Source organism: Streptomyces regalis (genome assembly GCF_001509475.1).
In the GTDB taxonomy this organism is placed as follows: Bacteria; Actinomycetota; Actinomycetes; order Streptomycetales; family Streptomycetaceae; genus Streptomyces; species Streptomyces regalis.
Window position 1 is genome coordinate 56,466 of the sequence record NZ_LLZG01000231.1, and the last position, 57,373, is coordinate 113,838.

The 57,373-nt window shown below is 68.8% G+C and carries 48 protein-coding genes and 7 pseudogenes (2 of these 55 only partly in view); 27 read left to right on the forward strand and 28 right to left on the reverse strand.

Going from position 1 to position 57,373, the window contains the following annotated elements; genetic code table 11:
- The 11 genes and pseudogenes from ADL12_RS23315 to ADL12_RS23365 all read left to right on the forward strand — a co-directional run.
- Positions 1 to 213, forward strand: partial view of an enolase C-terminal domain-like protein gene (locus ADL12_RS23315; protein ID WP_062704966.1) — the 3' portion only. 903 nt of this gene lie to the left of the window's left edge; the window shows 213 of its 1,116 coding nt (coding positions 904-1,116); its start codon lies off the left edge, out of view; the stop codon is at positions 211 to 213.
- A gap of 94 nt (positions 214 to 307) precedes the next feature.
- A complete protein-coding gene (locus ADL12_RS23320; protein WP_062704749.1) occupies positions 308 to 1,672 on the forward strand; it encodes an ABC transporter substrate-binding protein in 1,365 nt (454 codons plus the stop codon).
- A gap of 12 nt (positions 1,673 to 1,684) precedes the next feature.
- Complete coding sequence (locus ADL12_RS23325) at positions 1,685 to 2,602, forward strand: carbohydrate ABC transporter permease (RefSeq protein WP_062704750.1); 918 nt, start codon at positions 1,685 to 1,687, stop codon at positions 2,600 to 2,602.
- Positions 2,603 to 2,679: 77 nt separating this feature from the next.
- Complete coding sequence (locus ADL12_RS23330) at positions 2,680 to 3,564, forward strand: carbohydrate ABC transporter permease (protein WP_062704752.1); 885 nt, start codon at positions 2,680 to 2,682, stop codon at positions 3,562 to 3,564.
- Between the two features lie 90 nt (positions 3,565 to 3,654).
- The gene (locus ADL12_RS23335; RefSeq protein ID WP_062704754.1) at positions 3,655 to 3,993 is read left to right on the forward strand and encodes an L-rhamnose mutarotase; all 339 of its coding nucleotides are present in this window, start codon (positions 3,655 to 3,657) and stop codon (positions 3,991 to 3,993) included.
- A 59-nt stretch (positions 3,994 to 4,052) separates the two neighbouring features.
- A complete protein-coding gene (locus ADL12_RS23340) occupies positions 4,053 to 4,904 on the forward strand; it encodes a fumarylacetoacetate hydrolase family protein (protein ID WP_062704756.1) in 852 nt (283 codons plus the stop codon).
- Between the two features lie 29 nt (positions 4,905 to 4,933).
- On the forward strand, positions 4,934 to 5,689 hold the full coding sequence (locus ADL12_RS23345) for an SDR family NAD(P)-dependent oxidoreductase (protein WP_062704968.1): 756 nt from the start codon (positions 4,934 to 4,936) through the stop codon (positions 5,687 to 5,689).
- Positions 5,686 to 6,753: an aldo/keto reductase gene (locus ADL12_RS23350; RefSeq protein WP_062704758.1), complete on the forward strand. Its 1,068-nt coding sequence runs from the start codon at positions 5,686 to 5,688 to the stop codon at positions 6,751 to 6,753. The genes ADL12_RS23345 and ADL12_RS23350 overlap by 4 nt, the downstream gene beginning before the upstream one ends.
- Positions 6,725 to 7,635, forward strand: a pseudogene (locus tag ADL12_RS23355) (amidohydrolase family protein). The gene ADL12_RS23350 and the pseudogene ADL12_RS23355 overlap by 29 nt, the downstream one beginning before the upstream one ends.
- A pseudogene (locus ADL12_RS23360) lies at positions 7,626 to 8,012 on the forward strand (heterodisulfide reductase-related iron-sulfur binding cluster); the annotation flags it as partial. The pseudogenes ADL12_RS23355 and ADL12_RS23360, both read left to right, overlap by 10 nt.
- Positions 8,013 to 8,436: 424 nt before the next feature.
- Positions 8,437 to 10,383 carry an alpha-L-fucosidase gene (locus ADL12_RS23365; RefSeq protein ID WP_079052227.1) on the forward strand — a complete coding sequence of 649 codons (1,947 nt, stop codon included), beginning with the start codon at positions 8,437 to 8,439 and terminating at the stop codon, positions 10,381 to 10,383.
- Between the two features lie 297 nt (positions 10,384 to 10,680).
- Here the strand turns inward: ADL12_RS23365 and ADL12_RS23370 are convergent, their stop codons facing one another.
- Positions 10,681 to 11,133: a carbohydrate binding domain-containing protein gene (locus ADL12_RS23370; RefSeq protein WP_062704764.1), complete on the reverse strand. Its 453-nt coding sequence runs from the start codon at positions 11,131 to 11,133 to the stop codon at positions 10,681 to 10,683.
- Between the two features lie 499 nt (positions 11,134 to 11,632).
- Positions 11,633 to 12,457 (reverse strand): ISL3 family transposase, encoded by an 825-nt coding sequence (locus ADL12_RS23375; protein ID WP_062704766.1) that lies wholly within the window; start codon positions 12,455 to 12,457, stop codon positions 11,633 to 11,635.
- 65 nt (positions 12,458 to 12,522) lie between these two features.
- On the opposite strand from ADL12_RS23375, the gene ADL12_RS56695 reads away from it, so the two are divergent.
- The 3 genes from ADL12_RS56695 (at position 12,523) to ADL12_RS54170 (ending at position 13,291) form a co-directional block, all read left to right on the forward strand.
- Positions 12,523 to 12,780, forward strand: coding sequence for an HAD family hydrolase (locus ADL12_RS56695; RefSeq protein ID WP_062704768.1), 258 nt, complete (start codon positions 12,523 to 12,525; stop codon positions 12,778 to 12,780).
- Complete coding sequence (locus tag ADL12_RS56700) at positions 12,777 to 13,037, forward strand: HAD hydrolase-like protein (RefSeq protein WP_062704770.1); 261 nt, start codon at positions 12,777 to 12,779, stop codon at positions 13,035 to 13,037. Before ADL12_RS56695 ends, ADL12_RS56700 begins: the two co-directional genes overlap by 4 nt.
- 68 nt (positions 13,038 to 13,105) lie before the next feature.
- Positions 13,106 to 13,291, forward strand: a complete 186-nt coding sequence (locus tag ADL12_RS54170; RefSeq protein WP_159053255.1) for a hypothetical protein — start codon at positions 13,106 to 13,108, stop codon at positions 13,289 to 13,291.
- 151 nt (positions 13,292 to 13,442) lie between these two features.
- Here ADL12_RS54170 and ADL12_RS23390 read toward each other — a convergent pair whose 3' ends face one another.
- The 7 genes and pseudogenes from ADL12_RS23390 to ADL12_RS23420 form a co-directional block, all read right to left on the reverse strand.
- Positions 13,443 to 14,285 carry a carbohydrate ABC transporter permease gene (locus ADL12_RS23390; RefSeq protein WP_062704772.1) on the reverse strand — a complete coding sequence of 281 codons (843 nt, stop codon included), beginning with the start codon at positions 14,283 to 14,285 and terminating at the stop codon, positions 13,443 to 13,445.
- Positions 14,282 to 15,193, reverse strand: coding sequence for a carbohydrate ABC transporter permease (locus ADL12_RS23395; RefSeq protein WP_062704774.1), 912 nt, complete (start codon positions 15,191 to 15,193; stop codon positions 14,282 to 14,284). Before ADL12_RS23395 ends, ADL12_RS23390 begins: the two co-directional genes overlap by 4 nt.
- Before the next feature lie 2 nt (positions 15,194 to 15,195).
- Positions 15,196 to 16,452 carry an ABC transporter substrate-binding protein gene (locus tag ADL12_RS23400; RefSeq protein ID WP_244188020.1) on the reverse strand — a complete coding sequence of 419 codons (1,257 nt, stop codon included), beginning with the start codon at positions 16,450 to 16,452 and terminating at the stop codon, positions 15,196 to 15,198.
- A 58-nt stretch (positions 16,453 to 16,510) separates the two neighbouring features.
- The gene (locus ADL12_RS23405) at positions 16,511 to 17,974 is read right to left on the reverse strand and encodes a hypothetical protein (RefSeq protein ID WP_062704778.1); all 1,464 of its coding nucleotides are present in this window, start codon (positions 17,972 to 17,974) and stop codon (positions 16,511 to 16,513) included.
- A gap of 89 nt (positions 17,975 to 18,063) precedes the next feature.
- Positions 18,064 to 18,375 (reverse strand): annotated as a pseudogene (locus ADL12_RS23410) (aldo/keto reductase); the annotation flags it as partial.
- Positions 18,372 to 19,370 carry a hydroxyacid dehydrogenase gene (locus tag ADL12_RS23415; protein WP_062704782.1) on the reverse strand — a complete coding sequence of 333 codons (999 nt, stop codon included), beginning with the start codon at positions 19,368 to 19,370 and terminating at the stop codon, positions 18,372 to 18,374. The pseudogene ADL12_RS23410 and the gene ADL12_RS23415, both read right to left, overlap by 4 nt.
- On the reverse strand, positions 19,367 to 19,573 hold the full coding sequence (locus ADL12_RS23420; protein WP_062704784.1) for a hypothetical protein: 207 nt from the start codon (positions 19,571 to 19,573) through the stop codon (positions 19,367 to 19,369). The genes ADL12_RS23415 and ADL12_RS23420 overlap by 4 nt, the downstream gene beginning before the upstream one ends.
- 168 nt (positions 19,574 to 19,741) lie before the next feature.
- On the opposite strand from ADL12_RS23420, the gene ADL12_RS23425 reads away from it, so the two are divergent.
- Complete coding sequence (locus tag ADL12_RS23425; protein WP_062704786.1) at positions 19,742 to 22,150, forward strand: right-handed parallel beta-helix repeat-containing protein; 2,409 nt, start codon at positions 19,742 to 19,744, stop codon at positions 22,148 to 22,150.
- Here the strand turns inward: ADL12_RS23425 and ADL12_RS23430 are convergent.
- The 4 genes and pseudogenes from ADL12_RS23430 to ADL12_RS23440 form a co-directional block, all read right to left on the reverse strand.
- Positions 22,068 to 22,664: a FadR/GntR family transcriptional regulator gene (locus ADL12_RS23430; RefSeq protein WP_062704788.1), complete on the reverse strand. Its 597-nt coding sequence runs from the start codon at positions 22,662 to 22,664 to the stop codon at positions 22,068 to 22,070. The genes ADL12_RS23425 and ADL12_RS23430 overlap by 83 nt on opposite strands.
- Before the next feature lie 31 nt (positions 22,665 to 22,695).
- Positions 22,696 to 22,893 (reverse strand): annotated as a pseudogene (locus ADL12_RS57770) (FadR/GntR family transcriptional regulator); the annotation flags it as partial.
- A gap of 944 nt (positions 22,894 to 23,837) precedes the next feature.
- Positions 23,838 to 25,304, reverse strand: coding sequence for a polysaccharide deacetylase family protein (locus tag ADL12_RS49260; protein WP_063806718.1), 1,467 nt, complete (start codon positions 25,302 to 25,304; stop codon positions 23,838 to 23,840).
- A gap of 283 nt (positions 25,305 to 25,587) precedes the next feature.
- Positions 25,588 to 26,994, reverse strand: coding sequence for an RICIN domain-containing protein (locus ADL12_RS23440; protein ID WP_062704790.1), 1,407 nt, complete (start codon positions 26,992 to 26,994; stop codon positions 25,588 to 25,590).
- Between the two features lie 250 nt (positions 26,995 to 27,244).
- Between ADL12_RS23440 and ADL12_RS56710 the strand changes: the two genes are divergently transcribed.
- The gene (locus ADL12_RS56710) at positions 27,245 to 27,691 is read left to right on the forward strand and encodes a hypothetical protein (RefSeq protein ID WP_244188021.1); all 447 of its coding nucleotides are present in this window, start codon (positions 27,245 to 27,247) and stop codon (positions 27,689 to 27,691) included.
- A gap of 32 nt (positions 27,692 to 27,723) precedes the next feature.
- Positions 27,724 to 28,563, forward strand: coding sequence for a transposase family protein (locus ADL12_RS23450; protein WP_062704792.1), 840 nt, complete (start codon positions 27,724 to 27,726; stop codon positions 28,561 to 28,563).
- A 286-nt stretch (positions 28,564 to 28,849) separates the two neighbouring features.
- Here the strand turns inward: ADL12_RS23450 and ADL12_RS23455 are convergent, their stop codons facing one another.
- From ADL12_RS23455 to ADL12_RS54185, 4 genes are all read right to left on the reverse strand, one after another.
- The gene (locus tag ADL12_RS23455; RefSeq protein ID WP_062704794.1) at positions 28,850 to 29,521 is read right to left on the reverse strand and encodes a DJ-1/PfpI family protein; all 672 of its coding nucleotides are present in this window, start codon (positions 29,519 to 29,521) and stop codon (positions 28,850 to 28,852) included.
- A gap of 31 nt (positions 29,522 to 29,552) precedes the next feature.
- Positions 29,553 to 30,521 (reverse strand): GlxA family transcriptional regulator, encoded by a 969-nt coding sequence (locus tag ADL12_RS23460; RefSeq protein ID WP_062704796.1) that lies wholly within the window; start codon positions 30,519 to 30,521, stop codon positions 29,553 to 29,555.
- Positions 30,522 to 31,380: 859 nt separating this feature from the next.
- Positions 31,381 to 32,499, reverse strand: coding sequence for an MBL fold metallo-hydrolase (locus ADL12_RS23465; RefSeq protein ID WP_244188022.1), 1,119 nt, complete (start codon positions 32,497 to 32,499; stop codon positions 31,381 to 31,383).
- A gap of 292 nt (positions 32,500 to 32,791) precedes the next feature.
- Positions 32,792 to 32,980 carry a hypothetical protein gene (locus ADL12_RS54185; protein WP_159053259.1) on the reverse strand — a complete coding sequence of 63 codons (189 nt, stop codon included), beginning with the start codon at positions 32,978 to 32,980 and terminating at the stop codon, positions 32,792 to 32,794.
- A gap of 571 nt (positions 32,981 to 33,551) precedes the next feature.
- Between ADL12_RS54185 and ADL12_RS58555 the strand changes: the two are divergent.
- The 3 genes and pseudogenes from ADL12_RS58555 to ADL12_RS23480 all read left to right on the forward strand — a co-directional run.
- A pseudogene (locus ADL12_RS58555) lies at positions 33,552 to 34,073 on the forward strand (alpha-L-rhamnosidase-related protein); the annotation flags it as partial.
- A 122-nt stretch (positions 34,074 to 34,195) separates the two neighbouring features.
- Positions 34,196 to 34,483, forward strand: coding sequence for a hypothetical protein (locus ADL12_RS58560; protein ID WP_062704799.1), 288 nt, complete (start codon positions 34,196 to 34,198; stop codon positions 34,481 to 34,483).
- A 332-nt stretch (positions 34,484 to 34,815) separates the two neighbouring features.
- Positions 34,816 to 35,076 (forward strand): alpha/beta hydrolase, encoded by a 261-nt coding sequence (locus ADL12_RS23480; protein ID WP_425265145.1) that lies wholly within the window; start codon positions 34,816 to 34,818, stop codon positions 35,074 to 35,076.
- Positions 35,077 to 35,214: 138 nt separating this feature from the next.
- Here the strand turns inward: ADL12_RS23480 and ADL12_RS23485 are convergent, their stop codons facing one another.
- From ADL12_RS23485 to ADL12_RS23505, 5 genes are all read right to left on the reverse strand, one after another.
- Positions 35,215 to 36,186: an ABC transporter substrate-binding protein gene (locus ADL12_RS23485; RefSeq protein WP_062704801.1), complete on the reverse strand. Its 972-nt coding sequence runs from the start codon at positions 36,184 to 36,186 to the stop codon at positions 35,215 to 35,217.
- Between the two features lie 61 nt (positions 36,187 to 36,247).
- On the reverse strand, positions 36,248 to 37,078 hold the full coding sequence (locus ADL12_RS23490) for a formylglycine-generating enzyme family protein (protein WP_244188023.1): 831 nt from the start codon (positions 37,076 to 37,078) through the stop codon (positions 36,248 to 36,250).
- A gap of 59 nt (positions 37,079 to 37,137) precedes the next feature.
- Entirely contained in the window at positions 37,138 to 39,498 is a 2,361-nt protein-coding gene (locus tag ADL12_RS23495) for an arylsulfatase (protein ID WP_062704803.1), read from the reverse strand.
- 206 nt (positions 39,499 to 39,704) lie between these two features.
- Positions 39,705 to 40,601, reverse strand: coding sequence for a LysR family transcriptional regulator (locus ADL12_RS23500; protein WP_062704805.1), 897 nt, complete (start codon positions 40,599 to 40,601; stop codon positions 39,705 to 39,707).
- A gap of 366 nt (positions 40,602 to 40,967) precedes the next feature.
- On the reverse strand, positions 40,968 to 41,975 hold the full coding sequence (locus ADL12_RS23505; protein ID WP_244188024.1) for a LacI family DNA-binding transcriptional regulator: 1,008 nt from the start codon (positions 41,973 to 41,975) through the stop codon (positions 40,968 to 40,970).
- Positions 41,976 to 42,208: 233 nt separating this feature from the next.
- Between ADL12_RS23505 and ADL12_RS23510 the strand changes: the two genes are divergently transcribed.
- Positions 42,209 to 43,513, forward strand: a complete 1,305-nt coding sequence (locus tag ADL12_RS23510; RefSeq protein ID WP_062704807.1) for an MFS transporter — start codon at positions 42,209 to 42,211, stop codon at positions 43,511 to 43,513.
- Between the two features lie 325 nt (positions 43,514 to 43,838).
- Here the strand turns inward: ADL12_RS23510 and ADL12_RS23515 are convergent, their stop codons facing one another.
- The 4 genes from ADL12_RS23515 to ADL12_RS23530 all read right to left on the reverse strand — a co-directional run bounded on the left by ADL12_RS23515 (position 43,839) and on the right by ADL12_RS23530 (position 48,253).
- Positions 43,839 to 44,486, reverse strand: a complete 648-nt coding sequence (locus ADL12_RS23515; protein WP_062704809.1) for a response regulator transcription factor — start codon at positions 44,484 to 44,486, stop codon at positions 43,839 to 43,841.
- Positions 44,483 to 45,409, reverse strand: coding sequence for a sensor histidine kinase (locus ADL12_RS23520; RefSeq protein WP_244188025.1), 927 nt, complete (start codon positions 45,407 to 45,409; stop codon positions 44,483 to 44,485). The genes ADL12_RS23515 and ADL12_RS23520 overlap by 4 nt, the downstream gene beginning before the upstream one ends.
- A 483-nt stretch (positions 45,410 to 45,892) precedes the next feature.
- On the reverse strand, positions 45,893 to 47,029 hold the full coding sequence (locus ADL12_RS23525; RefSeq protein ID WP_062704812.1) for an ABC transporter substrate-binding protein: 1,137 nt from the start codon (positions 47,027 to 47,029) through the stop codon (positions 45,893 to 45,895).
- Between the two features lie 183 nt (positions 47,030 to 47,212).
- The gene (locus tag ADL12_RS23530) at positions 47,213 to 48,253 is read right to left on the reverse strand and encodes a LacI family DNA-binding transcriptional regulator (protein ID WP_062704814.1); all 1,041 of its coding nucleotides are present in this window, start codon (positions 48,251 to 48,253) and stop codon (positions 47,213 to 47,215) included.
- A gap of 453 nt (positions 48,254 to 48,706) precedes the next feature.
- Here ADL12_RS23530 and ADL12_RS23535 point away from each other — a divergent pair, with 453 nt between their 5' ends.
- From ADL12_RS23535 to ADL12_RS23550, 4 genes are read left to right on the forward strand one after another with little or no spacing between them, the layout of a single operon-like run.
- On the forward strand, positions 48,707 to 49,549 hold the full coding sequence (locus tag ADL12_RS23535; RefSeq protein WP_244188026.1) for a carbohydrate ABC transporter permease: 843 nt from the start codon (positions 48,707 to 48,709) through the stop codon (positions 49,547 to 49,549).
- Positions 49,546 to 50,367, forward strand: coding sequence for a carbohydrate ABC transporter permease (locus tag ADL12_RS23540; protein WP_062704818.1), 822 nt, complete (start codon positions 49,546 to 49,548; stop codon positions 50,365 to 50,367). The genes ADL12_RS23535 and ADL12_RS23540 overlap by 4 nt, the downstream gene beginning before the upstream one ends.
- A 55-nt stretch (positions 50,368 to 50,422) precedes the next feature.
- Complete coding sequence (locus ADL12_RS23545; protein ID WP_062704820.1) at positions 50,423 to 51,688, forward strand: ABC transporter substrate-binding protein; 1,266 nt, start codon at positions 50,423 to 50,425, stop codon at positions 51,686 to 51,688.
- A 50-nt stretch (positions 51,689 to 51,738) separates the two neighbouring features.
- Positions 51,739 to 54,936, forward strand: a complete 3,198-nt coding sequence (locus ADL12_RS23550; protein WP_062704822.1) for an alpha-L-rhamnosidase — start codon at positions 51,739 to 51,741, stop codon at positions 54,934 to 54,936.
- Positions 54,937 to 55,153: 217 nt separating this feature from the next.
- On the opposite strand, the gene ADL12_RS57775 is transcribed toward ADL12_RS23550, so the two are convergent.
- Complete coding sequence (locus tag ADL12_RS57775) at positions 55,154 to 55,267, reverse strand: MHS family MFS transporter (protein WP_167364428.1); 114 nt, start codon at positions 55,265 to 55,267, stop codon at positions 55,154 to 55,156.
- A gap of 241 nt (positions 55,268 to 55,508) precedes the next feature.
- Here ADL12_RS57775 and ADL12_RS23555 point away from each other — a divergent pair.
- Positions 55,509 to 55,844, forward strand: a pseudogene (locus tag ADL12_RS23555) (ankyrin repeat domain-containing protein).
- Here the strand turns inward: ADL12_RS23555 and ADL12_RS52950 are convergent.
- A pseudogene (locus tag ADL12_RS52950) lies at positions 55,816 to 56,296 on the reverse strand (transposase). The pseudogenes ADL12_RS23555 and ADL12_RS52950 overlap by 29 nt on opposite strands.
- A gap of 204 nt (positions 56,297 to 56,500) precedes the next feature.
- Between ADL12_RS52950 and ADL12_RS23565 the strand changes: the two are divergent.
- Positions 56,501 to 57,373 carry the 5' portion of a vWA domain-containing protein gene (locus ADL12_RS23565; RefSeq protein ID WP_062704824.1) on the forward strand. 186 nt of this gene lie beyond the right edge of the window, so the window shows 873 of its 1,059 coding nt (coding positions 1-873); the start codon lies at positions 56,501 to 56,503; its stop codon lies off the right edge, out of view.

Below are 57,373 nucleotides of genomic sequence, written 5' to 3' on the forward strand. Positions count from 1 at the left end.
CCCAACCGGCACCTGTGCATGGCCATCTCGAACACCACCTACTACGAGTCGCTGGTCATGGGCAATCCCATCGGTCGCGAGAGTGGCATCGACGCCCGCGGCCTCGTTCATGCCCCCACCGGTCCGGGCGTCGCCCTTCCGGCGGGCCTGGATTACCCTCCCGCCGTTCAGGCTTTTGTCGACAAGGAGACCGTCACCCCGCCCCGGGCCTGATGACGGGAGCCCCAGGCCCGACGGCCTGTCCCGAACACCCCGAGCGCGGCGCCTCTCACCGCTGTGCGCCATTTCCCGAGATCTGAGGCCAGTCATGAACGACGACGTTCCGGTTTCCTCCCGCCGCCAGCTCAGGCACACGGCCGTCGCCGTCCTGGGCGCCGTCTCGCTGCTCGCGCTCGCTGCCTGCGGCAGCGCGGACCCCACACCCACGGCGACTTCCTCCCCGGCGGCCTTCAAGCCCGTGGCTCAGCAGCAGGGCAGTGAGATCACGGTCTGGGCGGACGCCGCCCGTGTGCCCGGCGTGCAGGCGTATCAGAAGACGCACCCGGACGTGAAGATCAAGATCGTCACGTACAGCGGGGACGCCAACGGCGCCAACGACCTGCAGACCAAGGTCCAGCTGTTCGACTGGGCCGGCAGCGGGTGGCCCGACGTCGCCTTCAGCGCCAATGTCAACGACGCCAGCTGGGCATCCCAGGGCAAGACTCCCTATGCCGCGCCCGTGAACCAGGGCGTGGTCTCCCAGTCCACGCTCAAGGGCTTCGCCGACGGCGCGCTGGGCCCTTGCACCTTCAACGGCGACACCTACTGCCTGCGCAACGACTTGGCGCAGAACGTGCTCTGGTACAACAAGAAGCTCATGGACGAGTTCGGGTACTCCGTCCCGACCACTTGGGAGGAGTACCAGGCACTCGGCGAGAAGGTCGCCAAGGAGCACCCCGGCTACCTGATCGGAACCGCCGGGGACGCCTGGAGCCCCGAGGTGTACTTCTGGGCGAGCCAGTGCCCTGCCGGCACGGCGACGGGCGACAAGAAGGTCAAGGTCGACCTGCAGGATTCCAAGTGCACCCGGATGGCCAAGCTGCTCGACAGCCTGATCGCCAAGGGCTCGGTCTCCAAGGACACCGTCTTCAGCGCCGGCTTCATCAAGAACAAGGCGAGCAGGGTCCTCATGCTCCCCGGCCCTTCCTGGTACGGCCAGGTGCTCTTCAACTCCACCTTCAAGATCCCCAAGGGGCAGATGGCCGCCGCCTCACCGCTGAAGTTCGAGGGCGACGCCAAGAACTACACCGGCAACGTCGGCGGCGGACTGTGGTTCGTCTCCTCCCACAGCAAGAACCTCAAGGCAGCTTCCGACCTGGTCACCTGGATGACGACCTCCAACGCCTACCAGGCCACTGCGGGCACGTATCCCGCGTACAAGAAGGCAGCCGTCGCCTGGCTGGCCGGCCAGAAGAAGACCGGCTACTTCGCCGAGGACGTCGGCCCGGTCTTCCAGGAGGCGGCGGAACTCATCTGGCCGGGCTGGTCTGCCACCCAGTACAGCCAGGAAGCGATCTACTCCTCCACCGTGATCCCGGCCCTGAACTCCGGCAAGACCCTCACCGACACCCTGGGCACCTGGCAGACGGCCATCACTGACAAGGCCAAGTCCCTCGGGTACACCGTCAACTAGCGAAGCGGACCGATGACCACCCACCTCGCGACGGAGCGGAGCGGCCGACGCGGCCGCTCCGCCCGCAACCCGGTCGGACGCGCCGGTTACGTCTTCGTCTCCGGCTATGTCCTCCTCCTGCTCGCCTTCGGCGTCCTGCCCACCGGTTATGCGGTGTGGCTGGCGCTGTCCAACTCCCGCAACCAGCTCGTCGGCATCGGCAACTTCACCCGGACGTTCACCGACTACCGCTTCGGACCGGCCTTCCTCCACATCGGCCTGTACCTGTTGGTCTGGCTGGCCAGCCTGATGATCCTGGTGGTCCTGCTCGCGCTGATGCTGCACGGCCGCATGCGCAGGGCCTCCACCAGCCTGCGGTTCCTGTTCTACCTGCCGGGTGCCCTCGCCGGGGTGGCGAGCGTACTGCTCTGGCTGATCCTGCTAGACCCGGCGGCCAGTCCCGTCGGCTGGCTGCTGAAGAGCTTTGGCTGGAACACCCTCGCCCAGGTCAACGCCCCCGGCCACCTACCGGTGCTCTTCACGGTCATCGCCTTCTGGACCGGGGCCGGCGGCTGGATCGTGGTGATGTACGGCGCGCTCAACAGCATCCCCGACGAAATCCTGGAGGCCGCTCGCATCGATGGCGCCAGTACGCTCCAGATCGCCCTTCGCATCCAGATCCCGATGATCACCAAGTGGATCGCGTACATGCTGATCCTGGCCTTCGCGGCCGGCACCCAGCTCTTCGTCGAGCCGCAACTGGTCTCCCTCGCCAGCTGGGGCATGATCCCCGACAGCTGGTCACCGAACCAGCTCTCCTACCAGTACGCCTTCCAGGCAGGCGACTTCAACGGCGCGGCGGCGCTCTCCGTCGACCTCCTCATCCTGGGCCTTGCCTGCGCGGCGCTCGTCGTCTTCCGTACCGGCCTGTTCGACAGGGACGAAAGATGACCACAGCCCCCACGACCACAGCCCGCCGAACCCAGCCGCGCCACAACTCCGACGCCCGCACCAGCCCGAGGAAGCCCATGCGCCGGAAGCGCCGCCCAAGCTCACTGGCCGCCCGGCTGGCCTGGCTCATCGTCATGGGCCTGTCCGCGCTGTTCTTCTGTGTGCCGGTGGTGTGGCTCCTGCTGGCCCCGACCAAGACCGACAGCCAGATCGTGCGGGACAACCCGTTCTCCTTCGGCTCTCTCGGCGCGGTCGCCGACGCCTGGCACCACCTCTACGCGTTCCAGGACGGCGCCATCCTCACCTGGCTGCAGAACTCGGCGCTCTACACGTTCGGCGCGCTGGCCGTGACCCTCGTGACATCGATCCCCGCCGGGTACGCGCTGGCTCTCACCCAGTTCATCGGGCGCCGGATACTGCTGACCATCACCATGCTCGTGATGCTCATGCCGACCGCCGCGATGGTGCTGCCCTTGTACCTGGGGATGAACGCCGTGCACCTGGACGGCACGATCTGGTCGGTGATCCTGCCCTTCTCCTTCTTCCCGTTCGGGGTCTACCTCACCTACATCTACTTCTCCTCCAACGTCCCCTCCGACCTGCTGTCCGCCGCGCGGATCGACGGCTGCTCGGAGTGGCAGGTCTTCCGGCTCGTCGCGATGCCACTGGCCAAGCCCGTGATCGCCCTGGTCGGCTTCTTCAACTTCGTCGGCAACTGGAACAACTTCTTCCTGCCGTTCGTGATGCTGCCCGACAGCTCCCAATACCCGGCGCAGGTGGGGCTGAACAACCTGCTCGCCGCCTCACCGCTGTTCAACACCTCCAGCGGCACGGGAAACCAGATCATGCGACCCGAACTGGCCCTGGCCACTCTCGTCACCATCGTGCCGGTCCTGATCGTCTTCCTCTTCTCCCAACGAGCCCTGGTGTCCGGCATGCTCGCCGGCGCGACAAAGGAGTGAGGCGGCAGCCACACCCCTGCCCATGCGTCACCAGGCATGCCCAGGGCGCGCTGTCCGGCAACGCCGCCCGCACTCACCGGAAGGACCCAGATGAAACGGGTTGCCCAGACGATCCGCCTGCGGCCCGAGCACCGTGAGCTGTATCTGCGCCTGCACTCCGCGGTCTGGCCGGGCGTCGAGGCCGCGCTGCGGGCCGCGAACATCCGCAACTACAGCATCTTTGTGCGCGAGGACACGCTGTTCGGCTACTTCGAGTACCACGGCGACGACTTCGAGGCCGACATGGCCGCTATCGGCGGCGACCCGGCCACCCAGGCATGGTGGAAGCTCACCGGCCCCTGCCAGGAGCCCTGGGCCGATACCGGCACCGGGGGCAACTGGTCGGACCTGACCGAGATCTGGCATCTGAGTGAGTCCGGCACACCGTGACGGTCACCCCCCATCCCTCGCCCGAGCCACTTGACAACCACGCATGGCAAGGAAAGGCCGTGAAACTTCTACGAGTCGGCACGCCGGGCGAGGAGCGGCCCGCCGTCCGCACCGAGGAGGGTCGGCTGCTTGATCTGTCGTCCGTAACCTCCGACATCGACGGCGCCTTCCTCGCCTCGGACGGTGTCGAGCGGGCCCGGGAGGCGGTCGCGGCGGGAAGTCTGCCCGAGCTGGACGCGGACGGTGTACGGATCGGAGCACCCGTAGCCCGCCCCGGCAAGATCGTCTGCGTCGGTCTGAACTACCGCGACCACGCCGCCGAGACCGGTGCGGCGATCCCCCCACGGCCGGTGGTGTTCATGAAGGACCCGGGGACGGTGGTCGGGCCATACGACGAGGTGCTGATCCCCCGCGGCTCCGTGAAGACCGACTGGGAGGTCGAGCCGGCGGTCGTCATCGGGCGGCGGGCCCGCTACCTCGACGGTCCGGAAGCAGCGTGGGCCGTGATCGCGGGGTACACGATCAGCCATGACGTCTCCGAGCGCGAGTTCCAGCTGGAGTACTCGTCGCAGTGGGACCTGGGCAAGTCCTGGGAGACCTTCAATCCGCTCGGTCCGTGGCTGGTCACGGCCGACGAGGCCGGCGACCCGCAGGACCTCGGCCTGCACCTGAGCGTCAACGGGGTGAAGCGGCAGAACGGCCACACCGGCGACATGACCTTCCCGGTCGGCCACATCGTGGCGTACCTGAGCCAGTACATGGTCCTGGAGCCGGCCGACGTGATCAACACCGGTACGCCTGCGGGCGTGGCCCTCGGCCTCCCCGGCACCCCCTACTTCCGGCCCGGCGACACCGTCGAGCTCTCCGTCGACGGCCTCGGCGCCCAGCGCCAGACCTTCGGCCAAGCGTGAAAGGCGCCCCTTTGAGCAACGTGAACGGCATGAGCGGTCTGTCAGGGCTCAAGGCCGCCGTCACCGGCGGCGCGTCCGGCATCGGGCCGGCCACGTCCCGGATGCCGGCCGAGCACGGCGCCACGGTGGCCGTCCTAGACCTCGACCCCTCCGGCGCCGCCGAGCCGCTGATCGCCATCAAGGCCGACCTCGGCGACGACGCATCGGTACGTGTCGCCGTGGAGACCGCTGCCGGGCAGCTCGGTGGCCTGGACATCCTGATGAACAACGCGGGCATCGGTGCCGTGGGTACCATCGAGGACAACCCGGACGAGGAGTGGCACCGCGTCCTCGACGTCAACGTCCTCGGGACGGTGCGCACCACCCGCGCCGCCCTGCCGTATCTACGGCGCTCGTCGCACGCGGCGGTCGTCAACATATGCTCCATCGCGGCCACCGCGGGCCTTCCCCAGCGCGCCCTGTACTCCGCCAGCAAGGGCGCAGTGCTGTCGCCGACCCTGGCGATGGCCGCAGACCATGTCCATGAGGGCATCCGCGTCAACTGCGTCAACCCCGGCACCGTCGACACACCCTGGGTGACCAGGCTCCTGGACGCCGCCGACGATCCGCAGGCGGAACGCGCCGCCCTCGACGCACGCCAGCCCCTGGGCCGTCTGGTCGCCGCGGACGAGGTGGCGGCCGCGGTCTACCTGGCGAGCCCCGCCGCAGGGTCCGTCACCGGCATAGCCCTCGCCGTCGACGGTGGCATGCAGGGGCTCCGGCTGCGCCCGGCGGTCGGCGCATGAGAGAGACGACGCTGGGCGCCACCGGTGTCAGGGTCACCGAGCTGTCGTTCGGGGCCGCCGGCATCGGCAACCTCTTCCGCCCGGTCACCGACGAGGCCGCTTTCGCCACGGTGGAGGCGGCCTGGGACGCGGGTGTACGCACCTTCGACACTGCCCCGCACTACGGACTCGGGCTGTCCGAGCGACGCCTGGGCGCCGCGCTGCGCGACCGCGACCGCGACAGGTACACCGTCTCCACCAAGGTCGGACGACTGCTCGTACCCCGACCCGAAGGAAGCCACGGGGACGATCTCGCCCAGGGCTTCGCCGTGCCCGACACCCACCGCCGCGTCTGGGACTTCAGCTCCGACGGCGTCCTGCGCTCCCTGGAAGCGAGCCTGGACCGCCTCGGCCTTGACCGTGTGGACATCGCCCTGCTGCACGACCCGGACGACCACGCCGAGCAGGCTCTCACCGAGGCGTACCCAGTGCTGGAACGGCTGCGCGGTGAAGGCGTCGTCAACGCGATCGGCATCGGAGTGAACCAGTGCGCGCTCCCCGCCCGCTTCCTGCGCGAGACCGACATCGACGTGGTGCTGCTCGCCGGCCGCTACACCCTGCTGGAGCAGCAGGGGCTTGCGGAGGTGCTGCCGGAGGCCGCCGCCCGAGGCAGGAGTGTCATCGTCGGCGGGGTGTTCAATTCGGGCCTGCTCACCGACCCGAAAGCCGGGGCCACGTACGACTACGCACCCGCCCCACAGCATGTACTGGACCGGGCCCTGCGCATGAAGGCGGTCACCGAACGCCACGGCGTACCGCTGCGCGCAGCCGCTCTGCGCTTCCCGCTCGGCCATCCGGCGGTCGCGAGCGTACTGTCCGGCGCGCGTTCCGCCGAGGAGGTCCGCGACACGGTGGACGAACTGCGGCGAACGGTACCGGCCGCGCTCTGGGACGGACTGAGCGCCGAGGGTCTGCTGCCCCCGCACGCCCCCGTCCCCGCCGCCACACCGGTCGACGATGCCGATCGACCGAAGGAGGAGTCGAAGAGTCGTGGAGATGACCGCCATGGAGGGGAACACCGCTGAGGGCGTCATGGACGCACACCACCACGTGTGGGACCTCTCCGTCCGCGACCAGGACTGGATCACCGGACCGGAACTCGCCCCGCTGCGCCGCGACTTCCTGCTCGCCGACCTGGAGTCCGAGGTCCGGACAGCCGGCGTCACGGCGACGGTCCTGGTCCAGACGATCGACGTGCCGGAGGAAACTCCCGAGTTCCTGGCATTGGCACAGGACAGCGACCTGGTGGCCGGCGTCGTGGGCTGGACCGACCTGACATCCCCCAATGCCGCCCGCGCGCTCGCGGCGCTGCGCGAGGGGCCGGGTGGCGAGCACCTGGTGGGCATCCGCCACCAGGTGCAGGGCGAATCCGATCCTCGCTGGCTGCTGCGGCCAGACGTATTGCGCGGGTTTGCAGCGGTGGCCGAAGCGGGGCTCGTGTACGACCTGGTCATCAGGCCCCATCAGCTCGCGGTCGCCCATCAGACCGCCCAACTGCTTCCCGGCCTCACCTTCGTACTCGATCACGCGGGCAAGCCCCCATCGCCTCGGGCGAGCTGCGGCCATGGGCGGACGCGGTGCGCCTGCTGGCCTCGCTGCCCAACACCGTCTGCAAGCTCTCCGGCATGGTGACCGAGGCCGACCTGGACCGGTGGTGCGTCGAGGACCTCCGGCCGTACGCCGACACGGTGCTGAACGCTTTCGGCCCGCGGCGGCTGATGTTCGGCTCCGACTGGCCCGTCTGCCGACTGGCCGCCACCTACGCCGAAGTCATCGCCGTAGCACGTGAGTTGACGGCCACCCTCGATCCCTCCGAACGCCACGAGGTCTTCACCGGAACCGCCCTGCGGACCTACGGCCTGACCGTCACCGGCTCCCCGGCCACCCAGGAGGCACCATGCACATAGCTCTCTTCATCACCTGTTTCAACGACATGATGTTCCCCCGCACCGGCCACGCGGTGACCGAACTGCTGGAACGGCTCGGCCACACCGTGGAGTTCCCGCAGAGCCAGACCTGCTGCGGCCAGATGCACTTCAACACCGGCTACCGTGTACGAGCTGTCGGAGCTCCTCGTCGACGTCCTCGGCGTCACCGACGTCGGCGCCCACTTCCCCCACCGGGTCACCTACCACCCGACCTGCTACTCCTGCGCATGCTGCGGGTCGGCGGCCGACCACTCAGGTTGCTGCGCGCGGTGAAGGGCATCGACCTGGTCGAACTGACCGCCGCCGAGTCCTGCTGCGGCTTCGGCGGCACCTTCGCGCTGAAGAACGCGGTCACGGACCGCGAACGCTCGACATCGTCGTGATCGCGGACGAGCAGGTCTCGGACACAGGACTGTCCGGTGGCGCATGACGGCCCGCCTTGAGGCGCTCTCGTGTCCGACTGCTAGGAGGACGTCCGTGAGGATGCAGGTTCCCCATTCATCCGATCTATCGGCTGATAGTAGACGGCGTGTCCCGGTCGCTCAATCTGATCTATGAGTGAATTGCTGGCTGTTCCCTTGATTCACGTCTACCCTCTGGACAGACACCGAATTGATGCCCGTTAATACATCCGATGTAACTGTGATCGCCTCGGATGCTGACCCGCAACAGGTGTACTGCCCAGGGCGTGCAGGCACGCCTCGATACCCGGGCCGGCGTCGGATGCCGCTCTGGGTGTGATCACCGCAACCCCATGCCATCAATCCCTGGGAGTGGGCCATGTCCTCACGAAGAATGACTCGCCGTACGTTTCTCGGCGCTGCGGGTGCGGCAACCGCCGCGACCGCCCTGCCGGTCATCCCCGGCCTCTCCGGCCTTCTGTCGCAGGCGGCCGCCGCGGACACACAGACCAACCTGAGCAAGATGGTCGACATGCGGTTCGGCATGTTCAACCACTTCAGCCTGGGCACGTTCACCAACCAGGAGTGGGCCGAACCCAACCAGAGCCCCACCCTCTTCGCTCCCCCGAGCGTCAACTGCGCACAGTGGGCCGACGCGGCGGTCGCCGCGAAGATGAGTTATGGCATCCTGACCACCAAGCACCACGACGGCTTCGCCCTGTGGCCGAGCGCCTACGGCACCCAGAACGTCGCGAACAGCTCCTACAAGCAGGACGTCGTGCGGGCGTACTGCGACGCGTTCCGGGCGAAGGGGCTGAAGGTCGGGTTCTACTACTCGATCTGGGACCGCACCTTCGGCGTCGAGGCATGGGAGAGCCGGCACAAGGTGACCGGGCTCGAAATCACCGATGCCATCCAGCCCGGCGACATGACCTTCATGCTCGGTCAGATTCGCGAGCTGCTCACCAACTACGGCACCATCGACATGTTCATGACCGACGGTTACGCATGGCAGATGGGACAGCAGGCCGTCTCCTACCAGAGGATCCGCTCGCTCGTGAAGGAGCTGCAGCCGGACTGCGTCATGATCGACATCGGCGGACTGTCGGAGCCCTTCCTCAGCGACGCGATCTTCTTCGAGGAGCCGCTGGGTGTCACGGCGCCGGCGGGCAACACCTACGCCGGCATGCAGGGACAGACCATCAGCAACGGCTGGTTCTGGCACCCCTCCACCCCGACCGAAGGCCTGATGAGCAAGGACGCGATCCTCTCGCACCTGGCCGACCTGGAACCGAAGTACACCTCCTTCATCCTGAACTGCCCGCCCAACCGCAACGGCCTGCTGGACACCAACGTCGTCAACCGGCTGGCCGAGGTCGGCGCGGTCTGGAGCCCCAACACCTCCCGGCCGCCGCTGCCCACCCAGATGCTGCGCGCCGAGCACCCCGTCACACCGGTCAGCGCGTACGCCACCGGTTTCCACAACGGCGAGGGACCGCTCAACGCCATCGACGGACTCAGCGACGTCCGCTACGAAACCTGCTGGTCGACCTGGGGCCTGCCGCTGCCGCAGTCCCTCACCATCGACCTGGGCGGGGTGTGGAGCAACGTCTCCACCCTGGAGTACCTGCCCAAGCAGTGGAACCGCACGAACTCCACCGACGGCGACATCACCTCGTACACCATCCTCACCAGCACCGACGGGGTCAACTTCACCCAGGTCGCCACCGGCACCTGGGCCGGCAACCAGAAGACCAAGCTGGTCGAGTGGCCCAACCGGAACGTGGGCTTCGTACGGATCCAGGTCGACGCAGCCACCGGCGGCTACGCCAACATCAGCGGCGTCAGGATCGGCGGCCGGTCGGTCAAGCCGGCCCTGGTGTCCACCACACTGCCCGGCGACGGCACCGTCTACCGGCTGGTCGCCCGGCACAGTGGCAAGGTCGCCGACGTGGAGGGCGCGCGCACCGCCAACGGCACCAACGTCGATCAGTGGCCATGGCTCAACCAGGCGAACCAGAAGTGGACCTTCACCAGCACCGGCGACGGCTACTACAAGATCAAGGGTGTGGGCAGCGGCAAGCTTCTGGAGGTCGCGGGTCTCGCCCGCGAGGACGGCGGCAACGTCGGCATCTGGGCAGACGCCCGCGCCCCCCAGCAGCACTGGGCCGTCACGCCCACCGGTGACGGACACTACTTCCTCATCAACCGCTACAGCGGGCTCTCCCTCGCCGTCGACGAGGGCAGCATCGCCGACGGAGCCAACATCGAGCAGCAGCCGTCTGCGTCACAGGCGCGGCAGCAATGGCAAATCATCCCCTCCTGACTGACTGCCTGCGACCGTTCCTCTTCTCCGCTGCGGCCTGCCGTTGAGGAGCAGCGGGGACGGTCGCCTGAGGGCGCGGGGCGCGTGGGCACCCCGCGCCCCGCAGAGGATTGACGACTGACAGTGAGGACTGGCATCAGGGGCTGCATCACTGGCTGGGCTCACACGGGGACGTCCTCGCAATTGGGGTCGCAGCCTGCCCGCCACACCGAGGGTGCCCGTCACACCGGAACAAGCTCAGACGCACAGCGGGGGCCGGGTGATGCCGGCCCGCGCTGTGCGAGGGAGGGATGTCTTTCAGGATGCGTCGACGACGGTCAGGAGAGCTTGATCAGGGTGTAGTCGTCGCAGTATCCGGCTGAGGAGCCGGTTCTTGTAGCAGTTGGCGCCGGCCGAAGTGGCGGTCGCGCCGGTCGTGAAGAAGATCGGTTGCTGGGCGTAGGACGTCGTCGAGGTCTTCAGGTACGTCTCCGTACCGCCGAAGCTCTTCATGCCCACCGCCACTTCCTCGCCGGCTGTGGCCGCCTTGGCCCAGCCGGCGAGCAGATAGGTCCCGCTGGAGGTGAGTCCGCCGACCGTCTGGATGGCACCGCTGGCGCTGACTCCGGTCTGCAGGGCGTACGTACCGGAGCGGGCGTTGGATGCGACCACGCTGGACGCCGTGCCCGTGCTCTGGGCCCAGGGTGTGAGGGCGCCTGCCTCGAAGCCCGGGTTGGTGACCGTGTTGGTGGCGGAGCAGAGGGCTTCCACCGCGAGGTCGTCGCAGTAGGCGGCGCCGGTGCCGCCGGAGTTCTTCCAGCAGTAGACGTTGGCCGTGGTGCGCGGGTAAGCCAGGCGTCGAATTCGGTCCCGCGGCGCTCAATCATCATGCGGGCGAAGGCGCGCACGCAGTCAGTGACATCATCCAACTCCGCGCATCGGGACAAGAGTTGCTTGAGCTTGAGCGCGTTGCTCTCGTCGATCTTGTCGGGGTGGGCGGTGATCAGCCAGGTGGCTTTCCGGACGGTCAGCTCTTTGGGCTTGTCGGGTGCGGGTTTGCCGCTGGTCCGGATCTGTTGCAGGTGGCGGCGGACGGTCCGCTTACTGCCGCAGTAGCCAAGTTCGACGATCTCGGCATGAAGCCGTGCCGCGTCCGTGCAGCCCTCGTTCCAACGCCGGTGTTGATAGGGCGAATAGCCGTGGATTCGAGGACTGCGGTATGGCGCTCGCGTCGCTTGATCGCGCGCAGTTCCTCCATCGGGGCCGGCACCTACTCGGCCACCGGGTCGGTGTCCTGCCCGGTGGTGGCGTCGGCTGCCGTGTCGGCGGCGGGCTCGGCCAGGCACTCTCGGTGTTCGGCGACGCACTTCTCGACTGCCTCGCACAGGTTGATCCACAAGTGATACCTGTCCGCGACCTGGATGGCGTCGGGGCAGGCGGTGCGGACGGCCTCGGCGTAGGCGCTGGCCCTGCCCCGGCACACGATCTCGGCGCCGGGATGGTCGCGCAGCCAGGATATGAGCGTGTCCGCGGTGCGGTCGGGCAGCACGTCCACCGGCTCGCCTGTCTCCACGTTCACGCTGATCGTGCCGTAGACGTGGCCCTTCTTGCATGCGAAATCGTCCACACCCATCACGCGCGGTGCGGTGTCCGGCTGCTTGTCCGGGAGCCTGCGCACCAGCCTGAGCAGGGAGTTCGCGCTGGTGGGGATCGACAGGTACCGGGCCAGCCGGGCCGCAGGGCGCCCCGCCAGGGCCGGCGCGATCTTCTCCAGCGTTCGGCGCAAGGACGATGTGCGCCGCGCGAACCTCTCGGTGAGCCCCTCCACTTGCTCGACGAACGTACGGCGTCCGCACTCCGCTGCCTGGCACCTAAACCGTCGCACCGCCAGGTCGATCACGACCCTCCGACCGGCCACCGCCAGGTCGGCCAGGCGCCGCCGGTACCCGCCGTGGACACGCGCAGACACCGTGCCACAGCCTGGGCAGGCCGCCTCCCGGGGTGCGGTCCGCGCCGCAAAGGCCAGCGCGGCATCGTCCACCACGACCTCCTCGACCACCACAGACGACAGATGGTCAAAGACCGCCGAGAGCACGCTGCAATCACACGAACGGCCGTCCTTCCAGCCGCCTGTGACTGTCCGTCACCGGACCGCCAGAAGTGGATCAGAGCCGTATCTACTGGCCGCCGTCAGCCATCGCCAGCCGCTATGCCACTACCGTTCCCGACAGTGCTGTCCATGCCTTTCTCGACCATGGTGCCGCCGATCGCGTCGTCCTGCCCGACGCCACCTGCGAAGCACTCGGCAAGGCGATCATCGATGGCTGGACCTGCGCGATCGTCACCAACGGTCGCATCGGAATGCAGGAAGAGAAGATCAGGAAGACGGACTGGACCGCATCGTCCACGGCTGGGTGATCTCCGAGGCGATCGGCCACAATACGCCCGCACCGGAGATCTTCCACGCGGCAGCGGCCGCCACCGACGCCTCCCTTCCCGGCGCCTGGGTGATCGGTGACTCACCGCACGCCGACATCGGCGGCGCGACGGGCATCGGCGCACACAGTGTCTGGGTGTCGGGCAGCCGGCCATCGACGGAAACGGCCTACCGGCCCACCCACACCACCGACGACGCCGCATCCGCCGTCAACTACGTCACCGACGTCGCCAGGTGACAACACAGGGCCGAGCACCCGCCGCGCCTCACCGAGCGTGACGCCCGAAGACGTCGCACAAGCGCCGATTGCGCATCAACCGCCGACAACCCCACGCCACCGCACTGCGCACGTCGGCAACACCGCAGGTCGAAGGCCCGCCGTTGCTGACGAAGTCGCGGATCCTGGAGACCGAGGACCAGGCGGGCGCCCTGGCCGACGGCGACGAGTTCGATGTCGGCTGGGACGAGGAGGGCTACGAGCGGGAGCCGTAGCCGGGTCGGGCTGGGGCGGCGCGCTGGCCGAGCTCGGCCGCGGCGGCCCGGGCGGCGGCCGGCGCCTCCTGCGACTCCGCCGGCCCGGAGCGCGGGAGCCGCTGTCCTCGCGCGCCGGCGCCGAGACCCCCAGCCGGCCCGGGAACCCCCGTCAGCCCTTCACCGACCCCGCGGCCAGGCCGCTCATGACGTGGCGTTGCAGCACGACGAAGAGGACGAGAATGGGGATGACCGCCAGCAGCAGAGTGGGGAACACCTTCGTGTAGTCGGCCGAGTAGGCGCCGACCGCCGCGTACACGCCGGTCGTGACCGTGTAGACGTCGCTGCCGGGGCCGAGGATGACCTGGGGGCTGGCGAAGTCGTTCCAGACGCTCAGCGCGTTCAGGATGAACACGGTTGCGACGATCGGCCGCATCAGCGGGAAGATGATCCGCCACAGGGTGTACTGGGCGCCGGCGCCGTCGATGGCCGCCGCTTCGTCCAGTGCCCGGGGCAGCATGCGGATGAAGCCGACGAACACGAACAGCGTGAACGGGATCGTCGTCGCCGTGAGGAACAGGATCAGGCCGGGCAGCGTGCCCATGAGGCCCAGCCCGCGCAGCACGAAGATCACCGGGATGAGGATGACCTGCGTGGGCACGAACATGCCCGCCACGAAGAACATCAGCACCAGCCGGAACACCCGGGTGGGCGTGCGCGCCAGCACGTAGGCGGCCGACGTGCACACGCCGATGGACAGCGCGTTCACGGCCGCCACCAGCAGCAGCGTGACGGCGTAGCCGTAGGGCACGCTGAAGTCCGGGTTGCTCCAGGCGTCGGCCAGGTACTTCGTGGTCGCCGAGCCCAGGTCGATGGTGAATGGGCTGGTGAGGATGGCCTGCTGGTCCTTGAAGGCGTTGATGACCAGGATGTACATCGGCGCCAGCATGAACAGGGACAGCAGCGACACGAACGCCACGCGCGCCGTGCCCGCCAGCCGTGGGGAGGTTCTCATCCGACCGACTCCGCTCCTTCCTCGGCCCGCCGCCGCAGCGCCAGAACGGTGAACGCCAGGACGGCCGCGGCCACGACCAGCACCACCGCCTGTGCCGAGGCCAGCCCGACGCGGCGCTCCGGGAAGGACACGGCCAGGATGTTGTACGCCAGCGTCTTGGTGGACCCGGCGGGGCCGCCTCCCGTGAGGGAGACGACCACGTCGTACGTCTTCAGCAGGGAGAGGCAGGAGGTGATGATGGCCACGGTCACCGTGGGGGCGAGCGAGGGCCAGGTCACGGCGCGGAAGACCTGCCATCTGCCGGCTCCGTCGATCCTGGCGGCCTCGACGAGGTCGGGGGAGATCGTCTGGAGACCGGCGAGGTAGATCACGAGCTGCACGCCGAACAGGGCCCAGGCGATCACGAAGATCATCGTCCACAGTGCCCACGTCTCGTCCGACAGGAACGGCAGCGACGACGCCCCGGCCTTCTCCATCATCGCGTTGACCACGCCCTGCGGGCCGAGCAGCGCCTGCCACAGGAAACCCACGACCAGCGCGCTGAGCACGTGCGGGTAGAACATCACAATGCGGCCGAAGGTGTTGAACCGGTTGGTCTGCCGCAGCAGCAACGCCAGGCCGAGGGCCGCCACGTTGACGAGCGCCGCTCCGGCCGCGGCGACGATGCCGGTGACCACCATCGCGGCGGTGATGTCCGTGGAGGAGAACACCTCGCGGTAGTTGTCCAGGCCGGTGAACTCCGGCGTCTGGCTGGGGAAGCCGTTGTAGTCGGTCAGGCTGTAGTAGACGGCGTAGCCGACGGGCACCACCAGCAGGCCGACGTAGATCATGACGGCGGGGACGACCATGCCGGCGCGCGTCGCCGCCTGGCTCCGTCCCCGCCGCCCCGCCCATGCTTTACGTGTCATGATCAGCGGTTCTCGCTTACCCACTGGTCTATCGCCCGGGCCGCCTGCTCGGGCGTCCGGCTGGTGTACAGGCTCTGGACGATCTCGGTGAACTTCGGGTTGAAGCCCGTGACCGGCAGCCGGTTGTCGCCGGCGCCCTCGCCCACCGAGACCAGTTCCGGCGCCTTGTCGACGATGGCCTGCACCTCGGTGGCCAGCGGCGACTGCTCCAGGTCGGTGCCCTGGCGGAAGATGCCGTCGGCGCGCAGCTGGGTCTCGATCGCCGTCTTGTCGGTCGCCAGGTACTTGACCAGCTGCTTGGCCCCGTCCACGTTGCCCGAGCCCTCCCAGATCATGTACGGGTCGGCCATGGTGGCGCCCTGCGGCCCCGGGTAGGACTGGCCGTCGTCCACCGGCGGCGAGAAGACGCCGACCTCGAAGGGCAGCTTCCCGGCGGCGTCCAGGCTGGCCAGGAACCAGCTGCCGTTGGGGTAGACGCCGACCTTGCCGGCGACGAAGTTACCGTCCGCCGTGGACGGGTCGAGGCCCACGTCGTCCTTGGCGAAGTAGCCGGCCTTGAGCCAGTCGGCGTAGTGCTGGAACATCGGCTGGTAGGCGTCCCCGATGTTCAGCTCCTCCTTGGTGACGGCGGTCTGCCACTTCGGGTGGCTGGTGTTGAGTGCGGGGTGGAAAAGCTGCTGCAGCTGGAGGCCGGTCATGTACTGCCCGGCAGTCTGCATCGGCGTGTAGCCGGCGTCGTCGAGCCGCCCGAGGGCGTCGGTGAACTCCTTCCAGGTGGTGGGCGTCTTGTCGATGCCCGCCTTGTCGAAGGCGGTCTTGTTGTAGAAGACCAGGGACTGGGCCTGGGAGCCGACGCCGACCACGTAGCGCTTGCCGTCGAGGGAGTAGGTGTCGACCATCGGGGTGCCGTCGACCCAGTCGAGGTCGGAGAGGTCCAGCAGTTCGGGCGCGGTGTTGGCGTCGGGGTAGATCGACTGGATCACGTCGGGGGCGGTGCCCGCGGCGAGCTGCTGCGGGAAGGTCTCGGCGACCGACTTGCCGGTCGGCCCCTCGATCTGGACGTCGATGCCGGTGCTCTTCTCGAAGGGGCTGACCAGCTTCTCCCAGTACGCCTGGTTGAGGTTGTCGGTGAGGTTCACCAGCATGCGCACCTTCTTCGCGTCCCCGCCGGCGGAGTTGTCGCCGCATCCGGCGAGGGCGAGAGGGAGCAGCAGGCTCGCGCCCGCTGCCAGCGCGGTGCGCCGTCTGAGTATGGACATCATTGTCTCCAGGTCTTTCAGTGTTGTGCGGGTGCGAGAGGGCGCCCCTTGCAGGGCGTCAGAGGGTGCCTTTGTAGGGCAGGGGCCCGATGACGGACACGTCGGTGGGGCGGTCGCTCGGGTCGACGCGATGGATGCCGTCGCCTGAGACGAAGAACATCGGGGGGTCCGGGTAACGGAGTTCCGCGGGCAGTTCCTCGCGGTCGGTCCAGGCGAAGAACTCGCGGGCGAAGGTAGCCCGGTCCTTGCGGCCGTACAGGTGCAGGTCGCCTGCGGTGAGCGGGCTGAGGACGCACCAGTGCGGGCCGTGCTCGGCGTAGAAGGCGCGGTCGCTGGCCAGCACGGACTGCCGGTGGCCCGGGGTGAAGACGGTGTCCCAGAAGCCGTCGGGCAGCCCGGCACGGCCGAGGCCGTGAGAGGTCAGGAACAGCAGGTCGTGGGCGTGCCAGGCGGTGGAGGGCGCGACGTCCGCCTCGTTGTGCCAGCCGGTCGCGGAGGTGAAGTAGCCGGCGGGCGTCTGGTGACGTGCGTAGGTGCGCAGGCAGCGGGCGACAAAGTCCGCCAGCTCCGGGTCGGGCTGTTCGGCGAGCACCTCGTCGATGCCGTGCAGCGTCAGGCCCATGCCGGCGATCAGCATGGGCGTGTCGGTCTTCAGGGCGCGGCCGTCGCTGGTGATGTACCAGTAGCGGTGGAAGCGGGTCAGGCCGTCGCCGTCCGTCCAGCAGGAGCGGGCCACGTGGCGGCACAGGCGCAGCGCCTCATCCAGGTAACGGCGTACGCCGTAGCGGCGGGCGGCGTGCACCAGGGGCGCGGTCATCAGCCCGTAGTACTCGGTGGGTTCGAGGATGCCGCCGTCGTGGCGGTCGGTGACGGCGCGGAAGGCCCCCGCGCTGTCGGCGTCCGGCACGCCCGGGTGGTGGAACAGGTCGATGAGGGTGTCGAGGTCCTCGGGGATCTGGTCGGTGAAGGCGGGGTCGCCGGACAACTCGGTGTACAGCAGCTTCACCCACACCCGGGCGTACTCCTGATTGCAGGTGCCGAGCTCGCCGGGGCGTCCGCCGCCGTACTTCTCGCAGGCGTCGAGGTTGCGCCGGACCGTCGCGAGCGCGTGGGCCGTCTCGTCGGCGGGCAGCAGGTGGCCGGCGTGACGCAGACCGAGGAGCAGGCCGAGGCTGCCCGCGGCGTTGTGGATCAGGCCGTTGGTGGCGGACTCGCCGACCTGGAAGCCGATGTGCCGGTACTGGCCGTCCGGTTGCAGCGCGTGCGCCTGGTAGCGCATCATCCGGCGCCACAGCTCGAGCCCGCGCTCGTCGGGGTGGGCGGCCAGCGCCTCGGCGTACGCCCCCAGCGCGGGCGCGGAGAACGCGGCGTGCCCGCTGGTGAAGTCCTGGAAGGTGGCCGGGTTGGTGCCCCACACGCTGTGGTTGTGAAACCCGTTGATCGCGCCCTCGCCGGTGACCCAGCTGCCGAGCCAGCGGGCCAGGGCGGCGACGTTCGGGGCTGTGGGGACGGAGTCGGTCATCGGATGGCTCCTTCGCCGGGGATGAGGTGGCAGGTGGCGAGTTCGTCCCACGGCGCGTGGGGCGGGCGGGCGCGGTAGCAGGCGGCGTTGGTCTCGGGGCTGGGGACCAGGAGCCGGCCGATCTCGGTGGAGACGGCGTACTCCTCGCGGGGGCGGCCGGCGAGCGCGGCGCCCGGACGGCGCTCCGACAGGCCCGGGCCGTAGTGCGGCGCCGTGTCGAAGCAGCGCACGCCGGCGTCCCAGGCCGCGGCGACCGCGCCGGCGGCCTCCTCGTCGCTGGTGGGGCGGTAGAGGTTGACCAACTGGACGGCGCCGAAGCCGAGCTCGGTCAGCGCGGGGCCGCGCCGCAGCGGGCGCGTCGGGATGTGCCCGGTGGCGGGGCGCTCGGCGGGATGGCTCATGCCTCGTCCAGCCTCTCCGGGTGGGCGAACGGCTCTCCGGCCACGAAGCGGGCCACCTCGGCGACCACGCTCTCCCCGATGCGGTGCAGCTCGCCGCCCATGGAACCGGCGACATGGGGGGTCAGGACCACGTTGGGCAGGTCGAAGAAGGGGCTGCCGGGCGGCAGCGGCTGGGGCTCGGTGACGTCCAGCACGGCACGGATGCGGCCGGAGCGCAGTTCGGCCAGCAGCGCCTCGTGGTCGACGACGGCGCCGCGCGCGGTGTTCAGCAGGGTCGCGCCGTCCCGCATCAGCGCCAGACGGCGGGCGTCGATCTGGCCGGTGGTCTCGGGCGTCAGCGGCTGGTGGAGCGAGACGACATCGCCGGCGGCCATCACCTCGTCGAGCCCGGCGGCGCGCACGCCCAGCTCGGCCGCCAGTGCGGGCGTCAGCTCGGGGCTGTAGACCACGACGTCGAGGTCGAAGGGGCGCAGCAGCCGGATGAGGGCGCGCCCGATGGTGGAGGCGCCGACGATGCCCACGGTGCGCCGGTGGTTGCCGGTGTCGGTCAGCTCGGTGGCCCGGTCGAAGAAGGCGCGCCGCTCGCGGTACATGCGCTCGGCGCGGAAGACCGCCTTGTTGGACAGCAGGATCATGGCGAGGGCGAACTCGGCCACCGGCACGGCGTTGGCGGCGCGTGCGTTGGCCGCCCTTACGCCGCGGGCGGCGAGCCCGCGCGGGTCCTCAAGGCAGGTGGCGGCGACGCCTCCGGCGTAGACGACGGCGCGCAGCCGGGGGGCGTCGTCGGCGCGGGTGAGGACGGGCGCGCCCCAGCCGGCGAGGAGGATCTCGGTGGCGGCGAGCGTGCGGCGCGCCGCGTCGGAGTCCAGCTCCGTGAGGACGAGCCGGGGGTCGACGTCGACGTGCCGGCGCAGTTCGTCGAGCAGGTCCGGGCGGAAGAACTGCGGCACGAGCGAGCCCGAGCTCATCGCGAAGGTCGCGCGGGGGCGGGTCATGGCCGTCCCCTCGATGTGACGCCCTCGCCGTCGGGCGCGCCGAGCGACTGCGGGCCGAGGCTCACGTCGGTGAATCCGCCGTCGGTCTCCACCAGGAGGACCGGAACCGCCGTCACACCGACGGCGACGACGCCGCCCGCGTCCCCGACGCGGCGCCCCCACCGGTGGGGCGTCCCGAGGCTGCGGTACTCAGTGATCTTCATTCGCGATGCGCTCCTTGCCTGCCGTGGCCAGCGGACCCGGAAATTATCATACGAATGACGTCTTATGAACCCTGTCCGATTCCTTGCCCCGCGGAGAGTGGAGCGCTACGGTCCCGGAGCTATAGGTCATACGTCTGATGTATATCGTGTCAGGAGGGACGGGGAGACATGCGCAAGAGACTGACCGGCGCCCTGGCCGTCGCGGCGGCGGCCGCGGTCACGGCGGGGATGCCGGTGGCCGCGGCGGGCGGCCAGAAGCAGGCCGAGATCGTGGTGTACGTGGCGGCCGACGGCAGCGCGGACGCCTCCGGCACGCGGGGCGACCCGTTGGCCACCGTTGAGCAGGCCAGGGACGCCCTGGCGGGCCGCACCAGCAAGAGCCACAGGGGGCGCGTCTGGATTCGCGGGGGCACCTACGAGGTGTCGGAGTCAGTGGCGCTGTCCGGCGAGGAGAACAGCCACGTCACGTACGCCGCCTACCGGGGCGAGGACGTGGAGTTCACCGGCGTGACGACGCTGCCGGCCGACCGCTTCGTGCCGCTGGCCGAGGTACTGGGGGACGACTCCCGGTTCTCCTCCCGCTCACGCGTGCCGAAGGAGGTGGCCGACCAGGTGTACGTGTACGACCTGGGGGCGGAGTCCGTCCCCACCGGTCAGATGAACAAGAACGGCTTCAACTGGAAGCCGCAGCCCTACGCGCCGCAGCTGCTGACCGACAACGTGGTCCAGACTCTGGCGCAGTACCCCAACAGCGGCCACCTCGGCCGCGAGGCGCTGAGCGTGCGCAATGGAGGCGAGAGCGCGCGCAACCACTTCTCCGACAAGTCGAAGGACGGCACCACCTTGCCGTACGAGGAGATGCTCCGGCTGCGCGGACCGGCCTTCAGCGTCCAGGGCTCGGGGGTGCGCGAGCGGTGCGCCTCCTGGGCCCCTCCCTACGATCCCTCGGGCGGCGGCGAGGCGGACAACACCGCCTACGAGACGGACGGCTGGCTGACCGGCTACTTCGGCTTCAACTGGGCCGACGACCGGGTGCGCATCGCCTCCACCAGCCCGGAGGGCCTGAACGACGAGGGCGAGGCCGACGGCTGGCACATACGCACCGCCTACCCGTCGATGTACGGCGCCTCCACCCATGCGCTCTCCCTTGTCGCGCAGAACATACTCGGCGAGCTGGACGCCGAGGGCGAGTACTACATCGACCGCTTCGAGGGGAACGACGTCCTCTACTACTACCCGCCCGGCGGGACGGTGGAAGGCAGGGACATCAGCCTGAGCTCGCTCGACCAGCCCTTCTTCACGCTGGAGAACGTCACCGGCGTGACCATCAAGGGGCTGGGGATGAACGGCTCCACCAGCAACGGCATACGGATGCTGGACTGCGAGTCCTGCACGGTCAACGGCGTGGAGATCCGCAACGTGAGCCTGGACGCCATAACCATCGGCGAGGCCACCGACACCATCACGGCGGTCACCGAGTACAAAACCAGCCGGGGCGGGCACCACAACCGCGTCATCAACAGCGTGCTGCACGACCTCGGCAGCGGTGGGGTGTTCCTGGCCGGCGGTGACCGCGAAACGCTGGAGCGCGGCAACAACCTGGTGGCGCACAACGAGATATACGACTTCTCCAAGCAGGCCACCACCTACACGCCGGCCGGCTACCTCTACGGCGTCGGCAACACCTTCCGCCACAACCACGTGCACGACGCGCCGCACATGGCGATCCAGATCATGGGCAACGACATGCGGGTGGTCCACAACCGCTTCGAGACCCTCGTGACCGGCTCCGGCGACATGGGCGCGATCTACTCCGGGCGCGACTTCACGTACCTGAACAACGAGATCGCCTACAACTACTTCCGCGACATCGGCCGGGCGAACGACACCCATGCCGTCTACATGGACGACGGCATGTCGGGGATGATCATCCACCACAACGTCTTCGACACCGGCCAGGACGCCCTGTACTTCAACTCCGGCCGCGCCAACGTCGCCTCGGACAACGTCTTCCTCGATGTCGAGAAGATGGGCCACGACTGGTTGTACCACCATCACAACAAGCAGTTGCCGGTCCCCAACGCCAAGGTGATCATCGAGCGCCTCTACGACATGCTGCGGGTCGGCGACGGCAGCGGCTTCACCAACACCGAGCAGAACGTGCGGCGCTGGTACGAGCACTACGAGGACCTGTACCCGAGCCTGAAGGACTGGTACGTGCCGGTGGACGCCGCCGGCAAGCCCTGCACCGCGGTGGGCACCGACGAGTGCACCTCCTCCTATGTCTGGAAGGACCCCAACTCGCTCTACGTGCCCTCGAACAGCGTGCTGACTCGCTCGGTGCGCATCAACACCGGCGAGTTCTACCACACCAAAGACCCGTCGATCGCGACCTTCAACCCGGACTGGGACTCCTACAACGTCTCCGGCGACGAACCGGCGGACTTCGCCTTCGACCCGGAGACGGGCCGGTTCGACGCGGACACCACCTCCCTCAACGAGACGGACGGCTTCGGCTCCGCGTGGGTGGAGGAGTGGAACAGCAACGTCGGCCTGGCGGGCATCGGCCCGCGGTGAGGTGAGAGCGCTGTGCCCCCGTGCGGCGGTCGGCCGCCGCACGGGGGCACACGCGTATCAGGGCGTCCGGCGCCGGGCCCGCTCCGCTCACGCCTCCGCTGCGTTCCGCGCGCGCCCGGTCGCCGGGGCTCGCCGCCTGATCCACGATGTGGGAGCTCATGGCCTGCGCCGCGCCCCGCGCCTCGAGGCGTTCAACGATCACCCGGTGCTCGTCGTTGGCCGCGCAGCAGGCGGTCGCGTCGGCAATGCCCGTGTAGAGCCGGGCGGTGCGCGCCTGGGCGTGCACGATGCGCATGATCGACCGGCCCAGGGTGTTCCCCGACGCCTTCATGTTGAGGTCGTGCAGCTCGACGTCCGTCTCCGTGAACCTCTCCGGCGTCGACACCTGCTCGTCCAACGGCCCCAGGGTGTGCCGGATCGCGGCCAGCTCCTCCCCGGTAGCGCGCGTCGCCGCGTCCCCGGCCATCTGGGACTCCATCGCGGAGCGGACCGCCACCAGCTGGTCGAGGATCACCAGAGCTGTCGGGCGAGGTCACGGTCGTGCCCGAGCCTCGCCGCGCCCGCGCGAGCCCCTTGGCCTCCAGGCTCTTGACCGCCTCACGGACCGTGGTGCGGCTGACGCCGAAGCTCTCGCACAACTCCTGCTCGGTCGGCAGCGAGGCGCCCGGCGTGACGTCGCCGCTGGCGATGCGGTCCACCAGGACCTCGACGACCGCGTGCGCCAGGCCGGTCGCCGGGGCCAGGTCGGCAGTGTTCCGGCCGCGGCTTCCGTGCCGTGGGCGCCAGTCCGTGCCATGCGCGTCCCTTCACCTCGGGGGCGGGCCCGGCCACCCACGCGCTCCGCGGACCCTCGTCCGCCGATTCATGTGATGACATACGTCGTTGAATGACTGCTACGCGTCATCCGTGCCGGGCTACTCACCGGCACGCCGCGTCGCTCGCGGGCCTCCGGCCTGCACCCGGTCATCGCGAGCCCAGTGCCCAGCATCGGGGCACGGCAGCCGTCCCGAACGCCCAGCGCGGCTGGTCACATGGCCTGTGCGGCATCGGCCGGGGCGGCACCCGCATGGACTGTGGTTCTGGCACTGATCTGGCAAGCCGCAGGACGGGACCTGCTCATCGTCCTTGGTGCGCGACATCGTCAGCATCCCGGACACTACCGGCGACAACGTCGCCGACCCGCTCTACCGCACCAACGCCAGCGGCCGCCCACCGCTTCGCACAGGCACAGCAGCAGCGATAGTGAAGGTGTCTACCTGAACTCACTCGCTTCCGCGGCAGCCTCCGCGCGCGGCGCGGACAGTGAGTGCGCAGCTTCCGGCTGGTACCACACCGACATGCACCCCATCCGCGGCACACCAGACGTCGACGCAGACAAGATCCCGAACATCTGGGACTCATGGCCGACAGTTCGGTCAGCTTCTACCCCGGGGGCCGTAATTCGATCGGCACGCCCACCGCTGTCATCGGCTCCGGCGGCTGGACGTACAAGCAAGCTCTTGGCTGACCCGGCCTGACGGAGACACGTCCTCCAGGCCACCCACCGGGTGCGCTGTCATCACCGGCAAGTGGTGGCAGCGCATACTGCTCACGCCTGTGCGCCACGCGGGTCCACGTGTCCGCGCACCGCGATCGCAGGCGGCGGCCGTAAGGACGTCCGCCGCGACCGTGCCGTTCCCACCGGAGTTCAAAGAGTTGCGCGCAGGTGGCTGACCGTGACGAAGTTGTAGCCGCGGGCGGTGAGGGTGCGCAGGATCTCGGGGATGGCGGCGACCGAGGTGGGGTGGATGTCGTGGATCAGGACGACGTCGTTGGGTTCGGCCTGGGAGATGACCGTTTGGGCGACCTTGGCGGGGTCGTGGGACTTCCAGTCCAGGGTGTCGACGTCCCACAGGACGGGGGACAGGCTGGTGGCCGCCTTGACGCTGTCGTCCATTGCGCCGTACGGCGGGCGGAACAGCGTCGGTTCCTCGCCCGTGGCGTCCTTGATGGCCGCGTCGGTGCGTTCCAGCTGGGAGCGGATCTGGGCGGGGGTGAGGTTGGTGAGGACCGGGTGGTTCCAGGAGTGGTTGGCTATCTCGTGGCCGGACTTCATCTCGGCGCGGACGATGTCCGGGTGCGTGGCGACGTTCTGGCCGACGACGAAGAAGGTGGCGCGCGCCTTGTACTGGGCGAGGTGCTTGAGCAGCGTTCCGGTCTCGGGGGCGGCGGGGCCGTCGTCGAAGGTCAGGGCGATGCACTTGGCCTTGGAGCAGTCCGTGGTGTCCTCGCCCGGGTCCGGCTGGGCGGCGACGGTCGGGGCGGGGGTATGGGCGGCACCGAGGTCGAGCTTGTCGTCCGGGTCGGTGCTCTGGTGCTGGGCGCGGTGGCCGAAGTCGGACAGCCACGGGGTGACGGTCGACTTGGGCAGGGTGACGGAGATGCGGCCGGCCGGGGGGAGGCCGACCGTGCCCCGGTCGAAGTCCACCTTCAGATCGCCGTCGGCGGTGAAGGCCATGTCGTCGAGGTAGGCGTCGCGGTTTTCCTGGTCGCCGAGTGCCGCCTCGACGGTGTCGGGGGTGACCCCTTCCCGCTCTTCCAGGCGCTTCTTCAGGGCCGCGACGAAGGCGTCCCGGGAGTCGTCCGCGATGAGCCCGCTGGAGGGCCGGTACTGCTTGGCGGCACCGTCGTACCAGTACGCCTTGGTGCTCACGCCGTCCGCGTTCGACGTACGGTCGACTGTCGCCAGACGCACGCCCAGGACGTCGCCGGAGGCCACGAGGAACGAGAAGCTGACATTCAGCTCGGGTCCCTCCGGGCCGGCCGCTCCGGCCGAGCCGCCGCAGCTCGGTGGGCCGCCGATGTCCGTGCCGAGGAAGACCGCGAGGCGCTCCTCCACGTCCTTCTTCATCGCGGCCGTCATCCTGTCGGCGCCGGGCACGGCCGGGTAGCTGGTGGCCCAGGGGCAGGAGCGGTCGGTGCTGCTGTCGCTGACGATGTTCACGCCCTTGAGTCTGGTCACATCGACCTGCGTGCCGGTGTCGTTCCCTGCCGTCCGGGACGGGCCGTCGGGGGAGGGCGCGGAGTCCGCCGGTGTCGAGCCGGTGGAGCAGGCAGCGGTCAGGGCGAGCGAGCCGAGCAGGAGGAGGGCAGGGGCGAGGGCGCGTCGAGGCATGCATCAACCTGGGTGCTAGGTGCCGGGGCGTGAGTACGGAGCGTGCGGGGCGCGAGCCGTCACGGCGCTGTAGCGTCCCGCTGCGATGCCTTGCGGAGGCAAGGGCTTTCTTTTCGCCGGGTCAAGTTATGTTTTCGGCCAGGTCCCCGGCAATCCCGTCGCCCTCCGCCGGCCCAAATGTGACCACTCTCTCTCCGGCCGATCCCGGCCGACGCCAGCGTCGGGCGCCCGCTGCCGTGACCCCGGCGCGACAGGTACTGGGGCCACGGTCAGGCGGGCTCGTTCAGTTGATGCGGACGATCTTCCAGAGCTGGTTGGTGCCATTGGGGTCGGTCCACTGGATGATGGGCGCGCCGTTGGCGGTGGAGGCTTGGTCGACGTCGGCCAGTTTGCCGCTGCCCGCGTTGACGAGCTTGCACCAGCCGTCTCCGGTGTCGGTGAGGGTCCACTGCTGTGAGGTCGCGGCCGAGGAGGTGTTCTGCACGACCGCCGCGCCGTCGCACGTCGAGGAACCGCTGACATCCAGATACAGGCCGCTGTGGACGTTCTTCATCTTCCACGCACCACCGCCGGCGGACTGGAAGGTCCACCTCTGGCAGTCGCAGGTGCTGTTCTGCCACTGGTCTGCCTGCTGACCCACGGTGGTGGAGGCACCGGGTATGTCCAGGTACTTGCCGCTGTTCTTGTTGACCAGGATGTACTGGCCGGCGCCCAGCGGCGGCAGGGCGACCTGGGTCAGGTTCCAGCGCTGACAGTCGCAGCCGGTGTATCCCCACTGATCGGCCGCCTGGCCCACCGCGGTGGAGGCGTTGGGGATCTCCAGGTACTTGCCGGTGAGCCGGTTGACGGCGGTAAAGCCGCCCGCCGGGTCCGGGGTGACGGCCCACTCGTGGTGGAGGGTGCCGTTGTCGTCCCACTGCAGGATCTTCGACCCGTCACCGGGCCACTGGTCCTTCACACCCAGCACCTTGCCGGTGGCGACGTTGAAGATCTTGAAGTAGCCGGACGGTTGGAGGGCGAACCGCCACTGCTGGTCGGTGGCGTTGTCGGTGGTCTGCTGGGTTGCGAACACACCATTCGTGGTGGAGCCGCCCGCGATGGCGAGCTTCAGGTTGCTGTGGGCGTTGCCACCCTTGGTGATCTCGCTGACGAACGACCAGGTCACACCGTGGTCGGTACTGGCGTACAGGTCGATCCCCGTCGTCGACAGGTCGGCGGGGATCGAGTTGGCGGCAGCCAGGATCGTCCCGGCGGGGAAGTTGCCGATGGCGGTGGGCAGTTCATACAGGAAGGGCTGGTAGCGCAGGCCGGAGCCGTTGTGAGTGTCGGCGATGTTGGAGATCTGCGTCCAGCTGTTTCCGCCGTCGGTGCTGCGGTAGATCGGGAAAACCGGCGTACCCGAGGTGTACTGCTCGAACGTGGCGAGCATGGTGCCGTCGGACGAACCGCTGTGGTGCATCCGCAGCGCCCGTGCATACAGGGCACCGGGCGAGGGCGCGCTGGACGGTGAGGTGTACATGGTCTGCGTGGCGCGGGCGATGGCGTGTGCCTTGCCCGAGACACAGGGGAGGACGACGGCAACAGCCGCCGCCAGCAGGGCGAGCAGCAGTGTGACTGCGTGAGCGCGTGGAAGGACGCGGTGTCTGGCGCCTTCCTGGGTGGTGGGCAGGTGAACTCCCTTCCCCGTCATTGAGCGGTGTGTATCGTGAAGCTGCAGGTCACGGGGCTGGTGTGCGGGCGTCTTGCCGTGCTCGCGCTGGTCGGTGGCCGGTGTCCACGGTGGAGATCGTCTGACTGGGCGGCCGGGGCGGTTCTCGGGTTCTGCTGCGCCTGTCGTGAGGGACCGCCTACGATCCGTCGCCGTACGGATGCACCGCCGGATCGCGGGAGGGAGCCGGGGATGGCCGAGCTGGAGCGGATCACGGCTCGCCGGAAACGAGTTGGACGCGCTCGCCGAGGAACTGGCCAAGCGATTTGAGGAAGTTCAGGCGGAGCGGGAGGAGTTGGTGATCGCCGAGCGGGTGCTGCACCGACTGGCCGAACAGGACCGGGCCAAGGTAGAGGCCGCTGCCGCAGTAGCTCCGGTGAAAGCGCAGGTGGCAGGGCGTGCGGTGCTGCTGATACCGCACCGCGGCGATGACCCGGACGAGACCGCGCTGCCCGATGACCACCGCAAGATCCTGGCGATCGTACGGACCGCCGATGGTCCGGTGCAGGTCAGGACAGTGGGCGAGGAGCTGGGACTGGAGGTGGGGGTGGGTGGGAAACTGGAGCCGCTGCGGGCGAAGATGACCAAGTTGCCGACCGCGGCTGGCTGCACAAGCGGCCCGACGGACGGTTCACCGCACGCCGGTAACCGCACCGGGACGATGACGGTCGGGGCGTAACCGGCGGGCCCCCGGCGGCAGTTGAGTTTGGTGTGAAGAAAAACAACCCTCACGCCGAGGGCCCTGACGACCGTGTCTACACCGCCCGCCTGCCGCTGTCGAGCGCCACCCTGAACTACCTCGCCACCCTGATATGTGGCCACCTGAAGAGGTTCGAATCACCGTGGCGAGCCCTGCCCGCGGGGAAGATCGCGGGAATCGTGCTCGCGGTGCTGCCCTGCGACCTGCGGCCCGGCGATCTGGCCGGCGGAAACGGGGTGCACCGCACCACCGTCACCCGCTGGGTCCGCGAGGTCGTCGGCCTGCTGGCCGCCCGCGCCCCGCGCCTGGACCGCGCGCTGAAGAAGATCACCCGATCCGGTGGCGGAGTCGTACTGCTGGACGGCTCCCTGATACGCACCCGGCGGCCCACCGGGGGTGAGAACCGGAAGAACTACTCCGGCAAGCACAAATGCCATGGTCTGCCCGTGATCGCACTCACCGACGACCGGGGCCGCCTGCTGTGGGTCTCGGCGGCCAGGCCCGGACGCACCTCGGAGATCGCCGCCTGCCGTCACGACAAGCTCACGCAGAAGCTACGGGCGGCCGGGCTCGGCGCGATCACCGATCTGGGCTTCGTCGGCCTCGACGACAGCGGCCTGGATGCCGACCCGGCGATGATCACCGGCTACAAGGCCGCCCGGAACCGGCCCCTGACCCGCGGCCAGAAACTGTCCGACAAGGCGCTGGCCGCGGTCCGGGCCCCGGTCGAGCACGGCTTCGCGCACCTGAAGAACTGGCGCGTGCTCGGCAAGGTCCGCACCGACCCGAAGTGGGCGACCGCGCTGGTGAGGGCCCTGCTGGTCCTGACGAACCGCGAATTCGCCCGCTGACCGATGGCCTTGCCGGGAGTCATCCATCCCCGACCAGCATGAGCACCCCGAAGCCCACGCACACCAGCTCACTTGACCTGCAACTTCACGATGCACACCGCTCATGGTGGCTGGTGGGGCACAGTCGCCCCGAAAGCCATCCCTTCGACGTCCCCTCGGGCGGCGAGAGCTGACCCTATCCGATCAGCGTTGCTGCTCGAACGGCGCCGGGGTGCAACGCTTGTTTCGCGGGCCGCTAACAACGGATCAGCTGTACGAGAACAGGACCCGGTCGGCAACTTCGCCGTCACTTCAAGGATTTTGCGCTCGCTGGCGGGCCGGGTCGGGCCGAGCGGCGCGGCCGTGTCGCCAGGTAGTTCTTCGCTTCCTGGGGCGCCTTGGCATACGAGCCGGAGTCGAAGGGCGGCTGGGGGTCGTACTCGATGACGAGCTGGAACGCCTCGGCGGCAACCCGTCCCGCGATGAGTTCAACAAGCCGCAGTGCCATGTCGATGCCCGAGGAAACACCGGCGGCGGTGACAATGCCGCCGGGCTGCTCCACAACGCGACGCGCAGTGTAGGTGGCGCCGTACGACTCCAGGGCGTCGACAGCCCCCCAGTGAGTGGTGGCCTCCAGCCCGTCGAGCAGGCCGGCCGCGCCGAGCAGCAAAGAACCGGTGCACACCGATGTGGTCCACGTGGTGGTGGCGTGGATACGACGGATCCAGTCGAGCAGCGACTCGTCGGCGAGGCTGCGAGATGCGTCCGGACCACCGGGCACCACCAGGATGTCGGCTTCCATGACGTCCTGGAAGGAGGCCGTGGCGAGGAGGAGGAGAGAGCCCTCGCCGTCCGTGCACGGGCCTGGAGCGTTGGCGGCGAAGACGACATCGGATTCCGGCAGCATGCGAAGGACCTCGTACGGGCCGACAACGTCAAGCGCGGTGAATCCGTCGAAGAGCGGGATGACGATACGCATAAGTGTGCCCCTTCGGAGGTGGCCGCCGCCGTCAGACAGCGACGGTGTGCGCGGAGAAATGCTTGCGGTACTCGCCGGGGGTGACCTGGAGCGTCCGTTTGAAGCTGCGGTGCAGGGTCTCGACGGTTCCGAAGCCACAGTCGTGCGCCACCGATTCCAGAGTGGCGGAGGTGGTCTCCAGGAGCCGTCTGGCGGCCTCGATGCGGGCGCTCTCGACGTACGCGGCGGGGGTGTGGCCGGTCTCCGCACGGAAGACGCGGGTGAAGTTCCGCTCGCTCATCGCGGCACGTGCCGCGAGGGCGGCCACGCCAAGATCGCAGTCGGGGTGGTCGGCGATCCAGCCGAGGACGTCTCGCAACGGTGCCCGCCCCGGGCGCTGGGCGGTGAGCTGGGCGCTGAATTGCGCCTGTCCTCCGGGACGTTGGACGAACATCACCATCTGGCGGGCGATGGCGCGGGAAATCTCGGGCCCGTGGTCGTCTTCGGTCATGGCGAGCGCGAGGTCCATGCCTGCAGTGACACCCGCCGAGGTCCACACCTCACCGTCGCGGACGAAGATCGGGACGGGGTCGACCGTGGCCTGCGGATACTGCTCGGCCAGCTGGTCGCAGCGCGACCAGTGAGTGACAGCGCGCCGCCCGTCGAGGAGCCCGGCGGCACCGAGCAGGAAGGCGCCGCTGCATACTGAAGCGGTACGCCGGGCACGATGGGCGGTCCGGGCGAACCAGTCGACGAAGCGTCCGTCCTCACAAGCCCGATGGATACCCCTGCCGCCCACGGCGACGAGCGTGTCCACCGGCCCTGCATCCTCATCGATCGTCAGGGTGGGGGAGACCGCGAGACCGCCGCTTGAGGGCACTGGACCGGGCGTGGCAGCCACAGTTTCGAGGACGATGCCTCCAGTGAGACGTGCCGCCTGTGTGAACACCTCATGAGGTCCGGTCAGGTCGAGGATCTGGAAATCCGGAAAGACGGCGAAGACGATGCGTCGGCTGCTCACCCATCCATCGTGGTCACATACTCTGACGGCGGCAAGGACACGGATATGACGATTCCCGCCACTGCGTGGCGGCCAGGATGGGGGCTCGTCCCTTTGGCCTGGCCAGCTTTCACCTCTCACGAACGGGGTCAACGACGGAAGCCCCAACTCGTCGAAGTCCACCGGTCCTGCAAGTCGAGCCACCTCGGGCCGAGACCGGTAGCGGTCAGGTCCTGCTCGCGAAGCGGGGCGAAGTCACATCGAGCGCCGGGGCGTAGGCGTCGGGTTGGATGCCGAGTTCGCGGATGGAGTATTCGCCGAACCGGTTGATGTGCGCGGTCAGGTACCGCGAGATGTGCGCCAGGTCCTCCGGGTCGATCTACCAGCCTCTTCCAGGAGCCGGCGGACGTTTTCGGCGATGCTTAGGCGTTGTGGAAGGTCACCGCGGTCGTGAGCACCGAACTTCATCGCCCTCCCCTGCTCCACGGGGCCGTTGCCGGCGGAAACGCCCGTGCTTGCCGAAGCAGACCCTTGCGAGAACCGGTTGAACCTCTCGGCCCTGACGGTCGCCGCAGTCACTCGTCGGCGCAGCGGGGCGTTGGTGGGAAAGCGCTGCAGTTGCACGGTGAGGATCACGCGGCAGACCTTGCGGAGAGCGGCGTAGGCGGACGGGCGAGCAACTCGGACGGTACGGCGGCGATGTGGGTGAGAGACCGGCTGGACGGGCTGGGGTGCGACGAGGACCTCCCCGGCCGCTCGCCTGCCCACCTGCCCACCCCCTCGGTTCTGCAGTTCTTGCTCGGCCTGTCCGACCCACCAGAACTGTCTCCTCGGCCTCGGCCGAGGAGACAGATGAGTAGCGGTGAGCAGGCCGGTCGTGTTACGGCCGGATGCCGGATCCGCCGAAACTCAGACCGTTGTAGGTCTGCAGAGACTGGAGCATGCTGAAGGCGTTGTCGGTGGTGAAGACATCCACAGCCGCCAGTTTCCCGGTGTACTTGGCGATCACTGGTTCGGCCACCTGCCGGGCCGCGTCGTCCATGTAGTGCTTCACTGCCGCGTACGCGTTACCGGACGGGCCGTATTTCTCGAAGTACGGCGTGACGTCGAAGTCTTCGATGGTGGCCCTGGCGTGCGTGGCCAGATCGTCCAAGTAGTCCATCTGCAACTCGGCGTCCGCACGTATGCCCAGCCTGCCCGCATGGCCGCCGACGAGTGCTGTCCACGGGTAGCGCATGACCTGCTCGTTCGCCTTGATCCAGTTGGAAACCTCCTGCGACAACTCGAGGTTCCGGAACGGCACCCAACCGGGGGCCACTACGTCCACCACGCAGAGTGTCTGGTAGTCGGGGGCGTAGACGAAAATGTTGTCGGGCGTGTGATTGGGTCCGTGGTGGGCCAGTTCCAGTCGCTCGCCGCCGACCTTGAGGGTATAGCGGTCGCGGAACGTGGTGGTGGGCCGTGGCCGGTTCGTGTCGCGGGCGGCGCACAGCATGCGGTCCGTCTCCACGTGGGCGATGCGTTCGACCTTGTTGCCGAAGATCCTTGCTGCTTCGATGTGGTCGGCGTGGTAGTGCGAATAGATCAGGTGTGTCACCTTGCTGGGCCTGCCGTTCGCCCGTGTGACCTCTTCGATGGCCCGCAGCAGGTTGTGCCCGATGGAGGGCGGCGCGTCGACGAGGACCACGCCGGTCCGGGTGGTGAGGAACATCGCCTGGTAGACCGCATCGGTGACCCAGTACAGGTTGCCCTTGACGCGGCCGACGTGGTAGCCGAGCTCATTGAGCGACGGACCGAAGGCCGACGTGGGGATCGGCGCGTAGTCGGGGAGCGTCCCGCTGTCGGGCCGTGACGCGGCGTGGGCTGTTCCCGCGAGGGCTGCGGTGGAGACGGTCGCGGCGGCCGTGGTGAGGAAGGCGCGCCGGGAGCCGCGGAACTTGCCGGTGGTGGCAGCGGAGTCGTTGGGAGCGCCGGTGGCGCCCGGAACCATGAAGTCCATGCGCCATTAGTGCACGGGGTACACCGGTTACATCAACTGCACTAATGGATTTGGGCGGAAAGTTGGGGCGAGTGTGTCCGCTGCGAAGCGGCGTTACTGGTAGTTCGTCATACTCGGGAGTGGTCTGGGGTTGACGGCAGATCGGGTTGGTCGTACGCCGGTGGTAGGAGTCAGTGACTCTGTTGGTGGTCTTCAGGGGGTGCTGACAGATGTTCCGGTCGGTGCTTCAGTGGGGGCTGCGGGGCGGTGCCGAGGTCGGGGCGAGCCTGATGTCGTTGTGGCCAGGGGATTATCAGCGGATTCCGGCCTGGACGTGTGCACGGCGTGAGCGGCCTGTCCGAAGGGAATCCCCGCGGTGCTGGTGCGGGACCGTCTCGATGTGCTGATCGAGGACGAAGAGTTCGCCGACCTCCCGCTGACGGGCGGCCCGCGGAATCACGCTGCGCGGCACGATCGTCACTGACCACAGCCGCCGGGCCAAGAGCGGCTCCCTGTCGCGCCTGTACAACCAGCACACACGCTGGGAGGACGCCTTCACCCTCGCGCCCGGCTCGCAAGGCCCGCTGGTGCAGGTCCCGCGGGGCCCGCACCACGAGTTCCTGGCCTGGCTCACTGGGTTCCTCGCCCTCGACCCACCACCTCCCGCAGGCGGCGAGCCTACTCTGGCCGAACGCGCCAGAGCGCTCCTGGATGAAGTCCTCACCGCATGGCGGCAGCCGGTCAAAGCACACCAGGGCCTGCTCGCCCTGCTGGCCGAGGGTGCCCTCACCCTGACCGATCACGCCGGCTCGGCGCACGCACAGGTCCAGACCCACATGCCGCTGCTCTCCGATTACCTCGCCCGACTCCCACACCCCCCGCACGCCCATCAACGGGACGCTGGCGACGCCGTGGGCCACCTCGTCCTTGCCGCCCCCACCGGCAGCGGGAAGGCGGAGGCGGGCCTGGCCTGGGCGGCACGCCAGCTGCCCACCATGCCCGGCTGTCCCCGCCTGGTGTGGACGCTGCCGTACCGCGCATCCCTCAACGCCACACGGCGGCGTTTGGAGAACATGCTCGCGCCCACACCCGGAGAGCCCCAAGCCGACATCGGACTGCTGTACGGCACGGTCGCGCAAACCCTCCTGGCCGAGGCGCTTCACGACGACTGCGGCACCCCCGCTGCCGCCACCCAAGGGGCCGCGCCGGGCGTGGACGAGGCACGCAAGGCCCGCGCACGGGCCGGCTACCGCATCGCAACCGGCTTCGTCGGAACCCCGATCATCTGCGAGGCCCTGACGGCGACGGGCCATGCCACCGCCGCCTCACGCCATTTGACCCAGACGGAATGCCCCTCATGGCTGTATCCCGTCACGATGGGTGCGACCACCGTGTGGGAACGCTGGGACTCCATGCTGGAAGACGGCTCGATCAACCCGGGCCAGATGACTTCCTTCAACCACTACGCCCTGGGCGCCGTGGCCGACTGGCTGCACCGCGGCGTCGCCGGGCTCGCCCCGCTGGAACCGGCGTACCGGGTCATCCGCATCGCCCCGAGCTTGCTCGACGACCTGGACGACGCCTCGGTCCGGCACGAAACACCGTACGGACGCGCGGAAGCGGGATGGCGGCGTGACGGCGATCAGGTGTCCTTCCATGCCCGGTCCCGCCGAACACGCGGGCTGTCGTCGAGTTGCCCTCCGGAGCGCGCCACGAAGTGGGCAGCGGCACGTACAGCTGGGTCGAGCGCCATCCCCGGCCGTCGTCACCGCGAAGCCCGCTGGCTCTCGGCAGCGGCCTGGACACGGTCATCGACGACCGGGCCGCGTACCAGGCCGTGCTGGACGCCATCCGCGGCATCGACGAGGTGCGCGCGGAGGCGTTTCGGCGTACGACGAGGTGGTGGCGGGGCCGGGAACTGCGCGAACCTCTGGACAAGGCGCCGTTGCCGGTCCTCACGGCGGTGGAGAAGCCCCTCGGCGACTTGCCGACCCGCGACCGGTGATCCGACAGCGCGGCGTCGGGCGTGGCGTCTGCAGCACGCGTGCCCGGTGGGGGTGCCTCACACCCCCCAGGTTTCTCGGTCAGTCGTTCCTGGGTGTGTCCGCGTGGGTTGCGGGCTCGGGCAGGGGTTCGGTGTTGCGGCAGCTGAGGCCGTCGAGGGAGATGCGCAGGAGGCGGCGCCACTGGCCCGGGTGGCTGTCGTCGGTCGTCGATGCTCGATGACCGGATGACCACTCACAGCAGCCAGATGCTCGACGGTGAGGGGCCCCTGGGACCGCAACAACAACCTCTTCGGATGGACCGCGTTGCTCGGTGACCGGCGGGGTGGACCGGATGTCTCCCCCTACGCCGCGCCGGCGCGCGAAGGACCTGAGCGGGTTGCCCCGCACGTACATCGACACCGGCTCGGTCGAGACCTTCCGCGACGAGGTGCTCGACTACGCCTCACGTTTGTCGGCAACCGGTGTCAACGTCGACCTGCACATGTGGGGAGGCGGCTTCCACGGGTCCGACGGCTTCGTCCCCCAAGCGGCCATATCGCGGGCATCCGCGGCCACGCGAGACGAGTTCATTCGAAGGGCGCTGAACCGGTAAGCCCGGCCGTGGGCCGGGGAAGGCGAGTGAGTCCTGGCGCGCATCATCAACCACGGGAGCACGGCATGGAAACAGGGTGTCCTCCCCGGGAAGGTCGAACGCTGACGCCCCCGAGTGCACAGCGGTGAGCCCGGAACCTCAGCCGCCGAGCCAGGCCTTCACCTTGTCGGGGTTCGCGTCGATCCACTTCTTGGCCGCCGCCTGCGGTGTCATCTTGTCGAGCGCGATGTACTTCGCGACGGTGTTCTGGTCGTCGTTGGTCCATGTGAAGTTCTTGACCAGGTCGTAGGCCGGGCTGCCCGATTTGGCGAACTTCGTGCTGACGATCTTGTCGAGGTCGAACACGGGGTAGTCGCAGGCGACCTTCGCGGGATCGGCGTCACAGCCCTCCGTGTGCTTGGGCAGGTCGACCTTGACCAGTGGTACTTCGGAGAAGAACCAGGACGGCTCGTAGAAGTAGCCGATCACCCATTTCTTGTTCTTCTCCGCGTCCCGGAAGGCCTGGATCAACGCGGTCTCGCTACCCGCGTACACCACCTTGAAGTCGAGCTTGAGGTTCTTCACCAGGGCCTCGTCGTTGGTCTGGTACGACGGGTCGCCGTCGAGGAGCTGACCGTCGCTGCCGGACTCGGACGTCTTGAAGTTCGAGGCGTACTTGTTGAGGTTCTTCCAGTTCGTGATGTCCGGGTACTTCTCGGCGATCCACGGGGGGAGGTACCAGCCGATGATTCCCTTGTTTCCGGCGGAACCGAGGCTGACGGCGGTCTTCTGCCGGGTGATGTACTTCTTCTTCAGGTCCGGGTGGCCCCAGTTCTCCAGAATGGCGTCGACCTCGCCCGTCTCGAATCCCTGCCAGCCGATCTCCGCCTTGAGATCCTTCTTGACCACCTTGCAGCCGAGTTCCTTCTCCGCGACGTAGGTGACGACCGCCGCGTCGGCCTCGTAGCCCACCCAGGGGCTGACCGCGAGGTTGAAGGTGCCGCACTTGCCGGAACCGGCCGCGTCGGCGGATTCCTCACCGACCTTCGCTCCGCCGCAGGCGGTCAGGGTGAGGCCGAGCACGGCCATCCCCGCCGCGCCACAACGCCACTGCCCTGTTCGTCTTGCCATGGTCGTACTCCTTGTGCGCCGAGGTGTCGCGCGGTTGTCCGAGTGGTGGAGTCGAGGGGGGTCAGGTCACGTCGAGGACGCACCGGAATCCCACGTTGCCCGTCGCCGAGTCCGGGAAGAGGCCCTGTCGGGCCGCGATCCGGTAGCGGCGGCAGTAGGAGGCGTGGCAGAGGTAGGAGCCGCCCTTGGCGACGCGCTCCTGCCCGGTGGGGGACGGGGAGAACAGGTCCTCGCACCACTCCCAGACGTTGCCGGTGGTGTTGTAGAGGCCGAAGCCGTTGGGCTCGTAGGCGTTGACGGGGCAGGTGCCGTACCAGCCGTCGGTGGTCGGGTGGCGGTTCGGGAAGTCGCCCTGCCACACGTTCATCCGGGGGCGGCCGCCCGGCTCGAGTTCGTCGCCCCAGGGAAAAACCTTGGCGTGCAGCCCTCCTCGGGCGGCGCGTTCCCATTCCGCCTCGGTGGGCAGGCGTTTTCCGGCCCAGGCGCAGTAGGCGCGGGCGTCATCCCAGTCGATGTGGACGACCGGATGGTCCGCCCGGTCCTCCCAGCTGGAGTGCGGACCGTCGGGATGGCGCCAGTCGGCACCCTCGACCTGCCGCCACCAGGGCGCGGCCGCCACCGCGCGGGTGGGCGGGAAGTCGTCCGGGAGCAGCCCGGCGAAGACGAACGACCAGCCGATCCGCTCGGCGGAGGTGCGGTGTCCGGTCTCGGCGGCGAAGGCCGCGAACCGGGCGTTGGACACCGCGCAGGCGTCGATCCAGAAGGCGTCCACGCGCACCGTCCGCACCGGGCCTTCCCTGTCGGCCGGGTAGGAGAGCGCGTCCTGACTGCCCATGAGGAACTGGCCGGCGGGGACGGCCACCATGCCCTCGGTGGCCGCCGGGCGGACCATGGTCGGCGGGCGTGCCGGCGGACGGTCCCCGTCCCGGCCGCCGGACGGTGCGCAGCAGTTCACTGGGCCCCCATGACGCGCCGGTGCAGTCCGCCGTCGTACTTGGGCGATTCGGCGCCCTGGGAGTCCAGGTCGATGCGCACGGTGTGAATGGTCCCGGTGAACTCGTTGTCGAGCACGGGGTAGTCGTCGCTCACCGGTGTGCTCAGGTCCACTCCGACGTCGAGTGTCTCGTCGAAGGAGAAGTAGTACGGGATGGTCTGCTCGACCCGTCCCGTCGCGTGCTTCTCCCCGTCCACCAGCAGTGCGGCCGTGCCGCCCTTGCCGAGTCCGCCGCCGTCGTAGGCGAAGTCGAGCCGGATCTCATGCCGCCCCGGTGCGAGGGGCTCGTCGCCACGCACCGTGTACAGGTTCATGCCGAAGTAGTTGTAGGCGTAGGCCGGTCTGCCCTCGGTGAAATACAGGGTCCAGCCGCCGAACCGGCCGCCCTGGGCGATGATCACGCCCTCGGTCGTTGTCTCGGGCAGGTCCACGTCGGCGGTGATGCTGTGCGAGCGGTTCTTGACGTTCGGGGTGGTCTCCTCGGTGAACCGCCGCATGCCCGCACGGTAGGTCACGGAGGTGCGGTCGCCGAGCAGGTCGATACGGCCGGCCATGGCTGGGTTCTCCCGCTCGGTGACCCGGTCGTCCAGCGGGAAGACCTGGTACTTCGACGCCTCGATGAGGAACAGGTCCTGCAACTCGCGAAGTCTCCCGGGGTGTTCGGCGGCGAGGTCGTGCGCCTGACTCCAGTCCGTGCTCAGGTCGTAGAGTTCCCAGACGTCGTCGGCGAACCTCCGGTCGCCCTCCGGCACCATCTCCCAGGGGATGCCGTGCCGGGTGACCGCCATCCAGCCGTCGTGGTAGATGCCCCGGTTGCCGCACATCTCGAAGTACTGGGTACGGCGGTGCTCGGGGGCGTGCGGATCAGCGAGCGTCCGCTGCATGCTTGTGCCCTCGATGGGCTGCTGCTCCACCCCGTTCACACTGAACGGCGCCGGGATGCCGGCACAGTCCAGGATGGTCGGCAGGACGTCGATCACATGCGAGAACTGGTGCCGGAGCCCACCACGTTCGGCCACCCCGCGCGGCCAATGCAGGATCATCCCGTCCCGAGTGCCGCCGAAGTGCGAGGCCACCTGCTTGGTCCACTGGTAGGGGGTGTTCAGCGCCAGCGCCCAGCCGGCCGGGGCGATCGGGTAGCTGAGCGGGCCGCCGATCTCCTCGATGTGGTCGATCATCTCGTCCGGGTCGTCCACCACGCCGTGCCCCAGCCGGTGCTCGACGATCGTCCCTTCGATGCCGCCCTCGCCCGAGGCGCCGTTGTCACCCAGGATGTAGAGGATGATCGTGTTGTCCAGTGCGCCGAGCTCCTCCAGAGCGTCGAGGAACCTGCCGACCTGGACGTCGGCGTGTTCGGTGAAACCGGCGAACGTCTCCATGAACCGGGCGGACAACCGGCGCTGGTTGTCACTGAGTTCGTCCCAGTGGGGAACGCCCTCGGCCCAGGGCGCCAGTTCCGTCTCCGGGGGTACGACGCCGAGTTCCTTCTGCCGCTGGAGGGTCACCTTGCGCTGCTGGTCCCATCCGTGGTCGAACCGCCCGGCGTACTTCTCCTGCCATTCACGGCCGACGTGCAGCGGCGCGTGCGCGGCACCCAGCGCGAGGTAGGTGAAGAACGGCCGGTCCGGAGTCAGCGTGCGCTGGGTGCGCACCCAGTCGATGGCGTGGTCCACGAGGTCCTCGGACAGGTGGTAGCCGTCCTCGGGCCTGCGATCCGGCTCGATGGGGGTGGTGCCCTGGTACAGCAGCGGGTACCAGTGGTTCATCTCGGCGCCCATGAAGCCGTAGAAGGTGTCGAACCCCTCACCGGTGGGCCAGCGGTCGAACGGCCCGACGGCGCTGATCTCGCGTGGCGGGGTCTGGTGCCATTTACCGAAGGCGGCTGTGCTGTAGCCGTTGCCCTGGAGGATCTGGGCCATCGTCGCCGCGCTGCGCGGCCGGAACCCGTTGTACCCGGGAGCGGCGGTGGTCATCTCTGTCGTGCCGCCCATGCCCACCGAGTGATGGTTGCGGCCGGTCAGCAGGGCCTGCCGGGTCGGCGAGCACAGGGCCGTCACGTGGAAGCGGGTGTAGCGCAGCCCGCTGTCGGCGAGTCGCTCGGCCGCGGGCATCTCGCAGGGTCCGCCGAAGGCGCTGGAGGTACCGAATCCGAGGTCGTCGACGAGCACGATCACCACGTTCGGTGCGCCCTCGGGCGGAGGCACCGGGCCGATCGGAGTGAAGGGGGTCTCCTGGTCGTGGATGTCCATCGCCGTCGTCAGGGGCCTACGGGTGTCGGGCCGCGGAAGTATGTGCCGTCCGGCGTCGAACTCGCTCATGTATTTCTCCGATTCGGTGCCCGGCGGGGAAATGTCACACCCTCGCAACGCGACGGAATTACCGGCGAAATGCAGCTGCCGAACCAGTGAATCCCGGAATATTCCTGCCTGCGATGCAGCCAAAAATGGCAGCCGCCACCGAGGGCGGTCAACAAAACGTTCTGGATTCACGCAAACCGGTTTTGAATGAGGGCCATAGATAACTTCTATACCTGCAGCGGTCCGTCCTGAGCCGGCGAGGACGCCAGGGTCACGAAGGCCTGGGCGGCCGGGGACAGCGGGCCGGATCGCCACACCAGCCGGCCGTGGCGCAGCAGCCGCGGCCTGGGAGACAGCATCCGTGCCCCGCGCAGCACGGCGTCCCGTGCCATGGAGGCCGGCAGCAGCGCGGCACCGACGCCGGAGAGGACCAGTGGGACGATCATCGCGCGGTGCGCCGTCTCCACGGTGATGCGCGGGACGACGCCCAGGGCGGTGCACACCTCGTCCACCGCCGCCCGGGTCTCGGTGCCCGGCGGTGTCACGATCAGGTTCAGGGCGGCCAGTTCACGCGAGGTGATGGTGTCGCCCGGCGCATGCGGGTGGTCCGGTGGCAGCACGACGTGCATCTCCTGCTCCGGCAGATCGATGCCACGCAGGTCGGCCGTGGGCACCGAGGCGTCCACCAGGCCGAGTTCGCACTGACCGGCCGCGACCATGTGCGCCACGGCCGGGCCCTGCTCGGGGTCGACGACACGTATGGAGACCTTGGGATGCACTCGGTGGAAGCGGCCGAGCATCCCGGCGAGCGGGTCGACCGAGAGGGTCGTCTGGGAGACGATGTCGAGCCGGCCGCCGCTGAGCCCGAGCACTTCGCGGACCAGCGAACGGGCCGTGGACAGATCACGCAGGACCTGCCGGGCCGGCTGGACCAGCGCCTCGCCCGCCGTGGTGAGCGCGACACCGTGCGGGAGGCGGTGGAAGAGCTGCCCTCCGAATTCGCGCTCCAGGGTGCGGATCGCGTGGGACAGCGAGGGTTGGGCGACGTGGAGCGCAAGGGCCGCGGCCGTGAAACCGCCGTGCTCGACCACGGCGATGAAATACTCCAGCTGTCGTCGTTCCATCAGATCTCCGCGCGTCCCAGGGCCACCGCACGTCCCGGTCGGACGAGCGGCAAGGACAGTATCCTCGGGCCTGGCCCCGCCAGACGGAATACCGAGACGAGTACGCGCGGGAGCACGACATTCGGCTTCTCCCTGTCACCGATTTCGCGTCCGCGGAAATCAGGTTGTGGTCGCAACGGCTGAGGCCGGTTTTCGCGGCGTTCTCGAAACCGAGCGATGCCGTACGCTCGCCTGGCGGACGGTCTCTCACCTCCGCTCGAACCGACAGCGCCGCACGGCGCAACCAGGATCCCCGACAGGATCAAGCTGAGGCTGCAGCAGCTGAGCAGGGGTTGATCGCCGGCTCCCGAATTTCCAGCGCGCCGGTCAGGCGGATTCGCGGACCCGGAGCAGGAGCTCGTCCCGGAGGGGTTCGGCGGGGATCTCTTTTCCGCCCAGCCTGTCAACGACGCGGCGGGCCAGGCCCCGCGCGATGGCGTCGGTGTCGCGGACGACCGTGGTGAGCGGTGGGTGTGCCAGCGACGCGCCCGGGATGTCGTCGACGCCGATCACGGCCAGGTCCTGCGGAGCGCGCAGTCCGAGGTGGCTCAAGCCTGCGAGCACGGCGAGGGCGACGTTGTCGTTGAACGCGCAGATGCCCGTCACCGGTGGGTCGGCGGCCAGCCACGCCTTGACCACTTCTGCGGCGCCCGGCGCGTCCAGGGGTACCGTCCGAACATCCGGCTCCGGGAGATCCAGTTCGGCGCACACCTTGCGGACGCCGTCCAGTCGCGGCTGGGCCAGTACGTCGAGTCCCGGCAGATCGGGGTAGGCGTAGCCGAGTCGGCGGTGGGGTGCGGCGAGGTGCCGTGCCTGCAGTGCGCCGATCGGTTGCTCGGACACCAGGGGAGGCCGGGGCTCACCCCGTATCGACCCGTGCATCGCCATGACCACCTCGATGCCTGCCGCCCGCATCGCGTCGGCCTCCCGGTCGTCGAAGTCCTGGAGGGCCAACACGGCCGCCGGGGTCATGGCTTTCCAGATGTCCCGCAGGGGGCGTGCGGGATGGGCCGACGAGTGCACCACGAAGGTCAGCCCGTTCTCGGCGAAGGTGTTGGTCAGCTGTTGGATGAGCCGTCCGAGGACGTGCTCGATCGGCCAGTCCGGCAGCAGGCCGAGCACGATCTCCGAGCGCCCGGTGCGCAGGGCACGCGCCGCGGCCGAGGGCGCGTAGCCGAGCCGGGCGGCGGCGTCCCACACCCGCTGTCGCGTGGCCTCGGGGATCTTCTGGTGGGGAACGTCGTTGAGGACATAACTCACCGTCGCGCGCGAAACCCCGGCCTCCCGCGCGACATCCGCGCTGGTCACCCGCCTGCCGCCGGACACCCCGGTCACCCGCCGCCCTCAGTCGCACCTCTTGTTCAAAGCCCACGGTCGCGGTTAGCTTACCCGCCAGATCCACACAACTGGCACGCGTAAGTGAGACGAGTAGGGACCTCTCGCCCCGAGCGGTGCACAGTCACTGACTGCTCACGGCCGCCCGGACGACTCGACGCCTGCCCGGGCGTGGAGCCCATCCAGGCCACCAAGCTTGCCACCCCCGTCCCGGTGCTCGTAGAGGAGGACGCGTGTCCGGCATCCAGGACGCCACGAGAAGCCCGTGGAAGACCGCGACCCTCGCGGGTATGGCCTCCTATCTGGACGCCTCGGCCCTGGTCACGTCGGGAATCGCCATCGGCGGCTACTATGCCGGGCCGCTCCAGCTCGGCGCCGGCACCATCGGATCTCTGCTGGGCCTGCAGACGCTGGCGTTCGCGGCCGGTGCGCTCTCCGGCGGCCGACTGGGCGACCGGTTCGGCCGCCGGAAGATCTTCACTCTCTCCCTCGTCCTCTACGCTGCCGGCGTCCTGCTGCTCCTCGTGGCCGCCGGACCTGCCCTGCTGTATGCCGGTGTCATGGCGACCGGTCTCGCCATCGGCGCGGACCTTCCCGTGTCGCTCGCGCTCGTCAACGAGGAGGCACCGGCCGGCAAGAAGGGCACCATGGTCGTGTTCTCCGGCATGCTGTGGCTCGCCGGCATCGTGGCCGTGCTCGGCTTGACCTCCTTCATGGGAGCGCAGGGCATCCTCGGCGGCCGGATCCTCTTCGCCCACCTGCTGGTCGTGGCGGTCGTGGTTCTGCTGCTGCGTCTCAGCCTCAGGGAGTCGGCAGAATGGACGGCCGCGCGCAGGGCCGCCGAAGCGCGTCCCACGGCGGTCTCGGAGACCATGGAGTTCAGCCGCGTCCGTGATCTCTTCCGGGCACCGACCGTCTACGCCCTGCTCGCCACCGGCCTGTACTACGCGACCTGGAACCTCGGTGCGAACACCCTCGGCCAGTTCGGCACCTTCCTGTGGACCGCGCTCGCCAAGGGAGAGGTCGCCCAGTTCTCCCAGCTGACCCTCCTCGGACTGCCGACAGGCTTCCTCGCCGGCCTGGTGTTCATGCGGGTCGTCGACCGGCCCGCCAGGCATGCCTGGTTCGCCGCCGGCACCGCCCTCATCGTCATCGCCTGGGCGCTTCCCGCGCTGCTCGGCCCCAGTAAGTTCACCCTGGTCGCCGTCATGCTCATCTCCGGCCTCGGCAACTCCTTCGCCGGCGAGTCCATCTACAAGGTCTGGTCCCAGGAACTGTTCCCCACCCTGCTGCGGGCCACAGCCCAGGGCGTGACGATGGCTTTCACCCGAGCCGTCGCCGGACTGGCCGCGCTGGGTACGCCCGTCTTCGCCCTGGGCCACACCCGGCTGTTCTTCGGCCTTCTTCTCGCCCTGATGCTGGTCGCAGCCCTCATCGGCCTGGCCTGGGTGCCCCGCCTGCCCAAGGCCCTGCCGCCCGAAGAGCCGATGTCACCGACCACCCCCGCACCCGCCACATCCCGGCGGTCGGCCGCGTGATCCACCACTTGCAAAGCGACGGCGGGCGCCTTCGCTCCGGTCCGGTCGGACCCCTCGGCCACGGCCCGACGATGCCGTAGGCGGCGGGCCTCATCCCGGCTCGGGACGGGGGTGTCCGTCTACTTCCCTGAAGCAGTGAGCTGGCCTGTTCCGCCGATCCGCGAGCCGGACACGGCCCGGCGAAGGCCACGTCCGCGCACCAGCCACCAGGAGGTCTCCGATGGTCATGACTCCCCCCTTTGCCCGCGTGACCCACCTCGTGTAGGACGTTGCGAAGAGCTGAGGGCTGCCCGGCGCGGCATCCGCCGAGCCGGGCAGCCAGCCCTCAGGTGAGTTCGAGCAGCCCCCGGCGCACCGCTTCGGAGACCGCCGCCGCCCTGTTGTCGACGCCGAGTTTGCGGTAGATGCGCACCAGGTGCGTCTTGACGGTCGCCTCACTCAAATACAGGGCGTCCGCGATGGCGCGGTTGCTGTGTCCGTCGGCCATCAACCGGACGACCTCGCTCTCCCGTTGCGTCAGCTCCGGCGCAGGACTCACCACCTGCCCGACGAGGCCGCCGACCACCTCCGCCGCGAGGCCGAAACCGCCCTCGGCGGCGCTGCGCACGGCTCGGAAGAGATCCTCAGGCGGCCCGGCCTTGAGGACGTACCCGCGCGCCCCGGCCTCCAGGGCCCGTACGACGTCGGCCCGTCCCGAATAGCTGGTCAGCATCACCACGGGCATGCCAGGAGCCTCGCCGGCCAGCCGGCGGATCGCCTCGATCCCGTCGATGCCCTGGCTCGTGCCCGCGAAGCGCAGGTCCATCAGCACCACATCGGGTGTCAGCGCGAGGGCGAGACGCACAGCCTCCTCACCGGTGCCGGCCTCCGCGATCACGTGAAGATCGGGCGTGCCCTCCAGCAGGGCCCGTAGCCCGGCTCGGACCACTGTGTGGTCGTCGGCGATCAGGACGCGGCGCGACGGGGCCGTCATCGGGCTGCCGTCGCGGCGAGGGGGAGCGTCGGGCAGGGGCGCGACGAGGAGGCGGGAACCGTGGCCCGGATGCGCGTGCCCCGGCCGGGCGCGCTGTGGACCGCGAGATCACCGCTGGTCTTGCGTAGGCGCTCCCGAGTCGCGAGGAGACCGAATCCCCGGCCCGGCGGCACCGATTCACCGACGCGGCCGGGGTCGAAGCCGACGCCGTCGTCGCACACGTCCAGCTCGACGCGGTCGCTGAGATGACGGACCGTTACTGATGCGCTGGTGGCGTGCGCGTGTTCCCGGACGTTCGCCAGCACGCTCTGCGCCACGCGGAACAAGGTGGTCGCGGTCTGTTCGTCCAGGCCTACGGCCAGGCCGCCCGCAGAGCGGAACTGCACACGGCCGACATCGCCCGGCCCGCCCACCCGGGCGCACAGCAGCCGCAGGGAACCCTCCAGTCCGGCCTCGGCGACTTCGGGCGCGGAGAGATCCTGGATGATCCGCCGGGTCTCGGCGAGCCCCGCGTCCAGGCCGTCGGCGACGGCACGCACCCGGGTACGTGCCACGTCGGGCCGCTCGTCCCAGTCCTGTTCGGCCGCCTGCAACAGCATCAGGCTGCCGGACAGTTCCTGGGCGAGCGTGTCGTGCAGGTCACGGGCGATGCGTGCGCGTTCCTCGAGCGCGCCGCTCCGGTGCCGCTCGTCCGCCAGTACGTCGCGTGTGCTGCGCAGCTCCTCGACCAGACGCTGGCGCTCCGCGACATTGCGTTGCTGGGTTCGGTACAGGGCCATCGTGCCCCAGACGGCCGCCACGGGGATCAGGACCATCTCCGGGTCGAACCCGCCCGCGGTACGGGTCAGCTGACCGACGAGCAGAGCGGTGACCGCGGTCAGCGCAGCACCGGCAGCCCGGGCCGAGAGCGTGGACAGCGTCACACACGCCAGCGGCACGGCGCACCAGACATAGGCGCCGGTGAAGGGAGGCGGAGTGAGGAGGACGAGGACCGCCCACAGCAGGAGGAGAACCCCGACCCAGGCGTTGCGGGCGCGCCTTCCCAGCCTGCTCCCCAGCGCGAGGCCCCCCGCGTAGGACCCCGGCGAGGAGCCCGCTGACGGTCACGATCTCCCAGCACAGCGGGATGTTGAGACGGGCGAGGCGAACCACCGCGGCGCCGACGACGAGGAAGAACAGCAGATGCGGCAGCTGCCTCGGGCCGAACCGTCTGTGGTTGACCGGCGCGGAAGCGTTCACAGGGCCGGGGTCGGGCACGACACACCCGTCGGGCACGACACACCCCTTGGACGGAAGATCCATTGGGACAGGGGGTGGGTCTATCCACCGCTTGTAGGGCTCATGTGAAGAGCGGGGCTGCCGTTCCGCCAGGCGGCAGCCGTGCGGAACAGCAGCCCCGCCGGGGGCTACGCCCCCGGGTGCAGCCCGAGCCAACCTGGCGTGGGAGCGCCCTGGACCTCGCCGAAGTACAGGGCGAAGGTCTGCTTCCAGCGCTCCACCTCGGCCCGGTCGGCCATGAAACGGGGGAACCCGTCCAGGTGGGCGTTGGGGTACTCCCAGATCGGCTTCAGACCGGCCGGGGGAGTGACATCGGTACGCACGGACCAGCCGTTGAAGGATCCGTTCTGCATCTCCGTCGACAGCTGCCAGTTGAGGAACAGCTTGGCGGCCGTGCTGTTCCCGGCCTGCTTGAGGACGGCGGTGCGCTGGCCCCAGGCCATGAACGGGTGCCCGTCGTCGATCACGAACCTCGCCGGGGACGACCCGACCGCCGATCCCGCGGTGCCGACGCCGATGGCCTTCTGCCCGCCGAAGACCGCCTCGCCGGGGGAGTTGCTGCCCCGGGCGAACCGGACGTCCTGGGCGGCGAGCCGGGCCACCCAGTCCCAGCCGTACGTCCGGGCGTACAGCGCGTAGAGGTAGAGGACCGCGTCGTCGTCGTGCGGGTACGAGGAGGCGATCTGGCCCTTCCACTTCGGGTCGACCAGGTCGCGAGGGGTGAGCCGCACGTCCGAGCCCACCTCCGCCGTGCTGTACATGAAGCTGAAGGCGATCGCTCCCGTGGCCACCCACGCCCCGTCCGGGTCCCTGAACTTGTCGTAGACCTTCGAGAACCCGGCAGGCTTGTAGTGCAGCAGGCGCCCCTGCCGCTTCCAGCGGTCGAAGTCGTGAAGCGTCTGGAACTGCACGACGTCCGGAACGAGGGTGCCGGTGGCGAACTGGTTGTCGACACGCACGTCGTGGTACTTGCTGTAGTCGACGATCAGCGTCAGGTCGATGTCCGGGAAGCGGTCCCTGAAGGCGGCCTTGGTGCCGTCCTGCTGCGTCGGCGTGTCACCGCCGGCGTAGACGACGAGCTTCCCGCCTTCCGCGAGGGCGGCTCGGTAGAGCTCGTCCAGCGACCTGGTCTCCTCACCTCCGGTCGAGCGCGCTGACGCGTGGGAGCCGGAGGCCGGGAGCGCTGACACACCGAAGGCGGCCGTGCCGAGGACGGCACCGGCGCTGGTGGTGAGGACACGTCGCCTGCTGGGGAATCTGGGCATGCGAGGGGAACCTCTCGGAAGGGGGTGGCGTGAAGGCCAGGCGCGTGCCACGGGCGGTGATCATTCTGGTACGGCCCGCGTCGGCGTCGCGTCCTCCGCACGGAGCGATGAGGTCCCGAAGAGGTGGAAGCCCGCGTTCAACCGAACGGTTGAATGCGGCTTTCCCGTCCAGGCGTTGCCGGTCTACGCCTGGGGAGCTGCCGTGGTGCGGCGCGGTACCAGCATGGGCGAGAGTTTGACCTGCACTGATGTCTTCTGACGATCGGCGATCCGTTCGAGCAGGAGGCGCGCCGCGTTCCCTCCGATGTCGTGCCCCGCCTGGTCGACGCTCGTCAGCGAGATGGGGCCGAAGGAGGCGAAAGTCGTGTTGTCGTAGCCGGCCACCGAGATGTCACCGGGAACCGACAGCCCTGCTTCGGCGACGGCCTCCAGCACCCCCATGGCGACGATGTCCGCGCCGGCGAAGACGGCCGTGGGCCGTCGAGGACGAGCCAGCAGCTGCCTGGCCCCCTCGTAGCCGCCCTGCTGGGTGTAGCTGGTGGAGACGACATCGATCTCCTCCGCGAGGCCGATGGCCTGCATGGCGCGCCGATAGCCGTCCGCGCGCTGGGCGTTGGGCATCTCCGCGCGGCGCGTCGCGTCGGTCTCGCGATGCTCGATGTGGGCGATCCGCCGGTGTCCCAGCCCGGCGAGGTGGCCGACGACCAGGGACGCCCCCGCCATGTCGTCGTCCGTCACGGTGTCGTACACCGCGGAGTGGCCGTGGCGGCCGACGACCACGGCCGGTACGGCGGAGGCGATGTGTTCGAGACGGGCGCGCGATGACACGGGTGCGATCAGGATGATGCCGTCCATCCCGCGGTCGATCATGGCGTCCGTGACGCGCGCTTCCGCCTGCTCGTCGTTGCAGCCGCCGGGCCCCAGGAAGACCTGGTAGTCGGTGTCCGCGAGGTGGCCGGTGATCCCGTCGAGGATCTCGGGGAAGAACGGGTTGCGGATGTCGGGCAGCATCACACCGATGGTGTACGTCTGGCCGCGCAGGCCCCGCGCGGCCGCGAGGGGCCGGTAGCCCAGTTCGTCGATTGCCCGCCGTACCTTCGCGCGCATCTCGGGGCTGGCCCCGTAAGCGTTGCGCAGCACCTTCGAGACGGCGGTGGTGGACACCTGGGCGTGCCGTGCGACATCGACGATGGTGACACGGCGCTGCGGTGCTGGCGGCTCCATCCGGTGCCCTCCGGAGATGGGGAACGTTGTCGAGGGAGTGTACGAGCGGACGCTCCGACGAGGGTAGATGCGGCTCCAGTCGTACCCCGCTCGCGAGACTCTTCGCAGCCCCGGTCTCATAACACAAGTGCAGCTTGTGCGGCATCTTGACGTCACGGTGGAGGCTCTTTAGGGTCTGGCAGCACCGCTTGGGCAACGTTACCCAAATTCGCCTCCGGCGGCGGATTGCCGACGCCGGACTTCACCTCACTGCGCGCCGACAGCCGGCACCGTTCCCGCTTCTGCGTCGAGCTGGACCGAGCCTGCCCCGGCACCTGTGTGAAACGTTTCAAGGAAGTAGGTCCGCCCGTGACCCTCGCTTCGCAAGACCGGCTTCCGGATCGTGGCCGACTCCCGGCTCCGGCTTCGGCGACACGTGTCCGCCGGGGCCACAACGGGCCGCCCTGGTGGTTCGTGTTGCCGGCCCTGCTGCTGTTCGCCTTCGTCGTCCTGGCGCCCAGTGCCCGCGGCGTGTACTACGCGTTCACCGACTGGGACGGCCTGAGCCGCGATTTCTCCTTCGTCGGTCTCGGCAACTTCTCCGACATGCTCGGCGACGCCGACGCACGGCAGGCCGTCTGGCACACCCTGCTGATCGCGGTGGCGATCACGGTCGTACAGAACGCGGTGGGGCTGGCGTTGGCCCTCGGCGTCAACTCGGCCATCAGGTCCCGGAATCTGCTGAGGGTGTTCCTGTTCGCCCCGGCGGTGGTCACCCCCATCGTGACCGCCTACCTGTGGCGGAACCTGCTCGGCCCGGACGGCGCCGTGAACAGTCTCCTGGGCGCGGTCGGACTGGACAGCTGGGAACAGGACTGGCTGGGAGATCCCGACCTCGCCCTCTGGGCCGTCGTCGGAGTCGTCGTGTGGCAGTTCGCCGGCTACTCCATGGTGATCTTCCTGGCCGGGCTCCAGTCGGTGCCCAAGGAGATCCACGAGGCCGCGGCGATGGACGGCGCCGGCCCCGTACGGCGCTTCTGGTCGGTGACCCGCCCGCTGCTGGCCCCCGCCCTCACCATCAACCTGATGCTGTCGATCATCGGCGGGATCAAACTCTTCGACCAGGTGCACGCGCTGACCGGCGGAGGGCCCGGACACGCGACCGACACGATCTCCACGCTGATCTACAAGGACGCCTTCACCCTCGGCGAGTTCGGCTACAGCATCGCCCTCGCGGTGGTCCTGACCATCATCGTGGCGGTCGCCTCCACGGGGCAGTACCTGCTGCTCTCCCGCAACGAGAAGGCCGCGTCATGAACCGCTACAGCCGCCGCACGCTCGCCCTGGAACTGGCGATGATCGCCGCCGCCCTGTTCGTGGCCTTCCCGCTGTACGTCCTGGTCAACCTGGCCGTACGTCCGTCCTCCGACACCTCCTCACCGATCCGGCCGACCAGCTCGCCGACCCTGGACAACTTCACGCAGGCCTGGCAACAGGGCTCGCTGGGCGGCGCGTTGGCCAACAGCCTGCTGGTGACGGCGTGCAGTGTCGTCGTCGTACTCGCCGTCTCCTCCCTGGCGGCCTATCCGCTGGCCCGGATCACGGCCCGCTGGTCGCGGGGAACGTACCTGCTCGTCCTGCTGGGCCTGGTGCTGCCCTTCCAACTCGCCTCCCTGCCGCTCTACCAGACCATGCGCGACCTCGGTCTGCTCGGCACCCCGTGGGCGCTGGTCCTCTTCTACTCCGGGCTGCAGGTGCCGTTCACCGTCTTCCTCTACGTCGGCTTCCTGCGCGCCCTGCCCAGGGACTTCGAGGACGCGGCCCTGATCGACGGCTGCACACCGCTGCAGGCCTTCCGGCGAGTGGTGCTGCCGATGCTCAAGCCCGTCACGGTCACGGCGTTGGTGCTCAACACGGTGGCCGTGTGGAACGACTTCTTCACCCCGCTGCTGTATCTGAGCGGCAGCGCCCAGCAGACCATGCCGGTCGCGATCGCCGGGTTCGTCGGCCAGTACGTCACCGACTGGAACCTCATCTTCGCCGCGCTCGTGATCAGCATCCTGCCCGTCCTGATCGTCTACTTCCTGCTGCAGCGCAGCATCATCAACGGCTTCGCGGGAGGGCTGCGGGGATGACCCGCGGCTCCCGTCCCTCACCCACGCCCACTGTCACTTCCCCGAGGGGGACAAGATGAAGACACGCACACCGATGACTCTGGTCGCGGCCGTGACAGCCGCCGCTCTGCTGGCCGCCTGCAGCGGCGGCACGAAGGCGAGCGACTCCGGCGGCGGTTCCAAGACTCTGACGCTCGCCTCCATCGACCAGGGCTCGGTCGAGGACGTCGTGAAGGCGTTCGAGAAGGCCAACCCGGGCGTCAAGGTCCGCTACACCACCAGCGGCGCGGACCAGTACCAGCAGCAGATCCGCACCCAGCTGTCCTCGGGTACCGCACCGGACGTGGTGTCCGTCTGGCCGGGCGACGGCAATCCCGGTGCCACCTACGTCCTGGCCGAGCCGGGCTATCTGCGTGACCTCTCGGACCAGCTGTGGGCCGCCAAGCTGCCGGACGCGGTCAAGAGCGTGGCCCAGTACGAGGGGAAGACCTACAACGCGGTCTTCGGGCTGAACGGCATCGGCGCTGTCTACAACCAGCAGGCCATGGAGAAGGCCGGACTCACCCCGCCGGAGACCTGGACCGAACTGCTCGCGTTCTGCCGGGACGCGAAGGCCAAGGGAACTCCCGCCTTCGCACTGGGCAACCAGGACAACTGGGTCACCCAACTCGTGCTGTACGCACTGGTCGCCACGACTGTCTACGGCCCCGATCGCGACTTCGACCAGAAGATGCAGGCCGGACAGGCCACCTTCGCCAAGTCGCCGTGGACCACCGCCGTCGACAAGTACCTGACGATGGAGAAGACCGGCTGCTTCCAGAAGAACCCGCTGGGCACCAACTACGAGGCCAGCCAGCAACTTGCCGCCACCGGCAAGACGCTCGGCATCGTCCAGGGCAACTGGGTGATCGCCCTCCTCAAGGGCAAGAACCCGAAGGGCACGTTCACCTTCAAGGCACTTCCGGCCACCGACGACCCGTCCGCGGCCCTCATCCCGGCCGCTGCGGGTGCCGGCTACGGCGTCAACGCCGAGGCGAAGAACGAGGAAGTCGCCCTGAAGTTCGTGAACTTCGTGATGTCGCCGGAGGGCATGAACCTTTTCGTCAAGAAGCAGGGAAGTCTGCCTTCACTCCCCGGCACGGGCCATGAGGTCGACCCGTCCCTGACCGAACTCGCCACGTTCATACAGGACGACCGCACGGTGCCCTTCATGGATCAGCTGTGGCCCAACGCCAAGGTGCAGCAGACCATGCTCAGCGGCCTCCAGGAGATCTTCAGCGGGCAGTCGACGCCCCGCGAACTCCTCGGCGACATGGACACCGAGTACAAGGCCGGTTCGTGACCGCTGCCGATGTGACCGCGACCCCTTCCACAGCCATCGAGGAGTGAGGTATGTCCGCAGAGCCGCACGGTGACATGAGCCGCAGACAAGTCATCGGGACCGTTGTAGCAGGGACGGCCGGACTGGCGCTGCCCCTCGCGACCGCCGCCCCGGCCGCCGCTGCCGGACCCCGCCGAGCGACGGTCGACCATCTCGCCGCCAACGGCCGGAGCGACGAGCCGCTCGGCGTCGACGACCCGACGCCGCGGCTGAGCTGGCACGTCACCCATGCTCCGGCCGGGTGGCGACAGGCCGCGTACCGGATCCGGGCGGCACGCGGCACGCGCGAACTGGCTGCCGGCCGGTACCTGTGGGACTCGGGCGAAGTCCGCTCGGACGCTCAGACCGACATCGCGTGGGGCGGAGATGCGCTGCGGTCCCGTCAGTCGGTCGTGTGGCAGGTCAGGGTCTGGAGCACACACGGTGACATGACCGACTGGAGCCGTCCCGCCTCGTGGGAGATGGGACTGCTGCAGCGTGGCGACTGGGGCGCGGCCCAGTGGATCGAGTGTCCCGGCCGGGACGTCGGTGATCCGCTGCCGATCTTCGCGCGTGCGTTCACGGTCGGCCGGCGGCACGGGGCGAAGATCACCAAGGCCCGCCTGTACCTGTCGGGGGTCGGCCTTCACCACGCCACGCTCAACGGCAAGGCCGTGACCGACGAGGCGCTCGCACCCGGCACCTCCAACTACCAGCTCACCACGGAGTACCGCGCCCATGACGTGACGCATCTGATCCGCCCAGGCACCAACACCCTGGGCGTCGAACTGGGGCACGGAACCGCCCTGGTCACGCGCTCGGTCACCAACCCGGCGACCGGTCGCACAGCCCCGTACAGCTGGTGGCAGAGCCAGTTCAAGGGCAGCGGAACGCTGGCCGTGCCGGCCGCCGCCGGGGACGCCGCCGTCAAGGTGAGCAACGTGACCGGCTATCACATCGGCGGCACGATCAACATCGACACGGGCGACGGCGGTGAGCGGCTGGAGTCCCGTACGATCACCGCGATCGGTACCGCGGGCCCGGACGGTACGGGCATCAGTTTCGAGCCGCCCCTGAGCGCCGCCCACGCGGCGGACGCCGAGGTCACCGGATCCGGGAACTCCCTCGCCAGTACGGATCCGAGCGCCGGCGCCGCCGTGACGCCCCGAATGATCGCCCGGCTGGAGATCACGACAGCGGACGGCTTCACCGAGACGATCGTCAGCGACCGGACGTGGCAGGCGGCGCTCGGCGCGACGACGACCGCCAACTGGTACTCGGGCTCCGACTACGACTCCCGCCGGGAGCAGCCCGGATGGACCGCCCCCGGCGCCGACCTGGGCGCGACGGCGAAGCGCCGCGACGGCTCGCCCGTTGGGTGGATCGACGCGGGTATCGCCCCGCCTCCCAACCTGACAACGGATCTTGTCTGGCGGGCGGGTGAGCCGGTGAAGGTCATGGACCGGATCCGCCCGGTCGGTGTGACGCAGCCTCAGCCGGGTGTGTGGGTGTTCGACTTCGGTCAGGCATTTGCGGGCTGGCCGCAGCTCAGCGTCGACGGCAGCGTGCCGGCCGGTACGACGATCAAGATGCTCCCGGCCGAATCGCTGGCCGCCGACGGTACGGTCGACCAGGCGTCCATCATGGGCGGCGGCGGACGCCGGGGCACTGACATCTTCGCCGCGTACACCACCCACGGCGACCCCCACGGCGAGAGGTGGCACCCCCGCTTCCACTACTCCGGCATGCAGTGGGTCCAGGTGACCGGCCTGCCGGAGGGCTACCGGCCGACGACCGACACGATCACAGGTCTGCAGCTGTACGCGGACACCCCGGTGGCCGGCCACATCCGGACCTCCAACGACCGCATCAACCGCATCCACCGCATGGCCCGTTACTCGATCACGAGCAACACGATGTCGACGTTCACCGACTGCCCCGGGCGGGAGAAGCTCGCCTACCCCGCGGACTACCTGCAGCCCTTCGGCTCCCTGCACCGGAACTTCGGCTACGCCGCCTACCTGCGCACGATGCAACGCCACCTGGCGGAGGGGCAGTCCAAGACCGGCGACAACATCGGCAACGTCGCGCTCAAGGCGCCGGTGTACGACTGGGGCTACCTCGGCCGGTTCGGCGACGAGATCAACTGGGGCAAAGGAATCGTCCTGGTGCCGTGGTTCCTCTACGAGACCTACGGCGACACCTCGACGATGGCCCGGTACTACTCCCAGATGCAGGCGTTCCTGCAGTACATCAGGACCAGGAAGACGGGCACGGGCGCCGACGCACACATCGTCGACGCCGCACTGGCGGACTGGATCGCGGCCGAACCCACCTCGGGCCGCATCACCGGCACTTGGGGATACCACCAAATCGCCGACCGGATGGCCAAAATGGCCGCCCTGCTGGGACGGGACGCGGACGCGCGCGAGTACCGTGACCTCGCGGCCACCATCAAGGCGGCGTTCAACACCGCGTTCTACAATTCCGCACTCGGCCGCTACACCAGCCAGGGCGACGCGGGCACCACCGGCGCGACCCAGGCCGCCCAGGCCCTCGCGCTCGACGAGGGACTGGTCCCCGAAGACGAGCGCAAGCGGGTCCTCGACGCACTGGTCGAGCTGATCCACGGCTTCCAGCCGTACGGCGGCGGACCCCACCTCAGCGGCGGCACCATAGGACTCGCCCCGACCGTGCGCGCGCTGACGGCCGCCGGCCGCGACGATGTGCTGTGGGACGTGCTCCAGGAAGACACCCGGCCCAGCTACGGCTTCTTCATGGCACCGACCACGGCGAACCCCGGCGGCCTGACGACCATCCCCGAGCACTGGGGCATCGACGCCTCGAAGAACCACATGATCCTGTTGCAGATCGAGGAGTGGTTCCACAGCGGCCTGGCCGGCATCCGGCAGGCCCCAGGCTCCGTCGGCTACCGCGACCTGGTGATCGATCCACGCGTCGTCGGCGACCTCACCCAAGCCGAAGGGAGCTACCAGACCCCCCACGGCAAGGCGGCAACGGAATGGACCCTCGACAAGGGCATCTTCCGGCTCACGGTCGAGATCCCCCCGAACACCACGGCCGAGGTACGCGTGCCGACGGGTGACCGCACCGTGCACGCGACCCCCGAGGGCGCGCAGTTCCAGCGCAGCGACGCCGACCGGGCCGTCTACCGCGTTCCATCGGGGACGTATGTCTTCACCGCGCGCAACGTACGCCCCGCGTCATAGCCGCCATGCACGCCGACGACGAGCGTGACCTCTGCCCCATGACCGAAAGCTGAAGGGAGAACAGCCGTGCCCGCAGGCCACGTTGTACGGACGAGGGCGCGGTGTGCGGGTTGACCGTGATCCGCAGGCCTGTCAGGCGGCGGCGCGCTCCGATCGGGACGACGTGGTCGAGTACGTGCCGCTCGACGAGGGCCGGAATCATGGAAAGCCGCAGGTCCTAGCCCTGATCGAATGAGTTGTCGTACCGCTCGATGGTGGTGCCTATGAGGCTGGCGGCGACGATGCCACGGAGGTTGTTCGGCGTCGGTGGAGCGGATGCTGGGGACGTCATGTACGCCACTTCCTCGTGTGCGGTGGGGACGGTTACGTGTCGCCACACCGTAGGAACATGCAGGTCAGGAGCACATGTGGCGGGACAACATAGTTCGGCGTGCGGCTATGCGCGTGCCCACCATGCCCCGCCTTCGGATCTGCTCTGCTCTAAGCGACCGGGCCAGGGCTGCAGATCGATCAGTCGTGCCAAAAGGTTCTTCGTCCGCTGGTGGTCATCACGGTGGCGGTTGAATGCCTTGGTGAGCGACTACTGGACACCCGCCCATCACGCGGTCGAGTACGAGGATGTGGAGACTCTGGCCCGGCTACTGGCCGACGGCTCCGATCCCAATGAGGTCTGAAGCAATATGACGCTGCTGACACATTCGATCGACGTCGAGGGCGACAGCTCCCTGCAGAGTGGGCGACCGTTGACTGTGCATACCACTGCTGTGCTGCTGGCCTTTGGTGCTGATCCGGGGCTTGCGGATCCAGACGGTGACACCCCCATGGACATGGCGAATCGCTACGGCCATGACCTGGCGGTGCAGTTGCTGCGAGCCCACATCAGCGGGCGAGCCGCCGGCAGCAGATGAGGCTGCAGGCGATACCCGTGAAGGCGAGGAAGTGCTCGGCCTTGCGCTCGTGGCGACGCCTTGTCGGCATGGAGCTTTGCGGGTCTGCGACGTCGGGGGCCCCGGCGGGACCGGAACCGTCGGTATGCCCTTCACGAGCGGGATCGGGGCCTGGCTGTCATGGATGTTGGCACCCGCATGGTGCGCATGTTCACCAGTTCGTCGAGGACCAGGCGGTGGAGCTTCGCCCCCACCCTGGCCTTCGTCCACTCCGTGAAGCGGCGGTGAGCCGTCGCTCCGGACGGACCGAACGATGCAGCAGGCAGCTGCTGCCAGGTACAGCCGGACGTCGCAACGAACACGATCGCAGCCAGAACCTCACGGGCACCGTGCCTGCGCCGGCCACCGCCTTGAGGCCGCGTGGGCGCCTCCGGCGTCACACGCTGGAACAGCTCCCACAACTCCTCCGGCATCAGCCGCTCAACGATCCCGCAGGTTGCTTGGAACCAGCATGATGGTCCGCTTCCAGTGAGCTGCGATGGGCGATCGCCGGGCGCTTCCTGGGTGCCGGACACGACGCTGGATACAGGCAGGTGATGGAGCGTCAAAGGCCGTTGTCAGTGCCTCCCCATAGAGTGGAGACATCACTCGGGGAGCCTCGAAGGGGGAGCACAAACATGCCCGCAAACAAGATTCAGCACAAGGTGAATCACGTCGCGCTGGTGGTGGACTGTTCGGGTTCAATGCGTCCGCACCAGAGCCAACTCATTCGAGTTGTGGACGAGTTCGTGGCAGGGTTGAAGGCCGAGTCGGACAGCCTCGGCCACGAGACCCGGATCAGCCTCTATTCCTTTGATCACAGGGTGGAGAATCTGGTCTGGGACATGGACGTGAAGCATCTGCCGTCCATGCGCGGGCTGTACCAGGTCAACAATGGCGCTACGGCCCTCATCGAGGCTTCTCTGAAGTCCCTGGACGACCTGGGCCATATCTGGGAGGAATACGGCGAGCACAGCTTCCTCCAGATCGTTGTGACGGACGGCGAGGAGAACGCCTCCGGCGGCGACAGGCGGCACGACGGCGACATGGCCATCCTCGGCCCCTGGCTCGACAGGATCACGGCGAAGATGGGCGGGCTGCCGGGGCATTGGACTTCCGCGATCCTCGTTCCGAACTCCCTGGCCAAGCGGACCGCCCAGAACTACGGCTTCCCGGCCGGGAACATCGCCATCTGGGATGCGGATTCCCAGAAGGGTGTCGAGGAGGCGATCGGCACCGTGCGCGCTGCCGCCACCAGCTTCCTGCGCGGGCGCGAGCAGGGGGTGCGTGGCACGAAGAACCTGTTCGCCGTCGGTCAGGACATATCGGTTGACGAGGTGCGGGCGAACCTCGAACCGATTCCGGCCGACAAGTACCGGCTCCTGAAAGTGGACAAGGAGGTCGAGATCCGTCCCTTCGTCAACTCGCATCCAGGCGTGACGTACGAACGTGGTTCGTGTTACTACCAGCTGGGCGCCCGAGCTCAGGTTCAGCAGAACAAGGAAGTTATC

Coding starts and splice junctions, on each gene's coding strand:
- ADL12_RS57775 (WP_167364428.1), bottom strand. CDS start 55,267: ATGACGTCCCCAGCATCCGCTCCACCGACGCCGAACAACCTCCGTGGC.
- ADL12_RS23495 (WP_062704803.1), bottom strand. CDS start 39,498: ATGAGCGAGTTCGACGCCGGACGGCACATACTTCCGCGGCCCGACACC.
- ADL12_RS23420 (WP_062704784.1), bottom strand. CDS start 19,573: ATGAAGATCACTGAGTACCGCAGCCTCGGGACGCCCCACCGGTGGGGG.
- ADL12_RS23545 (WP_062704820.1), top strand. CDS start 50,423: ATGAAGACACGCACACCGATGACTCTGGTCGCGGCCGTGACAGCCGCC.
- ADL12_RS23465 (WP_244188022.1), bottom strand. CDS start 32,499: ATGGACTTCATGGTTCCGGGCGCCACCGGCGCTCCCAACGACTCCGCT.
- ADL12_RS23330 (WP_062704752.1), top strand. CDS start 2,680: ATGCGCCGGAAGCGCCGCCCAAGCTCACTGGCCGCCCGGCTGGCCTGG.
- ADL12_RS23390 (WP_062704772.1), bottom strand. CDS start 14,285: ATGAGAACCTCCCCACGGCTGGCGGGCACGGCGCGCGTGGCGTTCGTG.
- ADL12_RS23345 (WP_062704968.1), top strand. CDS start 4,934: ATGAGCGGTCTGTCAGGGCTCAAGGCCGCCGTCACCGGCGGCGCGTCC.
- ADL12_RS23455 (WP_062704794.1), bottom strand. CDS start 29,521: ATGCGTATCGTCATCCCGCTCTTCGACGGATTCACCGCGCTTGACGTT.
- ADL12_RS23395 (WP_062704774.1), bottom strand. CDS start 15,193: ATGACACGTAAAGCATGGGCGGGGCGGCGGGGACGGAGCCAGGCGGCG.
- ADL12_RS23485 (WP_062704801.1), bottom strand. CDS start 36,186: ATGGCAAGACGAACAGGGCAGTGGCGTTGTGGCGCGGCGGGGATGGCC.
- ADL12_RS23540 (WP_062704818.1), top strand. CDS start 49,546: ATGAACCGCTACAGCCGCCGCACGCTCGCCCTGGAACTGGCGATGATC.
- ADL12_RS23490 (WP_244188023.1), bottom strand. CDS start 37,078: ATGGTCCGCCCGGCGGCCACCGAGGGCATGGTGGCCGTCCCCGCCGGC.
- ADL12_RS23440 (WP_062704790.1), bottom strand. CDS start 26,994: ATGACGGGGAAGGGAGTTCACCTGCCCACCACCCAGGAAGGCGCCAGA.
- ADL12_RS23325 (WP_062704750.1), top strand. CDS start 1,685: ATGACCACCCACCTCGCGACGGAGCGGAGCGGCCGACGCGGCCGCTCC.
- ADL12_RS23335 (WP_062704754.1), top strand. CDS start 3,655: ATGAAACGGGTTGCCCAGACGATCCGCCTGCGGCCCGAGCACCGTGAG.
- ADL12_RS23515 (WP_062704809.1), bottom strand. CDS start 44,486: ATGACGGCCCCGTCGCGCCGCGTCCTGATCGCCGACGACCACACAGTG.
- ADL12_RS23425 (WP_062704786.1), top strand. CDS start 19,742: ATGCGCAAGAGACTGACCGGCGCCCTGGCCGTCGCGGCGGCGGCCGCG.
- ADL12_RS23350 (WP_062704758.1), top strand. CDS start 5,686: ATGAGAGAGACGACGCTGGGCGCCACCGGTGTCAGGGTCACCGAGCTG.
- ADL12_RS23530 (WP_062704814.1), bottom strand. CDS start 48,253: ATGGAGCCGCCAGCACCGCAGCGCCGTGTCACCATCGTCGATGTCGCA.
- ADL12_RS23405 (WP_062704778.1), bottom strand. CDS start 17,974: ATGACCGACTCCGTCCCCACAGCCCCGAACGTCGCCGCCCTGGCCCGC.
- ADL12_RS23415 (WP_062704782.1), bottom strand. CDS start 19,370: ATGACCCGCCCCCGCGCGACCTTCGCGATGAGCTCGGGCTCGCTCGTG.
- ADL12_RS23500 (WP_062704805.1), bottom strand. CDS start 40,601: ATGGAACGACGACAGCTGGAGTATTTCATCGCCGTGGTCGAGCACGGC.
- ADL12_RS23480 (WP_425265145.1), top strand. CDS start 34,816: ATGTCTCCCCCTACGCCGCGCCGGCGCGCGAAGGACCTGAGCGGGTTG.
- ADL12_RS23525 (WP_062704812.1), bottom strand. CDS start 47,029: ATGCCCAGATTCCCCAGCAGGCGACGTGTCCTCACCACCAGCGCCGGT.
- ADL12_RS23550 (WP_062704822.1), top strand. CDS start 51,739: ATGTCCGCAGAGCCGCACGGTGACATGAGCCGCAGACAAGTCATCGGG.
- ADL12_RS23400 (WP_244188020.1), bottom strand. CDS start 16,452: ATGTCCATACTCAGACGGCGCACCGCGCTGGCAGCGGGCGCGAGCCTG.
- ADL12_RS49260 (WP_063806718.1), bottom strand. CDS start 25,304: ATGCCTCGACGCGCCCTCGCCCCTGCCCTCCTCCTGCTCGGCTCGCTC.
- ADL12_RS23365 (WP_079052227.1), top strand. CDS start 8,437: ATGTCCTCACGAAGAATGACTCGCCGTACGTTTCTCGGCGCTGCGGGT.
- ADL12_RS23320 (WP_062704749.1), top strand. CDS start 308: ATGAACGACGACGTTCCGGTTTCCTCCCGCCGCCAGCTCAGGCACACG.